This is a genomic window from Luteibacter sp. (assembly GCF_051958795.1).
Taxonomy (GTDB): Bacteria; Pseudomonadota; Gammaproteobacteria; order Xanthomonadales; family Rhodanobacteraceae; genus Luteibacter.
Genome location: NZ_JBQCFT010000115.1, coordinates 1 through 47775, shown reverse-complemented (window position 1 = coordinate 47775; position 47775 = coordinate 1). Strand labels below are relative to the sequence as shown.

Below are 47775 nucleotides of genomic sequence, written 5' to 3'. Positions count from 1 at the left end.
ACCGAATGCGGCGTGGGTACGCTTGCCGGTGGGCTGGGCGATCGGTGGCACGGGCAGGACATCGACGAATTTAGCCACGGTTACCGGGTTCACCAGCGGCACGTTCGGCGCGGCCAGGCCTGGCATGGCCATGCGTCGCTTCATTGGCATGGCCATTGGCATATCCATTGCCTGGGCTACCCGCAAGGTATCGATGAAGACGCATGCGCCGGCAAACCCACCGGCGACGCCCAGAAAACGGCGTCGGGAATTGTCCATGGGAATTATCGTTGGTTGCCTGTCGAGCAATCCAACGTAGGTCGGGTGAATGACAAAGATGTTTCACTGCGTTCAGATGATGAACACGAATGCGCTGTTACGGACTGACACGGGCGAGAATGACGCTGTGACGTGGGACAGACCCATGGGACGAATCACCTGCGAGTATCGATCGGTGATGCCAGAAGTCGCGCACGGTTATGCGTCGTGTGGAGGGTCCGCCCAATCGCGACTAAGGCGGAGTGGGCTCGGCGGGCTCATCGTCGCGGTTGAAACTGTGTGTTCCCTCCCCGGTCGCGGAGATGTGACCGTTGGGCGGCGCCCCCGGATCCGGGGGCAACCTTCACATCAGGCTAAGGAGCAAGTCGAAACGACACGCAAGGATCGCAATCACTGAATGGCACGTCAGGACCACGCGGAACCTATGATGGGCTTGAGGCTCAATAGCAACTCCCAATAGCCATAGGTCATGGCCAGCATCTTCGCAGTCCAAAGCGTCCACGCTGGGACATTGATGCAACTATGCGAGTCCTTGATCTTGGTCGTTCCTGCGGAAGACCTGTGCTGTCGCTCGCGCAGTCGGCTGAAGGCGGCCCAGGTTATGCCTGCGACGATGTATTGCAGCAAGTCGAGCAGAAGCGACACGAGAAATAGCCAAAGCGGAAAAACCATGTTCTCCGCGATGGGCTTTGAAGCGTCTGTCGTCTTAAAAAGCCAGATAACTGCAACGCCCGCCAACGCGAGCTGGCGAGCGATGTCGCTTGCCTTACCTGTTGCATAGTTGCTCCGGTCCCAAGCTTCGCTGAGGAGCAAACTCATGACATCCTCCTAGGGCCGCCGCCATTTCCCGAGCCACTTGCAGACTTGAGTTTCCGCGCGCCGCTCTTTGCGGCCGATTTTTTACCGGCCTTCTTGGCGGCTGCCTTTCTCGGCGCGGCGGCTTTGGTGGAGGCTTTGCCCTCCTTCTTCTCTACCGCCGGTCGCTTTTTGGCTACGGCCGACTTCTTGGCCGAAGATGCTTTCTTCACTGCACCAGGTGTCTTGGCTAGAGCCTCCTTGTTCGTTAGAGCCGCCTTCTTTGCTGCTGGTGACTTCTTGGCTACACGAGTGTTTTTCTCCGTTGCCTTTTTGGTAGCACGTTCACCTATGGTGCGCTTAACAACTGCCATTATCTCCCCCTAGTAAAGGTGCCTATGCGCGGCTTGCGGCCGACCGACGGTCGCATGCAGGCTATGGCATTGAGCCTAGCAAAACGCTGAAGCGAGCGAGCACGACTAAAGGACTCGTCCGGACGCAAAAATCCCCTAGAGTAATTGCGATTCTTCAAGCGGGGCGTTTAGACGGAAAAATCATGATTCGTACTCGAAGTACTCGTGTTCGTCGACAGAAGCAAACGTCGAATGTGGGAGCGTCGCTCTAAGCGATAGGTTGTATCTCAATCTAATCAAGCTATCTGCAGCGTTCGCTTCTTGAAGCCTCTAGGTGTGTCGGTGGCTCGAAAATAGTTTATCGGCACCTCGAACAACGTTGACAGCTTATCGACGCACGCCTCGACGTCACGATGTTTCATCTTGTGATCGTCAATCTTGAACATAAGATGGTAGAACGCCACCCAAAATGCCGCTGAATCGTCGAACGCGATCTCATCGTGTGGCCCGACGAGCGAATAACACCCAGTATCTTTAAGTAGCCCCGACGCCAGTTCATTGTTGGCCATTTGGCACGCCGAGACGAAGATACGCCTGCCGCGCAATATGCCGGTTAATTTCTCGCTCAATGACCTGTACGAGATGGAGTCAAATGTTGTGGCCATTCCCGCACGATTCGCGTGGCAGGAGATGTGAAGGTATCGATACTTGCTAGCCACGAAGAGCTTGATGATCTCATCCAGTTCGCGCTCTGTTCGAATGTAGTAGTACTGGGTGTCTACCTTTCCGGAGAGGCGAAGCATCCCTGCAATGATCTGGCCTTCTTGCCGCCCATTTTCTTCGTCATCAAGATCGAGCGACTCAACTATGAACAACTCAGGCTTCGTTGCCATCGTCACTCCAGTAGCCTCAGGAAGAGCCCGGAAGCTGTTAAGCGGGTTGGATGTCCTGTCGTCGCAACCGATGACCAAGTGAGGTCATGGAGGAATTGGCGTTAGGGCCGAGACTCAGAGGTAAAAAACTTCCAACAATTAAGTGTCTGCGAGCGGATGTACATTGCCTGCTCGCTTACTCCAAACTCCTTGGCAAGAATCGAACGGTCGCCAATGTGACTGGCGCGGGACAGGTGGGTCGACAGAGCGACGTACGTGCCGTTGACGACATGGACCTATCGCACTCGATATCAGAATAAGCCGCGCCGACCATCATTCGCTGAGAACCTTTCGACACGAGTCTGTCTAGGCAAGGCGGCAGGCGGATCTACGTTCTCAAATACGATGATCTGCGCATCATCTCGAAGTGTGCCTAAATGTTCAAAGAATCGATCCTTTAGCGACGTCTTCGCTAGTTCGACTTCGTCGGCAGTGAGCTCACCATGTTTAGACTTCTTTAATGGATCGCGATACGTAAGGAGAGGCGTGTCGAGAATAACGAAGCCAGGATGAGGCAGGTTGCGTTCCTTGCAGTACAAGAGTAGCGCGACCTTAAATGCGGCGTGCGTAACGGCTCGGACACCTTTGCCGTTCGCAGACCTTCGTTTCCCGTCGATACTAAGATCGAACTTGCGATCGTCAAAGGAGACATGGCGCATGCCGGGGAAGCCCCATTTCTCAAGTACGTCACTTACGACCAGCGAAAATTCGTGAGCAACTGACGTCGCCATCGCCAAGACAGGGCGGTCGGCTTTCTTCCCGCCGGTTGCCTCCTCATACCTAGCGCGCCGCTCAAGGAGATCCTCGCGCCGCGCCAGTAACCCTAGACTCCGTTTGATCTGATCGCGTACGAGAATAAAACCTGCCATGTCCGCCTGATGGCTTGATGCCTGCGGAAGAAGGAGTGCGATTTCTTCCTCTAGTTTTTCCAAGCGCTGTTGGAGGATCGGGAATTGCTTAGATAGAGTGATCTTCTCCTGCAGGAGTGCTGCCGTTACACCCGACAGTTCCTTGGCTTGCGTCCGAATCTTATCAATCTCTATCACAGCAGCGCTTTGTACCAGGGTAATCTCCTGATGGTCAGAAGCATGGTGCTGAGAGCTAGGGGCCGCGCCACAGAGTGGGCAGTCGCGAGCAGAGGTCAGACTGAGCAGAAAGCCTGCTTCTTCGAGCGACTCAAGTCTAGCGATATCAGAACGATAGATATCTTGTAGCTGAGAGAAGCGATCCAAGTGCACCATGACCTCGTCTAAGCGCGACGCGGTACTTGGAATCGACCGGGAAAGTGTTTGCTTTTCTTGAAGAAGCTCTCGGATTGACGTTTGGAGTACGCCACTGTCTTTGTTGACCTCGTTGATGGATGTCTCGACTAGAGCCAGCTGCGCATTGAGCTCTAGAGCATCCGTGGGATCGGACCCGATCTCTGCGGCAAGCTCGGACAGCATCTCATCAACAAGTTCGAGCCGAACAGATTTCCCGGCATTGAATTTCTTGGGATCATCGACCGAGATGATGGACGAGTCGTCCACGCCTGTTAACAGTAGGCGAAAGACGCTACGTTCGGCCGTGGCCTGTGTCTTCTGCCCGCCTTCAATGGGCGAAGACGAGCTAAGAATACCTGTCTCGCTGCCGAGGTAAGCTCTGGCTAGGTCGCGGAAGCTCAGTGGACGCTTTTGACCATAGGAGTTGGTCGCGATCAGTTTTCCCCGGAGGCCGATTTCACTCAGCAAAAGGGCTGAGAGATTGCCTTCCGCGAACGCATCGTGCTTAGCGGCCAAGATGCGTTCGGGTGCACTCAAACCCCGGTCAATCCCGTGCCCAGAGTAGAGTGCGAACGGACCACCGCTCAGGCTACGCGATAACGTAACTTCACCTAGTTCTGGCAGGGTGAGTTCGAGCCAGCAACTGTCGTAGCCAGCGCTTTCCGCTATCGGCTCCGGGGCGTCTTTCGCTCCAAGCATAAAGTCAATGGCTTCTACGCTGAACGACTTGCCAGTGTTAGAAGCACCCCAGATAAGCGTTAGTTTGCCGCCGAATTTCAACGACTTGGCCAGCTTTCCAGGGCCGGTGAAGGAGAGCCTATCTACGATGATTCCTTTAGTCATTGCCGCTCTCCATGTTGTTAGACCCGTTACTTCTAAATTCGATATTCCATCGGCCGACGCGAGACGCGACGAGCTTCTCGACATCGTCTCGAGTTCGGGTTAGGACGTGATTAGCCATCCAGGATGCTCGTTCTTTGAGCGCAATTGCATAGGGGGTGCTGAGCAGCTCAACGATGCCGCCTGCCTCTTCGCTCGCCCTGTAAAGCAGGCCTGCGCTCCCGTTCGGGACGAAATCAACGAGATGAAGGCGGCGCATCATCGAAAGGCCTTCCTCTACCAGTCGCCTGCGAACGAGCAGCTCACCGCTTCGCTGGGGAACATCCGGATGGAGGCTCGTTGGCCCACCGATGTCGCCAGTGTGCACGATAAGGTGGTCGAACCAAGTGATCGCAGTGACGTCATATGTATTAGGAAATGCAGCGTTGAGCAGCAGAACCGATCTAACGCCGGTCTCTATCGTCGAGTTGAAAAGCTTCGGACGTAGATCTGTCATGGCTTGCTCCATGTGAGCCTTGGCGCTGCCTCGTTAGCAAAGTGATGGCAAATCCCTTGCTTCGATGCAACGCGCGCGTGCTTTCCAAGGACGCCGCTTGCCGATACGCTTGCGGCTTGGATCATTACAGCGTCGGAACGTGCTAGCGCGTCGTCATGACGTCCCTCGCAAACATCGATCACGCCGTGATATACGTCGCTTTCAAAGGTAGCGACGGTTTCCGGATCGGTATTGTCACGGTAGAAGCGCATGAAAGCGTCAGCGTCGTAGAATCGCTCGCGTTGGCGTGTGAGATGTTGCCCGTAAATGGGGTGGCATAAGGCCGCGTTCGCATCTGCAATCGGTGTGCCTCCGCGCTCGACGTACGCAGCGATCAGCTGGCCTATGTATGGAAGTTCCGCCAGGCTAACCTTTCCAGGTGCCGTTCCAACGGGGGCTGGTCCGGGATCTGCTCCGAACCATTTATACAGGGTCGGGCCGGCTGCTGAACTTGCCAGAAGCTCGTCCAAGTTTATCCTGCTGATGCTGGAAAAGTCGTAGCCGAGTATGAACTCGCGGAGCTCAGGCGTCAGGGGTATGCTCTTTCCAGAAACGATGGTGCTTTGGCAGTACTCCACCCACCCATGGAGTAAGGCTTGCTTGAATTCCGTCGGCTTGAAGAGCAGCTCTTCAAGCCGACGATTAACGCCTTTTGGCGCCACGAATTTAAATTCGCGAGGTGCGGTGAATTCGCCTTGGCTTGCGTAGTAAAGGACCTTCCCTATTTCGTGGAAGGCCTTATCTTTCGGAAGCGTCGAAGAAAACTGCTTGCACTGGTAATTATCCCAGTCACCCTCATGCAGAGCCTTTGTTACAAAGCCGACCACATCCCTTCCGCGGTCGCCTGCGCCACTAAACTTTTCTACCTTGAAGTAGGCAGCCGCGTGGAAGCAAACCCAATCACGAACAAAGCTTTCAAGCTGGTCGGCCGTCAACGCTAAAATATGCCGGCGATAGTCCATCCCCATGACTCCCCCATGGCGCCGAACGCGGCGCTCCTTCGCCCAATGGACGAATCTTATCAATTTTTACTTCGAATGAGAGACCAGCCGTTACACCGGCATGAGCCTGCGGCGGCCCGTCGCTCCTTCTCTCGTTTTCTTTCTAGAGTGGTCGGCCGAGCCGGGGCGGTATGTAGAGGTTGTGCCGCGCATATTTCACGAGCGGCTCGGTCAATAAGATACGGTGCCCTCCAGATAGACCGCGTCACCACATCTTCTGTGAAGCCATCAATCGATCGCGTTCTCCCGAACTACAATGGCGAGCGTTGCGGCATCGTAGAGTTTGACCCCTGGCGCGCCGAGCAGACGTTCGATTTCATCGGGCCCGCAGGCGTGCAGTGCCCCTGGCGAATGGGTGCTCAGTCCGTAAAGGCGAAGGATCACACCTCGGGTCAGCGGTAACGCAGCTGCCGGAACACCTAAGTCGAGCGAACGGAGGCAGTCCCTCGATCCCTGATTGCTCGAGGGCCGTCTCCTTGACGATCGTTTCGCGAGGCCGCGGCGCGTGTGTAGGGGGGGGGCGGATTTTCGACGCCGCGGGTATAACGTCAGGCTTGCTCTAAGAGAGCGTTCGTGCTTCCACCTGCTGTTCCCGCCGCAATCTCGTTTGAAGTGGTCCGACCCGCATCAGCCGGTGGTGAGGATCGGAGCGGGCATGCCGACGATCACGCCACCGTCCGGCCAAGCTATGGTTGGGTCAGTGGACCCAAACTATGCTTGAACGCACACGAATGCTGCGCGATCTCTCAAAGTTTGGCCGATCTCGTCTCGCATAATTTGGCCAATCCTGGCCAGAGCACAGGAATTGCGATTCTGCCCAAGTGTCGCGCAAGGTTTCAATACCTAACCGCGTACGCTTAAACGAACCGTTTCCCCCACCGGACAGCCTCACCGTCCTCGGTACGGCTAGACGCAACCCGTGAACCCAAAGAGATCACGGGCTGACCATTTCCCCATCTTCTTTGACGAAAGGAGACATAAGCGGTGGTGTTATCTCCAGCACTACCTCGGAAGGCCGGCACAGCCGCGTGCCGTAAGAGGTCACCACAAACGGCCGGTTGATCAGGATGGGATGGGCCAGCATGGCGTCCAGGATCTGGTCGTCGGTAACCGCGGGATCGCCCAGGCCGAGTTCAGAGAACGGCGTGCCTTTCTCGCGAGCAGCTTGCCGCACGCTCAGGCCGGCGGAAGTGATCAGCCCGACCAGCGTAGCCCGGTCGGGCGGCGTGGCGAGGTACTCGATCACTCGTGGCTCGATGCCCAGGTGGCGGAGGAGGGCAAGGGTATTTCGCGACGTCCCGCAGCCGGGGTTGTGGTAGATCGTTGCTTCCATCTCGTCAGGCCTGCTCGGAACGGACAGGGTGCTCAACGACCGCGGCCGCCTCGGCAAGGGCCGCGGCTTCCGCGGCGCCTTTCCGTTCGCTGTAGCGGTCCGTCAGGTAGTCGGAGCGTGCGCGAACGAGGTAGGTGAACTTGATCAGCTCCTCCATGACGTCCACTACCCGATCATAAAATGGAGACGGCCTCATCCGGCCCGCCGCATCGAACTCCTGCCAGGCCTTGGGCACTGAGGACTGGTTGGGGATGGCCACCATCCTCATCCACCGGCCCAGCACCCTTAGCGTGTTGACCACGTTGAAACTCTGAGACCCACCGCAGACCTGCAGCACGGCCAGGGTGCGACCCTGTGTTGGCCGGACGCTCCCCTCTTCCAGCGGCAGCCAGTCAATCTGGTTCTTGAACACGCCCGTGATCGTTCCGTGCCGCTCGGGGCTGATCCATACCTGACCCTCCGACCACCGCGAGAGGGCACGCAGCTCCTGAACCTTCGGGTGGTCCGGCGGAACGCTGTCGAGCATGGGCAAGTCCGCAGGGTCGAATACCCGGGTCTCTGCGCCGAGGTGTCGAAGAATGTGTTCGGCCTCCAGGGCCAGCTTGCGGCTGAAGGATTGTGGCCGCAGGGAACCGTAGAGCAGGAGGATCCGAGGCGGGTGGCCCCGGTCTTCGGCATGCACCAGGCGGTCCTTCTGCGGGGCAGCGAGGCTGTGGGTCAGGTGGGGAAGATCCTGGGTCATGGCTTTTCAGGTCTATAGTTCTATAATTCTGGAAATCTCGAATTCGTGTCGAGAGAGTAGCATCCAGACCACCCCTGCCGTCTATCCTGTCCCCATGCCCGCGATTGCCCCGCCCCCGATGACGACCCCGGATGCCCTGAAGGCCTTCGGCGCCCTGGCCCAGGAGAGTCGGCTGGCCATCTATCGATTGTTGGTTGAGCATGCTCCAGACGGGCTTCCGGCCGGCGCAGTTGGCGAGGCCCTCGGCGTCCCGAGCGCAACACTGTCGTTTCACCTGAAAGAACTGCTCCATGCGGGCCTGGTCACGAGCCGGCGGGACGGGCGCTTCGTCTACTACAGCGCGGCCCTCGAGACAGTGGACAGCTTGATGAGCTTTCTTACGGCCAACTGCTGTGCGGCCAGTCGCCGATCGCAAGCACGGGCAACCGCGAGACATCGATAAGCTGGCGCATCGACTTCCACGCCGGGTCGTGGCGATCGCTCCCTCGAGCTGCGACGATCAGATCGCAACCGAGCATTTCCGCGCGACGTACGATGACGTCCTCGGCGGCACTTCCAGCTACCTGCAGACACTGGATGGATACTCCGCTGCGCTGCGCCTCACGGCGCGCGGCGCCGACGCAGGCATCGAGATGATAAACACGGCCTTCAGCCTCGTCGTCAGCATCGACCGGATCTGCCGCAGGCGGCGTCAGCGTGACGAACATGGCAGTCACGCGTGCGCCCATGGTTGCCGCGAAGCGTAGGCACCGTGCAACGACAGGCGTCACCGGCTCCCGGTTCGGAACGAGAAGGAGGATGTGCTTATACATGTCTGGCTCCAACCGGCAGCGCTGGAGCCAATGATGGATGCGGCGCGATGAAGACACGTTGATGCAAGTCAAGACATGGGGAATCCCGGGCTCCTAGAACAGACGTTCGGCGGCTGTGAGGTCCATCCAATGCAGCGAATCGAACGATACTGGGCACGACCTGGTACCGAAGTGCTCGGCCTGCTGGAAGCCGGGTCAGAAGGCCTTGCCAGCACCGTGGCGGCTGCGCGCCTCGCAGAGCATGGGCGGAATACGCTCGCACCCCGTCGCGGCCACCCGTTCGTACGACTTCTCGCGAGCCGTTTCAGCAGTCCACTTGTACTCATCCTGATCGCTGCGGCCGCAATCTCATCAGTTGCACGCGAATGGGCGGATGCCGTCATCGTGCTCGGTATAGTGATCCTCACTGCAGCCCTCAGTTTCATCCAGGAATATCGGGCGTCGCTGGCGATGGAGGCGCTACGCCGTCGCGTCGGTGTCAACGCCGATGTGCTGCGCGACGGAAAGGTGCTTTCGGTTCCCTCGGAAGAGGTGGTTCCAGGCGACGTTCTGGAGCTCACTGCGGGTACGCTGGTCGCCGCCGATGCACTGCTCATCGCGTCGCGCGACTGTTACGTCGATCAGGCGATACTCACCGGTGAAAGCTTGCCGGTTCAGAAGGCCGAGGGTCTCGCCGCTGGGAATAGTGGCCTCGCGGAGCGCGCCAATTGCGTATTCATGGGGACGTCGGTGCGTAGCGGCTGGGCACGCGCCGTCGTCGTCGATACCGGTTCCACGACGGCGTTTGGAAGCATCGCTGGCAGGCTGCGACTGCGCTCACCCGAATCTGAGTTCGAGCGGGGCCTGCGCCGATTTGGCGGCTTCCTCATACGCATGATGCTGAGCGTGGTCGTCGTCGTGCTCGCGGGAAACATCCTCCTGCATCGGCCGACGATCGATACGCTTCTGTTCGCCGCGGCCCTCGCCGTCGGGCTCTCCCCCGAGCTGCTACCCGCCATCCTGACCATTACCTTGTCGCACGGCGCGAGGGCCATGGCGCGGGAGGGAGTGATCGTGAAGCGACTCAATGCCATCGAGAACCTCGGCTGCATGGACGTGTTATGCACGGACAAGACGGGCACGCTGACGCGCGGCGTGGTTGGATTGGACAGCTGCGTGAATCCCGAAGGTGAACACTCCGGCAATGTGCTTCGACTCGCCATGATCAATGCTCAGCTCCAATCCGGCATGCGAAATCCGCTCGACGACGCCATCCTGGCTAGCGGGGCCTCGCCGAACGCAACCTGTATCGCGGCTGTGAAGGTCGATGAAATTCCCTACGATTTCCAGCGCCGGCGTCTAAGTGTGGCCTTTGCGGATCCGTCAGGTTCGGAGGTCCGGCTGGTCACGAAGGGTGCGGTCGCCGACGTCCTCGCCATCTGCTCGCGCCTTGATACCGGGAACGAATGTGTCGCACTGGACCCGTTGGTCCAGGCCGGCTTGATGCGACGGTTTGTCGAGTGGAGCAAGGCGGGCTTCCGGGTGCTCGCCATCGCGGAGAGACCTGTACCTGTCCAGGATCACTACGATGTCAGCGATGAGTGCAATATGACCTTCGCAGGATTCCTTCTTTTCTTCGATCCACCGGAACCACAGGCTGCGACCACGCTTCACGAACTTGGCCACCTGGGTGTGTCGGTGAAAATGATCACGGGAGATAACCGTTTCGTGGCCTCCCATGTCGCCGGGGCTATCGGCATGCAGGTGGACGCGCTTCTGACGGGCGAGGACTTGCGGCAGATGGGCGACGAGGCGCTATGGCAGCGCGCCAATGCGACCAGCGTGTTCGCCGAAATCGAACCGAACCAGAAGGAGCGCATTATCCAGGCCCTTCGCAGAACGGGCCACGTGACGGGCTACCTCGGGGACGGTATCAATGATGCACCAGCCTTGCACGCCGCCGATGTGGGAATCTCCGTCGATACCGCCGCCGACGTGGCCAAGGAGGCCGCGGACTTCGTGCTACTCCGGCACGACCTCGATGTGCTGCGCCGTGGCATCGACGAAGGAAGGCATACGTTCGTAAACACCATCAAATACATCTTCATCGCGACCAGTAGCAACTTCGGCAACATGATCAGCATGGCTCTGGCGGCGATCTATCTGCCGTTCTTGCCCCTGCTGGCGAAACAGGTTCTTCTTAACAATTTCCTTGGCGACGTGCCAAGCATGGGCATAGCAGGTGATCGCGTCGATCGGCAGTGGGAGCGCACACCGCACCGTTGGGATATCGGCTTGATACGCCGCTCCATGTTTACATTCGGCTTGAGTAGCACCATCTTCGACTTGCTGACATTCGCGGCACTCCTCCACATGTCGGGGAATAACCATGACGTCTTCCGCACGGGATGGTTCGTCGAATCCCTTCTCACCGAGCTATGGGTCCTGCCTGTCCTCCGTACGTATCGTCCCTTCTACCGGAGCCGACCTGGCCGCTTCCTGGCGTGGGGTGTATGCCTTGTCAGCGGCATTGCCCTCGCGCTTCCATACTCGCCAGGCGCCCGACTCATGAATTTCGTGCCCCTTCCTTTGCCGTTGGTTGCGGCCATCCTCTCTATCTCGCTCCTGTATGTCGCCTTCATCGAGGTAATCAAGCGCCCTGTGTATCAGCGCCTTTCGACAGAGGTGCCCGGGGCTGCGGAGATCAATCCGCGTGTGCCCGGAACCGAAGTACCGCCACTGTCATGAGGGAGATCCCTATAAGCCCCAGCGCGGCCGTTGGTGCATGGGCGTCTGGCAGCTCACCCGCCACCCGGCGCTGCAGGCGTTCCGGCATAGTCGATCACTAGCGTCACGCGCCGGTTAGCTTCTGCTCCGTCTCCCCACTTGTCCTCCAGGACCTGGCGGTCCCTGGCCTTGCCATAGCTGACGGCCTTGACGCTGCCCGCAGATAGCCCCGTGGATACGAGGTAGTCGCGCACCACGTTTGCACGTGCACGCCCGAGCCGGAGGTTGTGGGCCCGGCTTCCGGCTGCGTCCGCAAAGCCTTCCACGGTCACCACGGCATTGGGAAAGTTACCGGAAACGACCTTGGTGAAATCGTCAAGGAGCGGTTTGTCTTCCTCCCGCAGCGTGGCATCGTTGAAGGCGAAGTGCGCCATGGCGTCGACGCGGATGCGTCCCTTCATCAGCGCGATCTTCGCGTCGTAGTCTGCGAAGCGCTGTCGCATCTGCTCAGAAAGGCTGTCGATCTCCTGCTGTTGCTTTTGGTCGGCAGCGCGCAACTCGGCGACCCTTGCGTCGAAGTCAGCTTTTTTGACGTATCCATTGCAGCCAGCAAGAGCTGCCAGCAGGAAGCAGGACGAAGCGACACGGAGACGATGATGAGTAAGCATGATGAAATCTCCTCAGACTGTGAATGGGCCGATGCCCAACGATCCTGCCGTGACCAACCCGCCGCGATGCGTGCCACTTTTGGTGACCTGGCAACCCGAGCATGAGCTGGCCCGGGACGATCGCCTTGACTTGCATCAAGTTGCGCCGCGCCGCACGCCATAGCCTTGGCCTACCTGGTTGCGGGAGAGGCGCGTCGTGGTCATAGAGAGCGAGCATGCAGTGAATGAGCCCCATGCCCACCACCGGTTCCAGCGGCTCCTGGCCAGTTGCTATGCCCGACCTGCAATTCCCATGGGGATCGTGTATCCCTGCGACACCCTCTCGCTTCACGGCGCACTTGAAGCAGCGGCCCTTGGCCTCATCGACCCCGTACTTTTCGGGCCCGCGGACCGCATTCGCGACGTGGCCTCCGAGCTCGACCGCTCGCTTGATGGCATCACGATCCACCCATCATCGACGGCCGTTGCCGCCGCCATGGACGCGGGTGCGGCGGCGAAGGCCGGGGAAGTTCGCGCGTTGATGAAGGGCGATATGCATACGGCGGAGATGATGCGCGTCTTCCTGAGCCCGCGGGCCCACATGCGTATCGGCAAGCGGATGTCCCACGCCTTTGCGATCGATGCCCCCGGCTACGCCCATCCACTGATCGTCAGCGACGGCGCCCTGAATGTCAGGCCAGGTCTCGAGGAGAAGCGTGCCATCTGCCAGAACGCGATCGACCTGGCCATGGCCATCGGCATCCAGCATCCGAGGGTCGCGATTTTGGCCGCGGTTGAAACCGTACATGCCGCGATGCCCGCGACAGTGGAGGCTGCCGCGCTGGCGAAGATGGCAGGGCGTGGACAGATCATCGGTGCGACGGTGGATGGCCCGCTAGCGCTGGACGCCGCAATCAGCCCGTCGGCCGCACACGCGAAACACCTGCCGCCGGCTGTGGCCGGTCGGGCCAACGTCTTGATCGCGCCGGATCTCGAGGCAGGCAACCTGCTCGCGAAGGAGCTGGTCTTGCTTGCTGACGGCATCGCAGCGGGCATCGTGCTGGGCGGCGCGGTTCCTATCGCAGTAACGAGTCGCTCAGACGGCGCAGCGGCACGCGTCGCATCGGCTGCGCTTGCCGTACTTTTGACGACGGAGGCCGTGCCAACCCTTCCGCATTCCCTTTCAGCGTGAGGCACTCCCATGCGCGCTATCGATATCGGACGAACCCACGTGATCACGGCGCCTCCCCGTACGCTGGTACGCGACATCGCTCAAATGATGCTTGTCCACCAGGTCTCGTGCATCACCATCGTGGACGCTCGCAAGGTGCCCCTGGGCGTCATCTGCGAGCATGACCTGGTAACCCACACGCTATGTCTCGATGCGCCGGAGCAGTCTCTCTGCGCAATCGAGGTGATGTCGCAGCCGGCCGTCGTCTGCCGAGCGGATGCCTCGCTGGCCGACATCGTGCGGGCGTTGGAAAACGGTTCCGTCGCACACCTCCCGCTGGTGGATGGCCATCGCCGATTGGTCGGCATCGTGTCCGCAACGGACGTCACGGCTGCGGTGGCGGAACTCCTGGCTCGCCTGGCGCGCGCTCTCGCACCGGACGCGCTGAGTGACCGCCCATACGCTTGAGGTTGAACGGTGATCGTCTCGCATTGACCCCGTTGCGACACTCAACGCACCACCAGCACCGGAATGCGTGAGTGTGCGAGGACCTTCAGCACGACGGAGCCGAGGACCAGGCTTCCCAACGCGCCGTGGCCACGCGAGCCCATGGCGATCAACTGCGCCCGGTGCTTTAATGCGGCGCGCACGATCTCTTCGCCCGGATCGCCAACCACCGTGATTTCCTGGTGGTTCCGGTGCCCGCGCAGCAACCGCCTTGCGGACCGCATCGCGCGAGCGACATTGGCCATGTGGAACTTCGCCACGGCCATGGCGTCCAGGTAACCCTCAACGTGGGCGCTCAGCGGCATGTCGACATTGATGAGGGTGATCTCAGGAGCATCGGGCCCGTCCGGCCATTGTTGCAGGATAAACCGTACGGCCCGGGTGCTGATGGCACTTCCGTCAACTGCAATAAGGATTCTCATCGCCCCACTCCTTCGCGCGGCAACGCGCGCACGTGGTACCACCAGTACATGTTCCAAACATGCAGCGGCTTGATGAATATCAAGCCGCGGGACGTACACAGAAGCACTGCTGCGTCGCCTGCTTGTAGCCTTCGGTCAATGGGCCATGAAAAGCGCGGTTCCTGATCGCCGCAACAGTGCTTGCGTCGTGCCTCCGAATACGAGTTCAGCGTAACGCGCATGGCCGTAGGCCCCCATCACGATGACATCGGACGTGACTTCGCGCGCCTTTTGCAGCATGGCGTCTTCAGGCGGGCCGCCCTGCGAATCGACGATCTCGAAAGTAGCGTGCCTGCCATGTCGCTGCACGTGTGCCGCCGCCGCCGCCAGGCTCGCCGCATTCGACGCATCGGCCCTGGACCCCGAAGACCCCAACACCGAGACGAGGTGCACGCTGCATACCGTTGGCAACGTATGAATGGCCTCCTGAAGCGCGCGCGTCGCTTGTGGCGTCGCGCGATAACAGACGAGCGCGCGCGAGGGCGCAGCGTGCAACCTCGCGCCCGGTGGCAGCACCAGCACCGGACGGCCACTCTGCATGAGCAACCTGGCGAACCAGTGTGCGCCTGCCGGCATGTCCGCCTTCCGTTCGTCTGGCGTGGCCATCACCAGCAGATTCGCGCGGCGCGCCATGGCCAGCAACATAGGGGCCAGTTCCCGCTCAAGGGCCTCTCCCACCTCACAGGGCTGATTCACGCCCATCCGGGCGAGCGTCCGGTGCATCATGGCTAGATACACGGCAGCATCCTCCCTGCGTACCGCGTGATCGACAGCAAGCGCGTGCTCCGGAGATTCACCCCAGCGACACTTAGCCCGCGCTGGGAGCGACACCGGGAGGATCGCGCGCCAGGGTAAGCCCGCGTGGACGATGGCGGCGGCCGCCTCGAGTACGGAGGAATCGGAGGGGAACCCGCTGAGCACGGCGAGCGTCGAGCCGAACGGGAAAGTGCCGTTGCCGGCCCACGACGAGAGTGAGATGGAAGCACTTTGCATGGACTACTCCTTAGTGCCGCCAGATGCCCAGCGGCGACTTGGCACCCGGGCATGCGCCGTCTGCACGATCGTTCCGGGCGCCGCGTCGATGCCGCCCTAACGGGCGGTATATCCCCCATCTACGGTGAATTCGGCTCCCGTAATGAACGAGGCTTCGTCGGAAGCCAGGAATACCACGCACCAAGCTACCTCGTCGGGCGTTCCAAGCCTGCCCAACGGGTGCAGCGCAGCGATCGCCTTGAAGGTCGCCTCCTCATCGGCCGCCTTACCCTCCACGAACCCCTCGACCATCGGTGTCCGTATGAAGCCCGGATGGATGGAGTTCACCCGGATCCTGTCTTTCGCGTACAGCAACGCATCGGTCTTGGTCATGAGGCGTACCGCGCCCTTCGAGGCATGGTACGGCGGCACATCGGCAGCACCCACCAGCCCGTAGATCGACGAAAGGTTGATGATGCTCCCACCGCCTCCTGCGCGCATCAGTCCCACGACGTGTTTCACTCCGAAGAACACGCCCTTCACGTTGATCCGCTGCACACGGTCCCATTCATCCTCGGTCAGCTCATGCGTGGGTTTGTCCGGCCCTGCGATGCCCGCGTTATTCACAAGGACATCGAGCCGGCCGTACATGGCATGCGCGTGCTGTATGGCCCCGGCTACCTCCGCCTCGCTGCCGACATCCGTATGGATGAAGTCGATGCGGCCGCCATCCGGTAGCGCATCGACTGGCTGTGGCCGACATATATCCGCGACGACGACGTCAGCTCCTTCCTCGGCCATGCGCCGGGCGCAGGCGGCGCCGATGCCCATGGCGCCACCGGTGATCAGTGCAACCTTGCCGCGCAATCGATTCATGGACAGTCTCCTGTTCTGGATGAGCCAAGGATGGCGCTATCGCCCACACCCAGCCTTGACCTGAATCAAGCCCTTGCCGAGATGCAGGCTACCGAGCAGTTGATTCACATCAAACGGCCGAGCCACGCCCAGAGTGAAGATGGTGCAACCTGCCAAGTTGAGGATCGCGCGATGTCCACCGCACCACGTACGACCACCATGCATGCCGCGCAGCCGTTGGCTGCATGGCGCGAGGTCGGCTGCCTCGCCGCGCAGTTGCCTTGTGATGGGGTGGCGCTCGCGGGCGCCGCGGCAATCGCGAGCGCTGCCCATGCGAGGGTTACCGTCAGCCAGTTGTTGCCCATGCCCGTGGATACCGCGAATGCCTGGGCACTCTCCATGGATCCGGTCATCGCCGAGCGGCACGACCGGATTCGCCGGGATGCGCGCCGGCAGGCGGACGATATCCGCCAACGGCTGGCCACGCGTGCCGTACCTGGCGACATCACGACGCTTGAGTCATCGTTCGAAGAGCCTGCTAGCCTGGCGGCGATGGCGGCGCGCCGGACGGACCTGTCCGTCATGGCTCGTCCCTCGGATTCCGTCACGGATGCGGCGTACACACATACGATCTTCGCTGGCTTGCTACTGGCCTCCGGCCGGCCCGTGATCGTGGTGCCTGAGGGCTCGGATCTGGTGATGCCTATCCAACGGGCCGTGGTAGCGTGGACGGATACACCCGAGGCAACCCGTGCGATGCATGAGGCCATGCCCCTGTTGCTACACGCCAGCGCCGTACACCTCGTCACGATCGACGCACCTGCTTCCCCGCTCGAAAGTGCAGCCAACGCCGGCGATGGCGCGGCCGCGCTCTTGCAGGCGCATGGCGTAGCCGTGACGGTGGACCGTATCCGCGGACAGGGACGCGCCACCAGCCGTCAGCTCCTGGATTACTGCCGCACAGTGAAGGCGGGCTTGCTCGTGGCTGGCGGGTACGGCCATGCCAGGTGGCGCGAGTGGGCGGTGGGGGGTACCACGCGCGAGCTCTTTTTCGAGACAAGCGTTCCCACGTTCTTCTCGCACTAAGGAGATGGTGCTCGCGGCAATGCTGGTAGCTGGCAACGGAGCCTTCGCATCAGTGGGAGAAAAGCACGGGAATGCTGCTTTCCATGAACAGCTCGCGTGTCGTCCCGCCCAGAGCCCTTTCACGCAAACGACCGTGACCATACCCGCCGGCAACGAGCAGGTGGGCATGCCGCCGCGTGGCTTGCCGCAATAACGCATGGCCCACGCTCGATCCACGCGACGAGCACGTGATCAGGTGGGTGTGGACTCCGTGCGCCCTCAAGTGGGCCATGATGCTGTCCGCCGAGGTGAGCACCGGGTCGTGGTCTCCGGCCGCGGCATCGACGATGACGATATCAACGGTTTCGGCCTCTTCGAGCAACGGCATCGCATCATGAAGTGCGCGAGTGGCTTCCGCTGTATCCGTCCATGCCACGGTGACGTAGCGCGGTGGCAAACGCGCGGCCGTACCTTCGGGTACGACGAGCAGGGGGCGGCCAGTGGCCAGCAGTAGCGCTGCGAAATATGCGTGCGATGTGTGCATGTGTTGCGAGGACCCGGTGGCGCGCCCCATCACGACGAGGTCGGCATGGCGGGCAGCATCCGCAGCCAGTGCGGGAGGTGCCACATAATGTGCTTCGAGCGTGCGAACGGCGCCCTGTACCTTCCGTTCAGCGATCTTGCGGGTAAGCGCATGGGCGCGCTCCGCAGCCTCCGCGCGTAACCGCTCGTGCCGCTCTGCGAGGGCAGGGTCGGGAATCAGTGCCCACGCTTCTGCCGCGGTGACAGGCATGGGGACGACCTGCAGCACATCAAGGCGGGCCCCGGCCTCGAGCGCCAGGCAACCAGCCACCTGAACCGCGAGTTCGTCGCCCGGCAGGTGCGTTACCACAGCCGTGATGTCACGAAGAGTCCGGAACGCCTCCCGGATACCTTCCCGCTTCATGCCGGGTTCGCGCCACTCGAGCGCATCGGCCGGATCTTGCCTGAACATGTTCTCAGCCATGGCCTGCTCCTTACGAGGCGTTGGGATGACCGTTGTAGTGGGGATCCGCGTGGCGCTGCTTGATGCCGATCAATAACACCCCTGGATAGACCGGCCACGATGGGCATGCGCCTGATGTCCGCCATTCCGGGAGCCACCATGTTCAGCCATATCCTGCTTGCAATCGACGCCTCCGAGGCATCGACGAATGCGATCCGCATCGCCATCGACCTGGCGGCGCGACTTGGGGCGAAACTATCGGTACTCCACGTAGTCGTCCGTGTCCCGACCGCGCCCCATGCGCCGGCTGGAGGTACCGCAGGGAAGGAGCAAGTGGTTGAGTTCGACGCGTTACGCACGATGGCGGATGCGCGCGGTGTCGATTGCGCATGTACAAGCGTGAGCGACGGGACGCCGGCCCGCGCGATCGACGCCTATGCGACTGCGAACGGCTGTGACCTTATCGTCATAGGCACCCATGGCCGGGGTGGCCTGAAACGGATGATCCTGGGAAGCCAGGCGGAGAAGCTCCTCCGGCTCAGCCGGATACCGGTCCTGGTGTGTCCGCAGCAAGGCGATTTCGCGATTCACCATATTCTCGTGCTCGTGGATGATTCGGATGCATCCCATTACGCGGTGGACGTGTGCATGGACCTCGCTACGATGCTCGGCAGCCACGTTTATGCCTTGCGTGTTATCTCGCCGCTACCCTCGGTGAACCTGCTTGCCGACTACCTTGAGGGAAATATCCATTTCAAGCATCTGACCGCGGATGCAGAACGCCTGCTCGAAGGCATACGGCGCCAGGCCAAAGCAGCGGGCGTGGCCGTGTCCACCGAGTACACGTTCGATCGCCGTCCAGACACGGTCGTTACCGCGCGCGCCTGCACGCACAGCTGTGACCTTGTCGTCCTTCCCCGGCATGGCCGCGCGCCGCACCATACGCTGTTCCACGACCTTACGGAAATCTGCGCCATGACCGCGGAGACGCCGGTGCTCGTGTGCCCGCAACCCGTGGACCAGCCCGTGACTTGACCTGGGTCAACACGTGTGACGTCGGGCCGCTGGAACATGGTCTCCCTTCCAGAGGAGAAGCGCCATGAATGACATGCAGTTGCGCCAGGACATCATCGAAGAACTCGATTTTGAACCCGGCATCGACGCGACCGGAATTGCGGTATCGGTTACCGGTGGCGTGGCTACCCTCAGCGGGCATGTACCAAGCTACTCGCAGAAAGTAGATGCGGAAAAGGCCGTCTGGCGGATCAAGGGCGTGAAGGCGCTTGCGCAGGAACTGGAAGTTCGGTTGCCTCAGGATGCCAAGGTGAACGACGACGAGATCGCAACCCGCGCCGCGAGGATCATTGCCTGGAGCGCATCCGTTCCCTCCGATGCCATCCACGTGAAGGTGTCGCGTGGCTGGGTCACGTTGACCGGTACGGTGGACTGGCATTTCCAGCGCTTCTCCGCTGAAGCGGCGGTGAGGCGCCTGACCGGCATCCATGGCGTAATCAACAACGTGGAGCTCCGCCAGACGCTGAAGCCGGAAAGCGTACGCGACAAGATCAAGGAAGCGCTTCGCCGGCACGTCGAGGGAGAGGCTTCGCGGATCCGCATCAACGTTGCGTCACCGGGGGATGTCACGCTCGAAGGCGATGTCGGCGATTACGAGGAGCGCCGGGCGATCGAGCGCGCGGCATGGGCTGTTCCAGGCGTGCGCAAGGTGCATGACAACCTCAACATCCAGTGGCATAGCGTCTAGCCGCGTCGCCATGTGAACGACCGCGCGGTTGTCCGATTCGAGTGACGCCACCGTGCTGCGCGCCCCATGGCTCAGTGGTGGAGCAGCACGGCGATCCTGGCGCTCGCGAGCACGCTTCTCGTCGTACCGCCGAATACGCGCTCGCGCAGGGGGGAGTGGCCATACGCTCCCATCACCAGCAGGTCAGCGTGGATCCGGTGGGCTCGGGAGAGCAGTTGCGTTCCATCCAGCGGGCCCGTCGCAACATGCTTATGGACCACGGTCACACCGTACCGTCCGAGGAACGCGACCGGATCGAAGGCCGGCTGGTGCGGATGCGCCGGGCTGCCGTCAAGGAGGCAGACCTGCCGTGCGGCTATTGCAAAAGGCAGTGCGGCACGCAGGGCTCGCGTCGCGGGAGGGCTCCCATCCCAGGCAAGCGCGATGCACTCGTGCGTCGCGCCAGGCGCGCACGGCGTGGGAAGTACGAGTACCGGCAATCCCGATCCCATCATGAGCGCATCGAAGCCCGCGATGGGATTCGCGTCCTCATCCGCGGGCCGCTGGACCACGACCAGATCGTGCCAGCTGCACAATCGTTTGAATCCGCCGAGATAATCGCTCCCAAGTACTGCCCACTGCGCGTCACCCACGCCCATCCGGCGAGCCTCCTTGCAGAACGCGTCGCCCGTGTGCCCTTCGCTCAGGTCCTCTTCCCGCTGCTGTCCGGGAGGGGTGGCAAGCAGCGCCATCACCGTCGGCTCGGGGCCCCTCGTGCGGCCGTGCAGGAAGTCATGTGGCATGGCGCACCCCGTGACGCCGCCCCGTCCGCGCGCCGCCAGGCGGCTTCCTACAAGGGCCGCAGCCTTGCATCCGGGAGCACTGATGACCAGCACGTCGCCAACGGCGGGCATGCCCGCCTGGGCCGCTGACGCGGCCCCATCCATCGCCGAAACAGTGGTCGTCGACATCGTCGTCTCCGTGGTTGTGGGGATTGAAGTCTGATACGGCGACCACGCCGCCTATTTGATGAGGATCAAGGCCCTCGTTCCGGCAGGCGCGATCGTGTACTGCCACTGACACCGGGAGCACCTGCCATGAGCCAACCCACCTTTGATACGTCCAGGGCGGGGCGCTTCGCGCCGCAACTAAAACCTGCGTTTCACCGGATCCTGGTCGCGACGGATGGCCAAGCCGCAGCTGGCGCCGTCATCGATGCCGGAGTAGCCCTGGCACATGCTCTCGCGGTGCCTGTGGTCATCGTCCACTCAATGCACGCGTGGCATGGCGGCAGCCTTATGCGCGCGATATTCCGGTCAGCGGAGGTAGCCGCCGAGGATGGGCTACTCGCTCGCGCGGAAGCCTGTTTGAACCGCGGACGGCTTGCCGCGCTTGCGGCCGGCGTGCGGTTCGAAACCCGGTTGTCCTATGACGACCATGCGGTTCGCGCCATCCTGGACGCAGCGCGCGATACGGAATGCGACCTGATCGTCATGGGTTCGGACGAAGATCACGGCTGGTTCGGTGGGAACGTTACCCACAAGGTGGTCGAGAGGGCGGAGGCATCGGTCCTTGTTATCCCGGTTCAACCACGCGCTCGCTGAACGCATCGGGTGGGAGCCATAGCGTGCTCCGATCGAGTGCGCGCTCACGGTGTGCCGGCAGCGCGAGGATGATCCTGTCGCAACCAAGGTCGTGCGCGACACCCATTGCGAGGGAAACGCCGTCACGTCCGAAGCCATAGCGGATACCACAGTCGACGCCCAGGGCCCGCTCGCGGATTCGCGTGCCCACGATGGCGCCGCGTTCAAGCACGCCGAGCGTAGCCCTTGGACGTGCCATCTGCATCGTGATCACGGTGAGCAGGACGGTCATCCGGGCGCCCTCGGCCCGGACGAGGTCCACCACCCAGTCGAATCGTTCGGCGATGGCTTTCTCCAGATCGGTGGCAACAAGGACGTGACTAAACATAAGGCGCTCCCGGGCACCGGCAGCGTGTGCTTCCCAAGGCAGGCGCGATTGAGCCAGATCAAGAAGCAGTCGCCCGTTACCTACTGTTACAGAGCGATACCGTCCTGACATCGTCTGGCGGGTGGGCGCGGCTAGTCTCGAGTCCTGGGCGGAGGAGCAGCCATGAACGCATCAGCTATCAACCTTCAGCAAACGCAGGTTCCGGCGGCGCGGTTGCCGCTTGTCGAAGGCATACGGCACGAAGAGATGCGCCGTCGCGTCTGCGCACCGGGCGAACACCTGTATCGCAACGGTCAGCCGTTCCGCGCCGTCATGGTGGTTGAGACCGGTTCGTTCAAGGTTTGCGACCTGACGGAGGATGGCCGCGAAAGGGTCACCGCCTTCAAGTTGCGCGGGGATTGCCTGGGCGTGGAATCCATCGATCTGGCGCGCTACGCCTGCGATGCCGTTGCCCTTGAGCCAAGCTCATGCTGGGAAATCTCCTACGCGGCTTTGTTGCGGGCAGCCGCGCAGACGCCGGGCGTGCAGGCGGATCTGAACGCGGCGCTCGCCCGGGAGATCCGTAACGGCGCGAGCTGGATGATGGCCCTGGCCACGCTGGCGGCCGATTCACGTGTCGCCGCTTTCCTGCTCGACATGTGGCATCGCTGTGGATCCGCCGGCTGTGTCACGGCCCACTTCGCATTGCGCATGAGTCGCATGGATATGGCCAGCTTCCTCGGTCTCAAGCATGAAACCATAAGCCGTTCATTGGCACACCTGGTGGAGCGGCGTTACATACGCGTCTGCCGGCGCGACGTCGATGTGTTGGATCCGGGCGGGTTGACGCAGTGTGCGAGCATGTCCGTTTCCTGAGTCACCAGGGCGAAAGCTCGGCGGTGAACACATAGCCTTGCCCGCGGACTGACCGAACCAGCACGGGATTGGCGGGATCACGTTCGAGCTTTCGTCGTAGCCGGCCCACTTGTACGTCGATCGTCCGATCGTAAGGGCCCGCCGAGCGCCCGTGCAGGCGTGTGAGGAGTTCATCGCGCGATATGACGCGCCGGGGCTGCGCTATCAGGGCGCACAAAAGGTCGAACTCGCCGGAGGTCAGTTGGACGCGCTCGTTCGTCGCATCGGTCAGCACTCTTGCATCGACGTCCAGCGAGTAGCCTTCGAAGCGATACTTTCGTGGCCGATCATGTATGTGGCTACGCTGGCTCCGCCGCAGGACACTCCGCACCCGGGCGAGCAGTTCGCGCAAGTCGAATGGCTTTGCAACATAGTCGTCGGCACCTAGTTCCAGGCCGACCACCCGGTCGGTCGCCTCCGCCTTGCCGGTCACGATGATGATGGGGCCGCCCCAGTGCTCGCGAAGGTGTCGCGTCGCGGCGAAGCCGTCCTCGTCCGGCAAGCCCAGGTCGAGGAGCACCAGGTCGGGTGGCTCCCTGGTGAGGAGCTCACGCATGGCCTTGCCGTTAGCGGCGATGGTGACGCTGAATCCCTGGGCCTCGAAGTAACGGGCAACCACGCGAGCGATCTCCGCCTCGTCCTCGACCACGAGCAGCCGTGTTTTCTCTGTCGCCTGGTCAGCCATGACCACCCCGCGCGGACGCGATCAGCACGGTCATGCGTCGTCCCAGTTCGTCGAGCTGATAGGGTTTTGCCAGCCATTCGTACCCGTTCGCTTCCCTGCCATGGCCCCGGTCGTATCCGGAGGTCAACAGCACGGGGAGGCCAGGCCTGACCTCGCGGATCCAATGTGCGAGGTCCACGCCCGACGTACCGCCCGCCAATACAACATCGCTGAAGACGGCCACCAGATCCGGCCGCTGATTGATCCACTCCATGGCGCTGGCGGGATTGTCCGCCTCCACGATATCGAAGCCCAGCGAACGTAAATACCGGCCAGCGATCTGCCGTAGCTCGCGTTCGTCCTCTACCAGGAGCACCATGCCATGGAACGCAGGGGGGCTCGATTGCGTCGGTAGGGCCGATGGTTCGATTGCATCGGCGGCCGGGAGTGCGAGGCGGACGTGGGTACCATGCCCCGGCCGGCTGTCGATTCGTAACTGCCCCTGGGACTGGCGTGCAAACCCGTACACCATGCTCAATCCAAGCCCGCTGCCCTTGTCGGCCGATTTGGTGGTGTAGAACGGTTCCATGGCGCGAGCCAGGACTTCGGGCGGCATGCCAACGCCTGTGTCGCTCACGGTGAACACGACCTGTGGGCGTCCTTCGTCATCGTGATCCAGCTGCACGCTCAAGGTCAGGCAGCCACCGTTCTCCATGGCGTCGCGCGCGTTGAGCGCGAGGTTCAGCAAGGCGGCTTCGAGCTCGCCAGGATCCGCGTAGACCGCCGGAATTTCCGCAGGGCAGTCGGCCCTGACGTCGATGGCTTCGCCAAGGGTTCGTATCAGCATGTCCACCAGGTCCGCCAGCAATGCCTCGGGGCGAAGGGCGCGTGGACGAAGCGGCTGGCGCCGTGAGAAGCCGAGCAGCTTTCGCGTAAGGGCCGCGCCCCTTTCGACAGCGCGCGACGCGCTGGCCAGGGTCTCTCGCATGCTGCCCGGATCCATGCCTTCGAGCGAAAGCAACTGCAAATTGCCGGAGACGATGGTCAGCAGGTTGTTGAAGTCATGCGCGATTCCACCCGTCAGTTGTCCCAGGGCATCAAGACGCTGTGCGTGGGAGAGCCGTTCCTCGCTCTGGGTCCGGCGTAACGCGGCCGACGCCAGATGCCCCGCGGCGCGCAGGAAGTGCATGGGATCGGCGTCCGCCATCTCCAGCGACTGAAGTACCGCGACGACATAGCCCATGGTGTCAGCACCATCGCCCAGGGCCACGCTTACAATAAGACCCTGCCCGGGCGCCAGCCACTGGGTCGGCTCACCGGCGACCAGGGCGGCATGCGCCTCAACCGGTAGCTGCTCGAGCCAGCCATCGTCCGACGTTTTCGACAACGCGTCGGGTAACACACCAGCGGAGGCGGCGAGCCTGCAGCCCTGACCGTCACGGGCGCACAGCAGTATGCCGGCGCCGCTGGCACCCAATGCGCTACGCACATGCCGGGCGACCTCAAGCAGCGCGCTTTCCGGTCCGCCAGCCGATACGAGCAGCCGTCCCAGGTCAGCCAGTGCCGCATCGTATCGGGCGCGTGCCAGGGCGCGACGTGCTCGCTGCGTTTCGGAGATATCGCGCACGGAGGCGGCGAAAAGCGGCTCGTCGCTGCTGGCCACCGGGCTCAGGCCAACCTCTACGGGGAAGGCGGACCCATCAGCGCGAATGGCCGTCAATTCCCGGCCGGCGCCCATGGGTCGGAGTCGCGGGGAACGCACGTATCCCGCACGCAGGCCGGTGTGTCCGGCGCGAAGGGCCGATGGCAATAGGGCCTCCACGATCAGGCCCTCGAGCACGCCGCGCGGGTAGTCGAAAAGCGTATGAGCGCGTTCGTTGGCCAGCACGATCTTTCCATCGGACCGGACGACGACCATGGCATCGGGCGCGGCCTCGAACAGGCTCCGGAACAGCACGGGATCGTTCAGGTCCATCGAGGCCTCGACGCGAACGGCGGCGCCGAGCATTTAACTCTCCCGACGGCTGACCCGCAATGGGGCCAAAAGGCGTGCCTTCGTCCTTTGGCGAGCGGGTTGTCAGCGAAAATGATGGATAAAACCGACCCTGAAGCCGCCCGGTAACCAGCTGAGAACGATCGGCGATTCCGTACGCCTTGCGCTCCACAGCCCAATGCCCACGCCGAGCGCCGATCCGACCAACACATCGCTTTGCCAGTGCCCATGCACCTTTACCCTGGCCACGGCATCGTAAGCCGGGAGTAGAGCCAGTGCGTAGACCAGGGGATGGTCGTCGCCATAGCTCACGATGAAGGGTGTCACGGCAGCGGATATCGCGGCAACTTCCCCGCTGGGAAAGCTTTTGCCGCCGTGCTTGAACCATCGATCGGGATTGTCGGTTTCCGACGGACGTTCACGACGAAATGCGAACTTCATGGTCGTCGACGCGACGCCGGTGATGACCATGGAATCGACGGAGCGCCAGAACGTGTCGCCGAGTTGCCCGTTATCGCCCTCAGCCAGCGCGCCAACGCCCACGGTCAGGATCGTTCCGTAGATGAGTGCCTTCTGGTTCGATCGTTTCCAGATGCCGCTATCGTCCTTTGCCACCCGGTGGTCGATACCGAATGGGCCGCCGCCCGCGTGGGCGGAAAGCGCGCTGAGCAGCATAAGCAAGAAGGTCAGGCAACCGATGGACTTTCTCATAAGGCCTCCCACGCACTCGCGAGAACTGTTGCTCGGCGACACCATTACAGCGCTCCGACCTTACGACCACCTGATCAGGATCAAATGTGTGGCAATCGACAGGGCGTGTGCGCACGGGCAGATGCGAACACGCCTCAGTCAAGCGCGATGCATTCGCCTGGCGTGGGCAGCGTGCATGCGTAACCGCTTGCCTCGAGCTTTGACGCGAACGCGCGCATGCCGCGCTCTTCCTCGCCATGGACCAGGAAGATGCGCTTTCGGGGCGAATCGCCGAGCCACTGCAGCAGCGCCGGTTGGTCGGCATGTGCCGAGAATCCGTTGATGGTCCATATCTGGGCGCGTACGGGCACGTCGTGCCCAAACAGCGTGACATGGCGCGCACCGTCGATGATGCGCCGTGCGAGTGTGCTGGATGCGGCGAACCCGACGAAAATGATGCTGCTGCGAACGGACCATAAGTTGTGCGCGAGGTGGTGGCGGACGCGTCCGCCATTGCACATCCCGGCACCCGCCAGGATGACCGCACCTGAGTGGATGGTGTTGAGCGCCATGGATTCCGCCGTCGAGCGTGTGAAATGCATGCCAGGCATCTGGAACGGATCATCATCCGGGTCGCTCCCGATGGGGGCGCGGAGGCACTCGGGATGACGACGGAAGACTTCCGTGGCGGATATGGCCATGGGGGAGTCGAGGAAAACCGGGGCAGGGGGGAGCCGCCCATCGCGCATGCCTGCGGCCAGGCTGTGCAGGACTTCCTGTGCCCGCTCGAGCGCAAAGGTCGGGATGATCACGTTGCCCCGTCGCTGAAGTGTCAGTCCGACGGCGTCATACAGTTCGTCTACGGATGCCTTGAACGACTTGTGCGCGCGATCGCCGTACGTACTCTCCATGACGACGAAATCGGCGGGCGGTGCCGGCGTCGGATCACGCAACAAGGGCCGCCCCGGATTACCGATATCACCCGAAAGGACGATGGTCCGGCGTGTCGATCCCTCTGACATCTCGATGGTCACGGTGGCGGAGCCAAGGATATGCCCCGCGTCGCTGAAGCGTGCCACCATCCCGGGCGTCACCGTGATCGGGACTCCATAGTCGACGGCACGGAAGAAATCGAAGGTATGCAGTGCGTCGTCCACGTCGTACAGCGGCTCGGCGGATATCTCCCCCCGACGGCGGTCCCGGGCTGCCTCCTCGACCTGCAGGTTGGCTGCGTCCAGGAGCACGATGCGGCTCAGCTCGATGGTGGCGGCCGTTGCGAAGATGATCCCGCGGAATCCTCCTCGCACCAGGAGTGGCAGGCGACCGCAGTGATCCAGGTGGGCATGCGTGAGCAGCACGACCTCGATGCTTGCGGGATCGAATCCGAAGTCCGCGCCGTTGCGTGATTCGGAACGCGCGTCGCCCTGGAACAGTCCGCAGTCGATGAGTACGCGGTGATTGCCACAAGTGACCAGATGACATGATCCGGTGACTTCGCGCGCCGCTCCATGGCAGGTATAGGTCATGGCCATGCCTGGATCTCCTCTTGCCGCGGCGGTACCAGCACCGCGGTACCGTGGATCGCCCCGGCCCGTAACTCCGCGACGGCCTGGTTGGCCGCGGCGAGCGGCAGCTTTCGCGTGCTTGTCCGGATGCCGGCAGCTTCGCTTGCGCTGAAGAACGTGCGCGCGTCATCGCGCGTAAGGTTGGCGACCGAGCGAATCTGTCGCTCTTCCCACAACAGCCGATATGGGAATGCCGGGATGTCCGTCATATGGATGCCGGCGCAGACGACCGTGCTTCCCTTTCGCAGGACGCGCAGCGCCATCGGCACGAGCGCTCCGTCCGGCGCGAACACGATGGCTCCATCCAACAGTACCGGGGGCATTTCGTCCGAACCACCGACCCACGCGGCGCCCGAGCGGTGCGCGAAAGCTTGCGCGGCGACGTCGCCGGGACGCGTGAAGGCAAAGAACTCGCGACCCTGTGCGCGAGCGAGTTGGGCAACGATATGCGCCGACGCGCCGAATCCGTACAACCCTATCCGGTCGCCGTGCCCGACCTGGTTGAGTGCGCGCCAGCCGATGAGACCCGCGCATAGCAGGGGCGCCACGGCAACGGGATCCACATCCCCGTGCAGGCGCACGCAGTACGCGGCGCGCGCCACGATGTGGCTCGCAAAACCTCCCGGCCGGGTATAGCCAATGAACTCACCGTGGTCGCACAGGTTCTCCTTCCCCTCCTGGCAATAAGGGCATTGCTGGCAACTCCCGCCCAGCCAGGGCACCCCGAGGCGGTCGCCAGGCGCCACGCCCTCGGCCCCGGGCCCAACGGCAACGACGCGGCCAATGCACTCATGGCCCGGGATCATTGGCAGCCTGATATTCGGAAGCTCGCCATCGATCACGTGCAGGTCGGTACGACACACGCCACAGGCTTCCACTTCGAGTAGCACCTCGCCCGGGCCAGGCGATGGCAGCGGTAGCATGCGGGGCACCAGGGGCTGACCGATCCGCTCAAGGACCATCGCGACCATGGTGGGGCCGGGCACTCCCGTGCAACGCGTTCCTGAAGATGCAAGTTCCGGCCGTTGTCCAGGCCGGGGTTGAATCCATTGTTCCCGATCGGACGGGCCAGGGTAGATGCGCAGCGACGGAGTTCGTTCATTACGGGTCATGGAGGATTCTCCGCGAGCACTCGTGTGGCGTGGAGTCAACATGCCGCAGGCGGGGTGTCCTCATGTTGAGCGATGTCAAACGCCGGATCCGCCGCTTGCGGCGATTACGCCCAGATAAGCGCAAGCCATGACCGCGAGCCCCAGGCCCACGCGGAATCCGTAAGCCCAGCTTCCGCGCGACACGGCAAGGACCGTCTTGAAGGCGGAGGATGCGGCAAATGCCGCAAGGATCGCCCGGCTCGCGGGGACTGGTTCGGCCGTGCCGGCGGCCACCAGCTGTGCCACGGCGGCGGCAGCGGCATGCACGTCGGCAAGGCCTGTGAGTGCCGCGGTCCATGGCAGGCTCGCGCGGCCCAGCTGACCCTGGACGAAGGCCGCGATGGCCATGACGCCGGCGATCATGCCGACAAGGCGGATAGCGGCCCAAAGATCGAATGGGCGCCGTCCCGCGAGTCGCGCCGCATCAACGCGTTCGCGCCTCTGGACCACGCCATAAGCGGCGGCGATCAACGCCCCACTCGCCGCGGAAGCCGCGAGCGGCCACGCGACCTGCGCAAGCAACGTGGGCGACACCACGCCGACGACCACGGCCAGTTCGGCTGCGGACGCGACACTGGAGAACATCGCGACACATGCCGCCGCGACAGCGGAGCCTTCGCCGCGACGGATGCGCTCTCCCATCGTGGCGACCGTTGCCGTGCTCGAGATGACGCCTCCCGCAAGTCCCGCAAGCAGCAGCCCGACGCCCGCATGGGCGGAACGCAATGCGACGTAGCCGAGTGACGATACACTCATCACGGCGACCACGAGGACCCAGAGCCGGCTTGGGTTGATGGCCCCCCAGGGGTCGAGCGTGACATCCGGTAGCAACGGAAGCACGACGAATGCCGCGGCGGCCAGCAACAGGAGGTCGTGTAATTCGGCCGCTGACAAGGTCTGGCGGCTGAACGTGTGAAGGCGGCTCTTGTTGGCGAGGACGAGCGAGACGATCACCCCCAGCGCCGCGGCAAGGGTCGGCCACCGTACCGCCAGTGCGCCCAGCAGGAACGTCACCAGGATGGCTACTTCCGCCACTGGGCTCTGCGAGCTTGCTCTGCGGCGCCGCGTCGATAACGCCAGGAACAGACCGGCGACGCCGATACCGACCGGCCCTACCGCCATCGCGGTGGCACCGGTCAGGGCAACCACCGTATGAGTCCTGACGCCACCGGCATCCGCTTCACGCGGTACGCTGGCTCTTTCCCGCACCAGGCCCACCAGCAGGCCGATGCCCAATGCGGCCAGGAAGCCTGCCAGGGGCAGCTCCTCTGGCCAGCGTGGGACGTCCATCGCCGTCAGTGGGAGAACAGCACCGGGATGCGGGCGCGTGTCAGCAGATCCCGGGTGACGCCACCGATAGCCCACTCGCGCAGACGGCTGTGGCCGTACCCGCCGGCGACGATCAGCTGTGCGTGCGTCCGGCTCGCGTGCTCCATCAACCGATCAGCAATGCTTTCGTCGCCGGTCAGGCTGAGTGGCGTTGCTTCGGCCGCGACACCGTGCCTCTTCAGTAACGCAACCAGGTCGCCCGGGTCGCTCGTGCGACCCGCCCGGACCGTTGCCACCGACACGGACTCACACGCTCTGAGCATCGGTAATGCGTCATGTACGGCGCGTACGCATTCGCGCGTATCCGCCCACGCGACGACGGCCCGGTGGGCGGGCAGGTTTGCCTCGATCCCCGGCGGAACCATCAATACGGGAAGGCCCGTTTCAAAAAGAAGCCCCGCGAAGTAGCGCTTCAGCATGGTCGTGTCGCCATCGTGGGCCGCGGGGCCTGCGATCACTACGAGGTCTCCGCAACGTGCCGCCTCGGCAGCCAGCGACGAGGGTTCGAGATATAGCGCTTCCAGCGCGTGTACTTCACCGGAGACCATCGCGAGCTTCATGCGCTCTCGCCAGACGTGGGCCTTTACCTTTGCCTCGCCCCGAATGACGTTGTATGCCTCGATGAACGCGGTATCCGGTACGAGCGACCACGCATCCACGAGGGGCGTCGGCATCAGTAGCACCTGGAGCAGATTCAGGCGCGCTCCGCTGGCCCGCGCGAGGGCGATGGCGGCATTCACCGCGGCATGGTCGCCGGGGGTCTCAGTCAATGCCACCGCGATATCGCGGTACGATGACAGTACCGACTGCGACGGGGCTTTCGATGGCTCGGGATGGGTCGCTTGGGTAGACATGGCGTGTCCTCATGGCGTCGCGGGAACGAGTTGCAGCGAATGCGTGACCAGCGTCGCATCTCCGGGGTCCGGCGAACGCTGGAAACCAAGGAAGCGCGCCAGCTGCTCCATGTCCCTGTTCTCTGCCAGGTCGATCGAGTACATGACCTTGAAGCCGTTGCGCCGGGCTGTCGCGATAAGGTGCTGCATCAAGGTGACGGCCAACCCACGGTGCCGCCAGTCGTCGGCAACGGTTACGGCGCACTCGCACCGCGATCGGTCCGTGCCCGAGGCATAGCGACAAATACCCACCTCGCGCAGTTCTCCGTTGTCGTGCGCTAGCGCGACATACGCCACGCTATCGACGCCATCGGTATTCATCAGCGTATCGAGAAGCGGTTCCGACGCCTCGCGTATCTCGCCCAGGAAGCGGCAACGCCGCGACTCAGGCGACAGGCGCCGGATGAACGCCTGCTCCCGCGCACGATCGTCCGGACGCAGCGGCCGGATCAGCACGGGCGTACCGTCGTGGAGCGTCACCACCGCGTGCTCCCCGGAGACGTGCGGGAATGGACTCTTGGGTGAGGGTGCCTGGGGGGTTACGTAGGTCATGGGTGATCCTCGCCGCGCGGGCGGCAATCAATGCGAGAAGAAGACGGGTACCGACGCGTTCCGGAACAGCGTGCGTGTCGTTCCACCAAGGGCCCACGCATGCAGCCGACTGTGACCGTAGCCCCCGGCCACGATGAGTTGTGCGCGCGAGTGGCTTGCGCGGTCGAGGATGCTCGATCCGATCGTTCTCCCCCTCGATCGTTCCACGATGACGCTGCAGGTGACGCCGTGGCGCTCAAGATGCGCGGCGATCCGCGCGCCGAACTCTCCCGCGTGCTCCAGCGCTGATGGGGTCGGATCGACCAGGAGCAGGTCGACCCGTTCCGCCCGGGCGAGCAGCGGCAAGGCGTCGTTCACCGCCCGGACGGCCTGGGGCGAGTTCTTCCATGCGACCAGGATCCGCCGCGCAGGCGCGGTGCCAGGTTTGAAATCCGGGGGAACCACGAGGACGGGGCGGCCGGACTCGACGAGGAGCGTGCCAAAGTGCGTGTAGGCCAGGCGACGCTCGGCTGCCATCGCCGATGGACGTCCCATGACGACCAGATCGGCAGCGCGGCGCGCCTCCCTGGCTGCGATCGCGGCGGAGGCGACGCCGAGTGCCTCGGTGACATGCACCGTCGCCGTTACGCCCTGGGCCTTGACGCGTTCCCGTAAGGCATCGCAATAGCCGTGCCCGCGAGCCAGCGCATCTGCTACGCATTCCGCATAGGTGACGTCCGGCATGAGCGCCCAGGTATCCGTAGCGGGCGGTGGCACCGGGACGACACGCAGGATGGCCAGTGCCGCATTCTGTTCCCTTGCGATTAGCGCAGCGCACGACCCGGAGGCGGTATCGGCGGGCGAATCGAGCGCGACGACGAGGATCTGGTCGATCGCAGCGCGAACGGTAGGTGTATGGGTGTGATCCCGGATAGCCGTCTCGGACATAGCGTTCGCTCCAGCCCACGAACGGGCCTTGCGAACGAGATATACGCGCACGAGGGAAGCGCATTCTTGACTTCGGTCAAGCAGGGGTGGCCTGCCATCGTGTTCGCGACCTTTGCGATCCGTTTACCGGTGGGTGTCCAGGCGGAGGCGTGCCGCCAGCGCCGCTTCCAGCGCGTGGGCCAGGGACTCACCCCGCGTGTTGACAGACCCGATGAACTCGAAGAGCACGCGGCCATCGCGCCAGACCAGCCCCTCGAAATCGGCTACCGAATCCCCCGCCAGCAGCGTCAGGCACGCGATGGCACCGCCTGCGGCCACGCGGTAGTAGGACTTGTGATCATCCCGGGATGGGTTGGGCGCGTTGTGGTTTTCGCCCACGTGGCCGGCATTTGGCTGGCCGTACGCTGTGTGGCTCATAGGCACGTCCTCGGACATGCGCGGATCATGCGCCAGCCGCTACAAAGCTGGCGAAATGATAACGTTTCACTTTGGCCGTCCGCATTGGTGGGCCCACCAGGATTCGAACCTGGAACCAAGGGATTATGAGTCCCCTGCTCTAACCGTTGAGCTATAGGCCCCCTGCGGGACGGGGGAGTGTACCGAATCGCTGTACGGGCTGGCGCGCTAGCCGCGGACCGATCTCGCGCGGATTGATATCCGGTCGCCGGCCAGCCCGTTACCTTCTTAGGGTAAACTGTCCGTTTTTTAGCGACTTAGCATGCAGCAAAGCCCTCCACGAGCGGCTATCCGCGGATCGACCTTCGTGCGCCTGCTCGCGCGCCTGGGGGAGGTCGACGCGGGCCAGCCTGGCGGTTCCCTGCCGGACCGGCTGAGCCAATGGCTCAGCTGGACGCAGTCGATCGCCCTCTCGTCGGCGCTGGATGGCAAGGTCGCCCCGCTCGACGAGCCCCCGCAGGGCGAAACGCCCAACGACGCCCTGCTGGCCGGTGCCCGCGCCGCGCTGGTCGAGGCGATCACCGATGAGCAGGCCTGGTCCCGTGCCCGCAGCCGGGCTATTGCCCGGGCTGGCGCCGTGGAAGGCGATCCCGACCACAAGGTGGACTACTCCGCCCTCCGCGAGCGCTACCTGCTGATGCAACGCTCGATTCAGGGCACCACCGGCAAGCTGCGTGGTGAGCTCCGTGACCACCTGGCCATGGCCTCGCCCGAACTGGCGCGGCTGGCCGAGGTGGATGGGGTGATGGAAGGGGCGCTGAGCCCGCGCGAGCAACGCCTGCTGGGCGGCGTGCCCGCGCTGCTCGAAACACGTTTTGAAAAGGCGAGGAAGGCTGCGGAAGAGGGTGCCGGTACCACCGGTATCTGGCTCGATCTTTTCATCCGCGAGATGCAGGACATCCTGCTCGCCGAACTCGATGTACGTTTTCAACCGCTGGAAGGGCTGCTCGCCGCCCTTCACGGCTCATAACTGGTAAGTCATGCGCAGAAATTTCCTCCACTTCGCCGTGTTCGTGGCCGGCCTCGCCATCGTGTGCTGGGTCGGTATCGGCTACGTTGGCTCGAATCCGCTGGGTGCGCTGGTCGCCGCCCTGATCGCGTTGGGTTACCTCGCGGGTGCGATCGAGCTCTTCCGCTATCGCCAGGCGACGGCATCGCTCGACGCGGCCGCCGCGGATCTGAGCACGACGCCGGCGAGCCTCGCGGAATGGTTGGGCAAACTTCACCCGAGCCTGCGCCATGGCGTACGCCTGCGTGTCGAAGGCGAGCGCGCGACGCTCCCTGCGCCCGCGTTGACGCCGTACCTCGTCGGCCTGCTGGTGCTGCTCGGCATGCTCGGCACCTTGCTCGGCATGATGGCGACGCTGCGGGGCACCGGTATCGCCCTGGAAAGCGCGACCGACCTGCAGGCCATCCGCGGCTCGCTGGCCGCACCGGTGAAGGGTCTTGGCTTCGCGTTCGGTACCTCGATCGCCGGTGTCGCCACCTCGGCCATGCTCGGCCTGCTCTCCGCGCTGGCGCGTCGCGAGCGCATGGCGGCCATCCAGTCGCTCGACCTCAAGGCAGCGACCACGCTCCGCGTATTCTCGCAGGCCCACCAGCGCGAGGAATCGTTCCGCCTGCTCCAGCAGCAGACCGAGCTGATGCCTGCACTCATCGATCGCCTGCAGGCGATGATGGCCACCATCGAGACGCAGAACGCGAGCACCGGCCAGCGTCACGCGGATAGCCAGGATGCTTTCCACGCCAAGGCCGAGGCGACCTTCGCACGCCTCGCGTCGTCGGTGGAGCGATCGCTGAAGGCCGGGGTGGCCGATAGCGCGCGTGCCGCAAGCGCGGCATTGCAGCCGATCTTCGAAACCACGATGGCCGGCATCGCGCGCGAGACCGCCTCGTTGCACGACAGCGTCAACAAGGCGGTCGAGCGCCAGCTCGACGGCATCACCGCGGGCTTCGCGAACACGACCACGAGCATTACCGCGGCCTGGAACGAAGCGCTCGCCACGCAGCGCACGGCCAGCGAGGCGCAGGCGCAGGATCTGCGCGGTGCGCTCGAAGCGTTCACGTCGGGGTTCGAGCAGCGCTCGGCCACGATGGTGGACACGGTCGCCACGCGCTTCGATGCGACGGCGAAGGCATCGAGCGACGCCTCCACCGCGGCCCTTGCCCGGCACATCGACGCCGTCGAAGGCCTTGTCGCGAAGCAGGCGACGACGACCGAAGCCCTTGTCGCCCGCAACGAGCAGGCCATGGACACCGCCTCGAAGGCCTTCACCGAGCAGGCCGCCGCGCTGGTCGACACGGTGCAAAAGGCGCACGGCGACCTGCAGACCACGCTCGTCGCGCGCGATAGCGAGCGCCTCACGGCCTGGACGGATGCGCTGCAGGGCATGTCCTCCGCGCTCGCCGCTGACTGGAAGCAGACGGGTGAAGATGCCGCCGCGCTCTGGAAGCGCGCCGGTGAAGATGCCACTTCGCAGTGGACCCGTGCCGGCGACGACGCCATCGCTCAGTGGAATCGCGCCGGTGACGATGCCGTCGCCCAGTGGAACCGCGCAGGCGGTGAAGCCATGGCGCACTGGAAGGAAGCGGGTGAAGCGTCCGCAGCACAGCAGGCCGCGATGCGCGAGGCGCTGGCGAAGACCGCCAGCGACATCACCGCGCAGTCGCAGGAACACGCCAGCGCCACCATCGCCGAGATTTCCCGCCTCGTTGATGCCGCCTCGGAAGCGCCCAAGGCGGCTGCTGACGTCGTCGCTGAGCTGCGCGAGAAGCTTTCCGAAAGCATGGTGCGCGACACGGCCACGCTGGAAGAGCGCAGCCGCCTGCTCGAAACCGTCGAGACGCTGCTCAGCGCGGTGAACCACGCGTCGACCGAACAGCGCGCCGCCATCGATGGCCTCGTTACGACTTCTGCTGAGCTTCTCGAGCGAGTCGGCACGCGCTTCATCGAGCAGGTGGAAGGCGAGACCGGCAAGCTCGAGGGCGTGGCGGAACGGATCACCGGCAGCGCCGAGAACGTCGCCAGTCTGGGTGAAACCTTCGGCAGCGCGGTACAGGTGTTCGGCCAGTCGAACGAAGCCCTGCTGGCACGCCTGCAGGAGATCGGCGAAGCGCTCGACCGCTCGCTGGTCCGCAGTGACGAGCAGTTGGCGTACTACGTGGCGCAGGCGCGCGAGGTGGTCGACCTTAGCGTGCTCTCGCAGAAGCAGATCCTGGAAGACATGCAGCAGCTCGCGTCGAAGAAGAATGGGGCAGCCAAGGCATGAGCGACGAGCTCGACATCGACGGCGAATCGAACGCCCCGATCTGGGCCGCCTTTGGCGACCTGATGTCGGTGCTGCTTGGTGCGTTCGTCCTGATCCTGGTCGGCGTCATCGGCATGCAGCTCCAGCTCACCAGCAAGCTGGAGCAGGAGACGAAGCAGCGCCAGGAAGAGCAGCAGCGACGCGTCACGTTGGAGCAGGCGCTCGCCGCACCGCTGGCATCGGGCCGCGTCACGCTGGTCAATGGCCGTATCGGCATCAGCGGTAACGTGCTTTTCGCGCTCAACTCCGATCAGCTGCAGCCGGAAGGCCGTGAACTGCTGAAGACGCTGGCAGGCCCGCTCACGACGTATCTGAAGTCGCGCGACGAGATCCTCATGGTCAGCGGCTTCACCGACGACCAGGCTGTGCACGAAGGCAACCGCCGATTCACGGATAACCTTGAACTCTCGGCCGAGCGATCGCTCACCGTCACCCGTGCGCTGATATCCGAGGGTGTGCCGTCGTCGTCGGTCTTCGCGGCTGCCTTCGGTGCCGAACAGCCCGTGAGCGACAACGCCGACGAAGCAGGTCGTGCGAAGAATCGTCGCGTAGAAATCGCACCGATTCCCCGGCAGTCCGCGACGGACGCAAAGGCGCATGGACCGTAAGCCCGCCAGTCCTCTCGGCGACCTGCTGGGCCACCTCTCTGGCCAGCAGAGCCCGACCGTCGACCTCGACGCAGAGCTCGCCCGCGTGCGAAAGCTCTGGGACAGCGTGCGCGCCCGCAGCCAGCTGCAACAGGCCGAGCTGCACATGCCCGAGATGGAAAGCACCGGCCCGCTCAACTCCGCCGCACTGGTACATCGCGCGATGGAACTGATGCGCGAACTCTCGCCGGGCTACCTGCAACACTTCCTTTCGTACGTCGATGATCTGACGTGGATGGAGCGTTTGACGGTTGCAGCAGCGCCCGCTGCTAAGGAGGCGCCGCGCCCGGCGACGATTGGTACGAAGAAGCCGAAGGCTCGCGCTAAGCCGAAGAAGAAGGCCGAATAGCGCGCACCGGCTGCGCGCACTTTTCCGTCAGTACAAAAAGCAACGCCACCAACAAAGTGGTGGCGTGCGCCCGGCGACCGAAACCGACGGGGAGGTGTGCGAATCATGAGCAAACGCCAAGGGGGCGTCAATCAGGGATCCCTTACACGTAGCGCGTGTGTGGCCGTCTTGATGCCTGATCTCCGTTAGCTATACTGACGCCGCTGCCCTAGAGCTTCCTCTCCCAGCCAACCTTACTGGTGACGAAACTAGGTATGTGCAAAAAGACCCGCCGCAAGGCGGGTTTCTTGTTTTCGCAGCTTCTTCAAGCCGACTGCTGGATGCGGATCATGTTCCCTGCAGGATCACGCACCGCGCAGTCGCGCACACCGTAAGGCTGATCTGTCGGCTCTTGCACGATGTCCGCCTGCTTCGCCTGCAGCTGTTCGAACGTAGCATCCAGGTTCTTGCTGGCCAGCAGGATAATCCCGAAGGTGCCCTTGGCCATCATCTCCGCGATGGTGCGGCGCTCATCGTCGGTGACGCCCGGGCTCGCTTCCGGCGGGTAGAGCACGATCGACGTATGCGGCTGGCCTACCGGCCCGACTGTGATCCAGCGCTTCCCGCCATAGCCCACGTCATTGCGAACTTCGAATCCCAAGGTGTCGCGATAGAAGGCGAGGGCAGCATCAGGGTCGTTCTGGGCAAGGAAGCTGGCGTTGATCGAGATATCCATGGCGTTCTCCGTGTGGTCGAGGTCAGTGGGCTCAGTCTAGGTCGGTCTTATCCACCGCCGCTTCTTGATTCCTGACGGGACGCGTCACGACCCGCGCCACGCACGACGGCATCCCCTCCGTGGCCTTGGCCCGCTCGCGCCGATACGCCGTCGGCGACATGCCCACGAGCTCAGAGAAGCGCGTGCTGAACGTACCCAGGGACGAACAGCCGACGGTGAAGCACGCATCGGTGACACTGATGTCCCCGCGCCGGAGCAACGCCATCGCCCGCTCGATCCGGCGAGTCATCAGGTAGCTGTAGACCGATTCTCCGTAAGCTGCCTTGAACTGGCGGCTGAGATGTCCCGCCGACATGTGCACCGTCTGGGCCAGAGCCTCGACATCCAGAGGCTGGGCGTACTCGCGGTCAATACGATCGCGAACCCGACGTAAGCGGGCAAGATCGCGCAGGGGCTTCGACGGATTGGCGGGGCTAGCCATGAGTCGATAGTGGCAGGCTCCCCGTTCTTCCATCAAGCTCCGAGCTCCTGCGCATTGGCTGAGCTGCCCTACATTGGTAAAGCGAACGTGACAGGAATCCAGATCATGCGGAAGTGCCGGCTGTGGCTGCGGAGGCAGGTTGATACATCGAACTGCCACTGCCTCGATTGCCGGACCGTAGCGATGTCGATGGCTCGCGAACCGCTGCTGCGGGCGACTTCGCCCGCAACCACCTGGCCTTCGTCATTCACGGTGACACCTATGAGTACCGTGCCGTGTTCGCGGTTGCGTACCGCGACCGGTGGGTATGACGGTGCCCTGACGTCAAGCTTCGCAACGCAACGATCATCCTCATCGTGTGGATCGACGGGGAGGTCCTGCCACTCGACAGGCCATCGTGCACTAAATACATCAGAAAGGGCCAGCTCACCCGCATGCGTTGCGAGCGCATTGCATCCGGCACCAATCAGACCGGGCTCGTCGTATCGCGTGGCTAGCCATTGAAGGCGCCCGATCGCTCGCTCGCGACGAAGGGCGTCTTGATGAGCAAACTCGCGGTTGGCTTCGTCGTCGTAACCAGTCCAGGGCAGGACGCGTTCCGCGCTTGTATCGCTGCCCGACTCATTCGCAACAAAAATCACTCGGTATGTTTCGGCGTCCACGCCGGCGGATCGGCACGTCGCGAGCGTGCTATCAACGTTGTGTCGATAGAAACCTGTGGTGTACGGCAGCGGGGTCATGGGTGTGAAAGGTTGTCGCGCCCGGTTGGCGGCCGTCGTGGGCATTGCGGCCAACACGATGCACGCAGTGAGCACTGCGCGCGCTGAAACGGTGAGCATTCCTTGTCCTCTGATCCTTCGTGGTCGGCATTAGAGCGCAGCCTGTGCGACTTGCCAACAAAAAAACGCCCGCTTGCGCGGGCGTTTTCAACACTACAGGCGGCTCACCAGGATAAATCAATATCCAGGAACGACCGCAGCGTCTCCGAGCGGCTCGGGTGGCGCAGCTTGCGCAGGGCCTTGGCTTCGATCTGGCGGATGCGCTCGCGGGTGACGTCGAACTGCTTGCCGACTTCTTCCAGCGTGTGGTCCGTGTTCATATCGATGCCGAAGCGCATGCGCAGCACCTTGGCTTCACGCGGGGTGAGGCCGGCGAGCACGTCGCGCACGGTTTCCATGAGGCCCGTTTCCGTCGCCGAATCGATCGGCGAGCTGGCGTTGGTGTCCTCGATGAAATCGCCAAGGTGCGAATCTTCATCGTCACCGATCGGCGTTTCCATGGAGATCGGTTCCTTCGCGATCTTCAGGACCTTGCGGATCTTGTCTTCCGGCATCTCCATTTCCTTCGCCAGTTCTTCCGGCGTCGGCTCGCGGCCGAACTGCTGGAGCATCTGGCGGGAGATGCGGTTGAGCTTGTTGATCGTTTCGATCATGTGCACCGGGATACGGATGGTGCGCGCCTGGTCGGCGATCGAACGGGTGATGGCCTGGCGGATCCACCACGTGGCGTACGTGGAGAACTTGTAGCCGCGGCGGTATTCGAACTTGTCCACGGCCTTCATCAGGCCGATGTTGCCTTCCTGGATGAGGTCGAGGAACTGCAGGCCGCGGTTGGTGTACTTCTTGGCGATGGAGATCACGAGGCGCAGGTTGGCCTCGACCATTTCCTTCTTGGCGCGACGGGCTTTGGCCTCGCCCACGGACATGGCGCGGTTGATTTCCTTGATATCGGTGAGCGGCAGGTACAGCGTGCGCTCGATCTGCGCCAGCTTCTCCTGCTCGCCATCGATGGCTTCGCGGAAGTTCTTGATGTTCGGCGACCACTTCTGGCGCTTGCGCGACAGGTCGGCGGCCCACTCGAGGTTGCCTTCGTTCGACGGGAAGCTCTTGAGGAACTCCGCACGCGGCATCTTCACCTGCTTGACGAAGATATCCATGAGGATGCGCTCGTGGTGACGGATGTCGTTCACCACTTCGCGCAGCTTGCGCACGAAGCTGTCGATCAGGGCCGACGGCAGCTTGAGGTTGAGGAACGCCTCAGACATCTGCTCGCGGATCTTCGCGACCTTCTTGTCGGCGATTTCCGCCTTCGGGGCCGACTTCTGGAACTTGGCGTGGAGCGAGCGCAGTTCTTCCATGCGGCGCTTCACTTCTTCCGGATCCGGACCGCTCGGACCGGCTTCCTCGTCGTCGCCACCACCGTCGGTGGCATCGTCGTCGTCATCGCTGTCGCTGTCGCCATCGGCGACATCCGAATCGGCGTCGGCCGCGGCGGCCTGCGCTTCGTCAGCCGCGGCTTCCAGGTCGGCGAAGCCGGCCAGGATTTCGCTGAGGCGGCGCTTGCCTTCCAGGTGCTGGTCGTACTCTTCCAGCAGGAGCTGGATGGTGAGCGGGAACGAGGCGAGCGCGGTCTGGACCTGGTTCAGGCCCTCTTCGATGCGCTTGGCGATGGCGATTTCGCCTTCGCGGGTCAGCAGTTCGACCGTGCCCATCTCGCGCATGTACATGCGGACCGGGTCGGTGGTGCGGCCCACCTCGGAGTCGACGGCGGACAGCAGGGCCACGGCTTCTTCGGCGGCGGATTCGTCATCCGTGCCGGAGCCGGGGGCACCGCCATCGCTGATGGTGTCGGTGTCGGGTGCCGAATCGTGGACTTCAATGCCGACGCCCTTGAGCACCGCCATGATGTCTTCGATCTGATCCGTATCGACGAGATCGTCGGGCAGGTGGTCATTGATGTCGGCGTACTTCAGGTAGCCCTGCTCCAGGCCCTTGGAGATGAGCTGCTTGATTTCAGACTGTTGCTCGTGAGCTTTGTTAGTCATGCCGACCGCCGCGGGTTACAGGAACCGATCAGTATAGTCATTTGATGATTTTTTGACCAGTTTTCAAGTGGATTGGCCTCATCCGGGGGACGCAAGAATCGCGCCAGAAAGCCTTACAGGCCGGGCGGTTGCGACGGGATGGGGAAGAGAGCGGGGGACCTGGCCCCCTGGATACGCCTCAGCGCACCTCCAGGCGGAAGGTGACCGGGCCATCATTGATCAGGTGAACCTTCATATGGGCACCAAAGCGCCCGGTTTCCACCCCTGGCGGGTGGGCGTCGCGCGCCAGCGCCACGAGCCGGTCGAACCAGCGCTGGGCTTCTCCCGGCGGCGCCGCGGTGGTGAAGCTGGGCCGCATGCCTTTCCGGGTATCGGCGGCCAGGGTGAACTGGCTCACCAGCAACAGACCGCCACCGGTCTCGGCCAGGCCGAGATTCATCTTGCCCTCGGCATCGGAGAACACCCGGTACCCGAGCAGGCGCTCGAGCATGCGCCGGCACTGGGGTTCGCCATCGCCCGGCTCGACGGCTACGAGCGCAAGCAGGCCGGCGCCAATGGCGCCCACCGTTTCACCCTCGACATCGACTCGCGCGGATTCGACGCGCTGGATCAGTGCAATCATGGATTCTGTAGCGGCGGCTGGGCGCCAAGCTTAAAGGAGCGGTTACCATTCGGGGAATGCGTCCGGACATTTACCTCCTGTATCTCCTGCTGCGCCTGGTGAGCCTTCTGCCCCTGCGCACCGTGCATGCCATCGGCGCCTGGATCGGCCGCCGGTCGCTGCGTTCGAATTCCCGTAGTGCGCGCTATACCGCGACCAACCTGCGCCTGACCCGCCCGGAGCTCAGCCCGGACGCCCGGGCCGCGCTTCTCCGCCAGACGATGGAGGAAGAAGGCAAGGGTGCCACCGAAATCGCGGCGATCTGGGGCGGTGGCTCCGACAAGGCCCTCGGCCTGGTCCGCGAGGTGGTCGGCGGCGAGCTGTTCGACGCCGCGCTGGCCTCGGGCAAGGGCGTGATCATCGCCGCGCCACACCTGGGTTGCTGGGAGCTGCTGAATTACTGGCTGTGCAGCAAGACGCCCATGGCCATCCTGTACCGGCCGCCGCGCATCCAGGCGATCGAGGCCCTGCTGCGCAAGGTACGCGGGAAACTCGCCCCCGAGCAGGTCCGCGCGGAGGGCGCGGGCGTGCGCACCCTGTTCAAGCGTCTTGGCGCGGGCGGTTCGGTGGGCATTCTTCCCGACCAGAAGCCGCGCGAGGGAGAAGGCGAATTCGCGCCTTTCTTTGGCGTCGATGCCCTGACCGGGGTGCTGCTCCCCCGGCTCGCGTCACGCACCGGCGCCACGGTGCTTTTCAGCTTCGCGGAACGCCTGCCGGACGGCCGGGGCTTCCGGATCCATGTGCTGCCGGCCCCGGAAGGGATAGCGGATGCGGACATGAAGGTGGCTTGTGCGGCGCTGAATCGCGGCGTCGAAGAGTGTGTCCGGATCGCCTTCCCGCAGTACCAGTGGCACTACAAGCGATTCACGGCGCACGACCGGCCGGACCCGTACAAGGTCAGCGCGGCTTCGACAGCCGGTTGAGGAACACGCACATTTCCTTGCTGGCCTGGACATCGCCGCGCGTGGTGGCGACCTCGATGCCCTGGCGCCACGCTTCGGCGGCGCCCGCCTCGTCGTCCTGGGCGACCAGGGCCTTGCCCAGCAGTTTCCAAGCCGCGGAGTAGCCGGGGTCGAACCCAAGCGCCTCGCGGAACGACTGCGCGGCCTCCGCATACTGGCCATCGGCGAGCAGCGCGTTGCCGAGGGAGAAGCGCAGCAGCGCGCCATCGCGGACACCGCCCACCTGGGCGCGCAGTCGTTCGATCAGCGGGTCGCTCATCGCACGGCGGCGCGCGTGCGCCAGTAATCGAGCGGATACAGCTGGGTCGGTACGCTGGGATCGGCCGGCACGCGGCCGGTCTGCAAGGCATCCAGCGTGGCCGCATCCCAGATCATCAGCCAGCCCGTGCGCGAGGGCTGCACCAGCCGTGCGTACCGGTACGCTTCCGCCGGCGGATGCTTCGCATACGAGACGATGAGCCCATCGGGATGGTGCTGGGCGAAGTCGGTCAGCGAGTCACCGTCGTGCACCACATCGTCGTCATCATCATCGGTCGGCGGTGCCATGCCCGGCTGCACCTTGATCTTGGCGATGGGGTGCATCAGCCGGCCGGCGAAATGGTACTGGCCGTTATAGGAGACGCCGAGGTTGCCGATGGGACGTCCGGCCGCATCGGCCTGCGCGAGATAAAGCGACGCGGGCGTCAGGTCGTACCGGTACCACAGGCCGAGCGTGAACAAGGCATTGAGCGCCACGGTACCGATCAGCCCGGCGAACGCCAGGCGGCGCATCTCACCCCGGCCCCGCAGCAGCAGGAGGGCGCCAAGCACGATGAACACCACGCCGAAGAAACGGGCGTAGGGCGCCATGCCGGTAAGCCAGATATTGTCGGGGAAGCGCGTGGGCACGACGGCCGGCATGGCGAACAGCACGATAGCCAGCAGGAAGGCGCCCACCGACAGCGGCCATGTGCCCAGTGCCCAATGGTTGGCCAGCTTCGGGTGCCGCTCGCGCAGGTCGGCCACGCACGCCGCGACCAGCATGGTCACGCCACCGAGCTCGGGCAGCACGTAGTAGAGCTGCTTGCCGGTGATCAGCGAGAAGACGAGGAAGGTCGGCAGCAGCCAGCACACCAGGAAACGCAGCCCGGGTTCGAGCGGCTGGCGCAGCAGTGCGACGAACAGCGGCACCACCAGCAGTACGACCAGGACCTTGTCGATCAGCGGCGGGAAGTGCGCGAGTGCGGACACCAGCAACAGCAGGAGCGCGACGGCGGCGACCACGATGGCCGCGCCGGCACCGGGGCGCCATGGCTTGCGGAACAGCGTCGTCGGCAGCGCGACGAAACCGCGCAGCCAGCCGCTCAGCGGGAAGATGATGACTGGCAGGAACAGGAGGTAATACCAGGCCGGGCGCGCATGGTTCTGCAGATCCTGCGCGTGGGTATCGACGACGCGGCCCGCGGTCTGGGTGAAGAACAAGCGCTGGCGGTACGCCTCGCCACCCGCTTCGCCAGCCGGAATCGCCCAGGCGATCAGCAGCGCGAAACCGATCAGCAGGCCAAGCAGGCCCATGCCGTACCAGCGCGCCTTGTTCTGCCGCGCCCAGTCGTTCCAGAGCGGGCCGAGCAGGAACGGGAACACCACGTGCAGGGCCATGACCGGCCCCTTGGTCAGCAGGCCGGCGCCGACGACCAGGCCGAAGAGCCACCAGCGTGGCGCGGCGCGCGTGGCCGTCGGCGTCAGGCACAGCAGCGCGCCCAGCACCCACACGCAGAGCAGTACCTCGTACATGATCTGCAGGCCGAACAGGAACGCGTAGGCGAACGCCATGAGCAGCCACGGCGTGGCCTTGGCGACCCACGGGCGCGCGGGGAACAGCCGGCCGGCCAGGACGGACGCGAGCACCAGCTGCGCACCGCCGAAGATGACCTCGAGCACGCGCGGCCACACGTCGCTGACGCCGAAGATCGCCCAGCCCGCGTGGATCATCCAGAACAGCAGCGGAACCTTCTCGCTGTAAGGTTCGCCATTGATGTGGGGTACGAGCCACTGGTGGTGCGCCCACATGTCCCATGCGACGGCCAGTGTCCGCGTCGAGAACATCGGCATCGGGCCGTGCGAAAAGATGGCGAGCAGGGCCATGGCCGCCCATAGGGGCAGCCAGGGCCAGAGGGCGCGAATGTGTTCCGAGCGGGTATAGGCGCTGTTGGACAAGGGCGTCGTTACCGTTAAAGGATCATGAATTCTAAACGCACGGCCGCGAGGATAGCTGACTTTACTGGTACAGCCTGGGCTGTCGCGGGCGCGTCTAGAGCCGTGCGGTGGCTGGGGTTCAGCGCCGCAGCAGGTCGTCGATGGCCTTGCCGAGCCGTTGCGGGAACCCGGCTTCATTGGCTACGAACCAGCGCCGCGCGGCATCACCCAGCGCGAACGCCTCGTCATCCGGCATCCGGATAATCCGCTCGACGCATGCCTCGAGGGCCTCTTCGTCGAAGCGCCACAGGGTCGCCGCGTTCATCGTGCCGTTTTCGTGCGCCGCGACGCGCATGCCATGGTCGTCGGTGACCAGCTCGTTCATGGGCGCGCCATCGGTCGCCAGGACAACGGCACCACAACTCATCGCTTCCACGATGTAGTGGCCCCAGCCCTCCGCTTCGGAGAGGCAGAGATGGAACAGGTGGGCGTTCTGCAGGCGCCGGATTTGCTCGATATCGGCGAGGAAGGTCACCTGGTGGTCGAGGTTGGGTGCGGCTGGCGGGCGGTCGCTCGCGGCGACGGAGGGTGACTGGTAGACATGCAGCGTCGGCCACTCGGGATGCCGGCGCCATACCTCGAGCAGGCGTTCCGTGCCCTTCATGCGGCTACCGCCGGCGAGGTGCAGGAACTCGCGGTCCCGAGCCACGCCCTTGCGCTGGCAGTCGGTGCTGGTGAATCCAATCTGCGCGGTGCGCATGCCGAGCGCCTGGAACGTATCCCGCGCGCTGTCGGTCTTGCACAGGACCGTATCGAACCGGTGCAGGTAACGCCTGTCGCGGCGGCTCATCCACTCGGGGTGGGGAATGAAGGCGTTGACCCGGGACATGCCGAGATAACCGGGGTGGGCGTGCTCGATCGTCAGGCCGAGGTCGTAGCGGAAGGGACCCTTGCCGAACAGCCAGCGCAGGCGCATCGCCAGGATCTTGCCCCATGCCTTCCAGGGGAGCCCGTGCGCGCGTTGCGGTGTCCGGGTGACCGTGACGTCGTGGCCGAGGGCGCGCAGGGCGTCTTCGAAAAGACGGATATCGTGGGTCAGCCCGCGACCGTTGTCCCAGGCAATGAGGTTGATCGATGCCATGGCCTAGCGGGCCCTCTGGATGGATTCCCGTGGGGCGAGCATCCGGCCGATGTACACGGCCAGCCCCAGGGTCAGGAAGAAATAGAGCGAGTGCGGCATGGCGCGGTAGAACACGTTGTCGGTGAGGCCGCACAGTGCATACATGCCGGTCACCGCCAGGCCCGCGCAGGCGGGCATCGCCACGCCGTTGTCGCGGTGCATGGCGTGGCGGCCGAAGTACCAGAGCGAGGCGCCGAACATCACGAGGAGCAGCACGAGCGCGGGCAGGCCACCGGTGACGGCCCACTCAAGGTATTCGCTGTGCGGGTGATCGTACTGCTCGATGGATCCCGCGGCCTTGCCTTCCGCGATGCGGCCGCGCGCATAGGTGCCAAACTGGTTCAGGCCAACCCCGGTAAGCGGGTGCTGGGCGATCGCCGAGCCGGCATTGCGCCACATCTCCAGGCGTTCGCGCACGGCGCCGGTCGCATCGTTCTCGCTATAAGTGGAAACCTCTTCGGATACGCGCGCAAAACGTTCCGCGACCTCGCCGTGCAGCGTGGTCGCGGCAACGCCGACGACGGCGACGCCGAGGACAAGCACGCCGATGGCCTGCCGCCAGCGCCGCGTGCGCCGGGCCTGGATGCATACCAGCAACACGAAGACCGGGATGCAGGCGAGGAGGGGCCCCCGGCTCTGGGTGAGCAGGGCACCGTAGAAGCCCATCGCCGCGAACACCCCGTGCAGCACGCGTTCGCCTGGGCGCAGTTCGAGACGGAGTGCCTGGATGATGGCGATCAGGGACAGCACGAGGATGAACATGCCGAACTCGATCGCGCCCCACAGGCCGTTGTTGATGCCGTAGGCGCGGTCGATGCCCTCGATGTAGTGCTGCTCCATGCAGATGAGCCCGAGCGCACCGGCGGAAGCACTGAACCCGAGGCGCAGGACGATGGGGCGCAATGGCGCGGCAAAACAGGCGGCGATCGGCAGGAACGCCAGGATGTGCGACGGGACGTCGAACTCCTTGAGCGGGATGCCATGGGCCAGCGCGTTGGCAAGCCAGAACACGAACGCCAGCGCCACCGGGACGACGACCAGCGCGGCGCGGCGATAGGCGGCGCGGACCTCGGGATGCCTTGCGATCAGCCAGAGCCCGGTGAGCAGCAGGATGGCGGCGGGCACGGCCTTGGCCTTGAGCGGCACCGCGAACGACAGTGGCATGATCGCGATGAGCAGCGACAGGATCCATGGGCGCCACGCGTTGTGTTTATCTTGCACTCGGCACCTTGCATCTGTGGTTGGCCCGGTGGGCCCGCTCGCACCGCGGCACGGAAGGCCGGGCTCGCGAGACATGTTACTTTAACGGATCGTGATGCCGTTCCGTGGGTGCACGGTGAGCCGGCCGCAATTCAGCTACCGCAAAGGTCGGGCATGAAGGTCCTCTTGACGAATTTCCACGCCGGGGACGGCGG

Annotated in this window: 50 protein-coding genes, 1 tRNA gene and 1 pseudogene; 14 read left to right on the top strand and 38 right to left on the bottom strand. The window is 63.7% G+C overall.

The window, feature by feature from the left end:
• From ACTHLF_RS06490 to arsH, 10 genes and pseudogenes are all read right to left on the bottom strand, one after another.
• Positions 1–258 (bottom strand): annotated as a pseudogene (locus ACTHLF_RS06490) (bilirubin oxidase); the annotation flags it as partial.
• A gap of 97 nt (positions 259–355) precedes the next feature.
• Positions 356–484, bottom strand: a complete 129-nt coding sequence (locus tag ACTHLF_RS06485; protein WP_440325886.1) for a hypothetical protein — start codon at positions 482–484, stop codon at positions 356–358.
• A 179-nt stretch (positions 485–663) separates the two neighbouring features.
• Positions 664–1077: a hypothetical protein gene (locus tag ACTHLF_RS06480; RefSeq protein ID WP_440325884.1), complete on the bottom strand. Its 414-nt coding sequence runs from the start codon at positions 1075–1077 to the stop codon at positions 664–666.
• Entirely contained in the window at positions 1074–1427 is a 354-nt protein-coding gene (locus ACTHLF_RS06475; protein WP_440325882.1) for a histone-like protein 2, read from the bottom strand. Before ACTHLF_RS06475 ends, ACTHLF_RS06480 begins: the two co-directional genes overlap by 4 nt.
• A gap of 275 nt (positions 1428–1702) precedes the next feature.
• The gene (locus ACTHLF_RS06470; RefSeq protein ID WP_440325880.1) at positions 1703–2299 is read right to left on the bottom strand and encodes a hypothetical protein; all 597 of its coding nucleotides are present in this window, start codon (positions 2297–2299) and stop codon (positions 1703–1705) included.
• Between the two features lie 290 nt (positions 2300–2589).
• Positions 2590–4443 (bottom strand): hypothetical protein, encoded by a 1854-nt coding sequence (locus ACTHLF_RS06465; RefSeq protein WP_440325879.1) that lies wholly within the window; start codon positions 4441–4443, stop codon positions 2590–2592.
• Entirely contained in the window at positions 4436–4936 is a 501-nt protein-coding gene (locus ACTHLF_RS06460) for an ABC-three component system middle component 2 (protein WP_440325877.1), read from the bottom strand. The genes ACTHLF_RS06465 and ACTHLF_RS06460 overlap by 8 nt, the downstream gene beginning before the upstream one ends.
• A complete protein-coding gene (locus ACTHLF_RS06455) occupies positions 4933–5937 on the bottom strand; it encodes an ABC-three component system protein (RefSeq protein WP_440325875.1) in 1005 nt (334 codons plus the stop codon). Before ACTHLF_RS06455 ends, ACTHLF_RS06460 begins: the two co-directional genes overlap by 4 nt.
• Before the next feature lie 973 nt (positions 5938–6910).
• Entirely contained in the window at positions 6911–7309 is a 399-nt protein-coding gene (gene arsC / locus ACTHLF_RS06450; protein WP_440325873.1) for an arsenate reductase (glutaredoxin), read from the bottom strand.
• Between the two features lie 4 nt (positions 7310–7313).
• Positions 7314–8051 (bottom strand): arsenical resistance protein ArsH, encoded by a 738-nt coding sequence (arsH, locus tag ACTHLF_RS06445; protein ID WP_440325871.1) that lies wholly within the window; start codon positions 8049–8051, stop codon positions 7314–7316.
• On the opposite strand from arsH, the gene ACTHLF_RS06440 reads away from it, so the two are divergent.
• The gene (locus tag ACTHLF_RS06440; protein WP_440325869.1) at positions 8050–8493 is read left to right on the top strand and encodes an ArsR/SmtB family transcription factor; all 444 of its coding nucleotides are present in this window, start codon (positions 8050–8052) and stop codon (positions 8491–8493) included. The two genes, arsH and ACTHLF_RS06440, sit on opposite strands and share 2 nt — an antisense overlap.
• Here the strand turns inward: ACTHLF_RS06440 and ACTHLF_RS06435 are convergent.
• Entirely contained in the window at positions 8429–8863 is a 435-nt protein-coding gene (locus ACTHLF_RS06435; protein ID WP_440325867.1) for a universal stress protein, read from the bottom strand. The two genes, ACTHLF_RS06440 and ACTHLF_RS06435, sit on opposite strands and share 65 nt — an antisense overlap.
• A 129-nt stretch (positions 8864–8992) precedes the next feature.
• On the opposite strand from ACTHLF_RS06435, the gene mgtA reads away from it, so the two are divergent.
• On the top strand, positions 8993–11590 hold the full coding sequence (gene mgtA, locus ACTHLF_RS06430) for a magnesium-translocating P-type ATPase (protein WP_440325865.1): 2598 nt from the start codon (positions 8993–8995) through the stop codon (positions 11588–11590).
• Between the two features lie 53 nt (positions 11591–11643).
• On the opposite strand, the gene ACTHLF_RS06425 is transcribed toward mgtA, so the two are convergent.
• A complete protein-coding gene (locus tag ACTHLF_RS06425) occupies positions 11644–12237 on the bottom strand; it encodes an OmpA family protein (protein WP_440325863.1) in 594 nt (197 codons plus the stop codon).
• 178 nt (positions 12238–12415) lie between these two features.
• Here ACTHLF_RS06425 and ACTHLF_RS06420 point away from each other — a divergent pair, with 178 nt between their 5' ends.
• Positions 12416–13408 carry a bifunctional enoyl-CoA hydratase/phosphate acetyltransferase gene (locus ACTHLF_RS06420; RefSeq protein ID WP_440325861.1) on the top strand — a complete coding sequence of 331 codons (993 nt, stop codon included), beginning with the start codon at positions 12416–12418 and terminating at the stop codon, positions 13406–13408.
• A 9-nt stretch (positions 13409–13417) separates the two neighbouring features.
• Positions 13418–13855, top strand: coding sequence for a CBS domain-containing protein (locus ACTHLF_RS06415; protein WP_440325859.1), 438 nt, complete (start codon positions 13418–13420; stop codon positions 13853–13855).
• A gap of 41 nt (positions 13856–13896) precedes the next feature.
• Here the strand turns inward: ACTHLF_RS06415 and ACTHLF_RS06410 are convergent, their stop codons facing one another.
• The 3 genes from ACTHLF_RS06410 to ACTHLF_RS06400 all read right to left on the bottom strand — a co-directional run bounded on the left by ACTHLF_RS06410 (position 13897) and on the right by ACTHLF_RS06400 (position 16203).
• Complete coding sequence (locus ACTHLF_RS06410; RefSeq protein WP_440325857.1) at positions 13897–14316, bottom strand: universal stress protein; 420 nt, start codon at positions 14314–14316, stop codon at positions 13897–13899.
• A gap of 135 nt (positions 14317–14451) precedes the next feature.
• Positions 14452–15348: a universal stress protein gene (locus ACTHLF_RS06405; RefSeq protein ID WP_440325855.1), complete on the bottom strand. Its 897-nt coding sequence runs from the start codon at positions 15346–15348 to the stop codon at positions 14452–14454.
• Between the two features lie 96 nt (positions 15349–15444).
• Positions 15445–16203: an SDR family NAD(P)-dependent oxidoreductase gene (locus ACTHLF_RS06400; RefSeq protein WP_440325853.1), complete on the bottom strand. Its 759-nt coding sequence runs from the start codon at positions 16201–16203 to the stop codon at positions 15445–15447.
• 171 nt (positions 16204–16374) lie between these two features.
• On the opposite strand from ACTHLF_RS06400, the gene ACTHLF_RS06395 reads away from it, so the two are divergent.
• Positions 16375–17268 carry a hypothetical protein gene (locus ACTHLF_RS06395; RefSeq protein ID WP_440325851.1) on the top strand — a complete coding sequence of 298 codons (894 nt, stop codon included), beginning with the start codon at positions 16375–16377 and terminating at the stop codon, positions 17266–17268.
• Between the two features lie 49 nt (positions 17269–17317).
• On the opposite strand, the gene ACTHLF_RS06390 is transcribed toward ACTHLF_RS06395, so the two are convergent.
• A complete protein-coding gene (locus ACTHLF_RS06390; RefSeq protein WP_440325850.1) occupies positions 17318–18253 on the bottom strand; it encodes a universal stress protein in 936 nt (311 codons plus the stop codon).
• A gap of 99 nt (positions 18254–18352) precedes the next feature.
• Here ACTHLF_RS06390 and ACTHLF_RS06385 point away from each other — a divergent pair, with 99 nt between their 5' ends.
• Both ACTHLF_RS06385 and ACTHLF_RS06380 read left to right on the top strand, forming a co-directional pair.
• Positions 18353–19267 carry a universal stress protein gene (locus tag ACTHLF_RS06385; RefSeq protein WP_440325848.1) on the top strand — a complete coding sequence of 305 codons (915 nt, stop codon included), beginning with the start codon at positions 18353–18355 and terminating at the stop codon, positions 19265–19267.
• Positions 19268–19331: 64 nt separating this feature from the next.
• Positions 19332–19994: a BON domain-containing protein gene (locus ACTHLF_RS06380; RefSeq protein WP_440325847.1), complete on the top strand. Its 663-nt coding sequence runs from the start codon at positions 19332–19334 to the stop codon at positions 19992–19994.
• A 71-nt stretch (positions 19995–20065) separates the two neighbouring features.
• On the opposite strand, the gene ACTHLF_RS06375 is transcribed toward ACTHLF_RS06380, so the two are convergent.
• A complete protein-coding gene (locus tag ACTHLF_RS06375) occupies positions 20066–20776 on the bottom strand; it encodes a universal stress protein (RefSeq protein ID WP_440325845.1) in 711 nt (236 codons plus the stop codon).
• A 294-nt stretch (positions 20777–21070) separates the two neighbouring features.
• Here ACTHLF_RS06375 and ACTHLF_RS06370 point away from each other — a divergent pair, with 294 nt between their 5' ends.
• On the top strand, positions 21071–21577 hold the full coding sequence (locus tag ACTHLF_RS06370) for a universal stress protein (RefSeq protein WP_440325843.1): 507 nt from the start codon (positions 21071–21073) through the stop codon (positions 21575–21577).
• Here the strand turns inward: ACTHLF_RS06370 and ACTHLF_RS06365 are convergent.
• Positions 21549–21944, bottom strand: coding sequence for a hypothetical protein (locus ACTHLF_RS06365; RefSeq protein WP_440325841.1), 396 nt, complete (start codon positions 21942–21944; stop codon positions 21549–21551). The two genes, ACTHLF_RS06370 and ACTHLF_RS06365, sit on opposite strands and share 29 nt — an antisense overlap.
• A gap of 162 nt (positions 21945–22106) precedes the next feature.
• Here ACTHLF_RS06365 and ACTHLF_RS06360 point away from each other — a divergent pair, with 162 nt between their 5' ends.
• Positions 22107–22799: a Crp/Fnr family transcriptional regulator gene (locus ACTHLF_RS06360; protein ID WP_440325839.1), complete on the top strand. Its 693-nt coding sequence runs from the start codon at positions 22107–22109 to the stop codon at positions 22797–22799.
• A 1-nt stretch (position 22800) separates the two neighbouring features.
• On the opposite strand, the gene ACTHLF_RS06355 is transcribed toward ACTHLF_RS06360, so the two are convergent.
• The 11 genes from ACTHLF_RS06355 to ACTHLF_RS06305 form a co-directional block, all read right to left on the bottom strand.
• Positions 22801–23523: a response regulator gene (locus ACTHLF_RS06355; RefSeq protein WP_440325837.1), complete on the bottom strand. Its 723-nt coding sequence runs from the start codon at positions 23521–23523 to the stop codon at positions 22801–22803.
• Positions 23516–25510, bottom strand: coding sequence for an ATP-binding protein (locus ACTHLF_RS06350; protein WP_440325835.1), 1995 nt, complete (start codon positions 25508–25510; stop codon positions 23516–23518). Before ACTHLF_RS06350 ends, ACTHLF_RS06355 begins: the two co-directional genes overlap by 8 nt.
• Before the next feature lie 69 nt (positions 25511–25579).
• The gene (locus ACTHLF_RS06345; protein ID WP_440325833.1) at positions 25580–26206 is read right to left on the bottom strand and encodes a phosphatase PAP2 family protein; all 627 of its coding nucleotides are present in this window, start codon (positions 26204–26206) and stop codon (positions 25580–25582) included.
• A 134-nt stretch (positions 26207–26340) separates the two neighbouring features.
• The gene (locus ACTHLF_RS06340; RefSeq protein WP_440325831.1) at positions 26341–27717 is read right to left on the bottom strand and encodes an MBL fold metallo-hydrolase RNA specificity domain-containing protein; all 1377 of its coding nucleotides are present in this window, start codon (positions 27715–27717) and stop codon (positions 26341–26343) included.
• Complete coding sequence (locus ACTHLF_RS06335) at positions 27708–28862, bottom strand: zinc-dependent alcohol dehydrogenase family protein (protein ID WP_440325829.1); 1155 nt, start codon at positions 28860–28862, stop codon at positions 27708–27710. The genes ACTHLF_RS06340 and ACTHLF_RS06335 overlap by 10 nt, the downstream gene beginning before the upstream one ends.
• 75 nt (positions 28863–28937) lie before the next feature.
• Positions 28938–30191, bottom strand: a complete 1254-nt coding sequence (locus ACTHLF_RS06330; RefSeq protein ID WP_440325827.1) for an MgtC/SapB family protein — start codon at positions 30189–30191, stop codon at positions 28938–28940.
• Between the two features lie 5 nt (positions 30192–30196).
• Positions 30197–31084: a universal stress protein gene (locus ACTHLF_RS06325; protein WP_440325825.1), complete on the bottom strand. Its 888-nt coding sequence runs from the start codon at positions 31082–31084 to the stop codon at positions 30197–30199.
• 9 nt (positions 31085–31093) lie between these two features.
• Positions 31094–31675, bottom strand: a complete 582-nt coding sequence (locus ACTHLF_RS06320; RefSeq protein ID WP_440325823.1) for an N-acetyltransferase family protein — start codon at positions 31673–31675, stop codon at positions 31094–31096.
• A 27-nt stretch (positions 31676–31702) separates the two neighbouring features.
• On the bottom strand, positions 31703–32602 hold the full coding sequence (locus ACTHLF_RS06315; RefSeq protein ID WP_440325821.1) for a universal stress protein: 900 nt from the start codon (positions 32600–32602) through the stop codon (positions 31703–31705).
• Between the two features lie 123 nt (positions 32603–32725).
• Positions 32726–33019: a hypothetical protein gene (locus ACTHLF_RS06310; RefSeq protein ID WP_440325819.1), complete on the bottom strand. Its 294-nt coding sequence runs from the start codon at positions 33017–33019 to the stop codon at positions 32726–32728.
• An 85-nt stretch (positions 33020–33104) separates the two neighbouring features.
• Positions 33105–33180 (bottom strand) — tRNA-Ile (locus ACTHLF_RS06305).
• A 140-nt stretch (positions 33181–33320) separates the two neighbouring features.
• On the opposite strand from ACTHLF_RS06305, the gene ACTHLF_RS06300 reads away from it, so the two are divergent.
• From ACTHLF_RS06300 to ACTHLF_RS06285, 4 genes are read left to right on the top strand one after another with little or no spacing between them, the layout of a single operon-like run.
• Positions 33321–34028, top strand: coding sequence for a DUF3348 domain-containing protein (locus tag ACTHLF_RS06300; RefSeq protein ID WP_440325817.1), 708 nt, complete (start codon positions 33321–33323; stop codon positions 34026–34028).
• A gap of 10 nt (positions 34029–34038) precedes the next feature.
• A complete protein-coding gene (locus ACTHLF_RS06295) occupies positions 34039–36327 on the top strand; it encodes a DUF802 domain-containing protein (RefSeq protein ID WP_440325816.1) in 2289 nt (762 codons plus the stop codon).
• Positions 36324–36974 (top strand): OmpA family protein, encoded by a 651-nt coding sequence (locus tag ACTHLF_RS06290; RefSeq protein ID WP_440325814.1) that lies wholly within the window; start codon positions 36324–36326, stop codon positions 36972–36974. The genes ACTHLF_RS06295 and ACTHLF_RS06290 overlap by 4 nt, the downstream gene beginning before the upstream one ends.
• Positions 36964–37362, top strand: coding sequence for a DUF2894 domain-containing protein (locus ACTHLF_RS06285; RefSeq protein ID WP_440325812.1), 399 nt, complete (start codon positions 36964–36966; stop codon positions 37360–37362). Before ACTHLF_RS06290 ends, ACTHLF_RS06285 begins: the two co-directional genes overlap by 11 nt.
• Before the next feature lie 304 nt (positions 37363–37666).
• Here ACTHLF_RS06285 and ACTHLF_RS06280 read toward each other — a convergent pair whose 3' ends face one another.
• From ACTHLF_RS06280 to dtd, 5 genes are all read right to left on the bottom strand, one after another.
• Entirely contained in the window at positions 37667–38077 is a 411-nt protein-coding gene (locus ACTHLF_RS06280) for a VOC family protein (protein WP_440325810.1), read from the bottom strand.
• A 31-nt stretch (positions 38078–38108) separates the two neighbouring features.
• Positions 38109–38591: a helix-turn-helix transcriptional regulator gene (locus tag ACTHLF_RS06275; RefSeq protein WP_440325887.1), complete on the bottom strand. Its 483-nt coding sequence runs from the start codon at positions 38589–38591 to the stop codon at positions 38109–38111.
• A 35-nt stretch (positions 38592–38626) separates the two neighbouring features.
• Positions 38627–39397 (bottom strand): TonB family protein, encoded by a 771-nt coding sequence (locus ACTHLF_RS06270; RefSeq protein WP_440325808.1) that lies wholly within the window; start codon positions 39395–39397, stop codon positions 38627–38629.
• 104 nt (positions 39398–39501) lie between these two features.
• A complete protein-coding gene (rpoD, locus tag ACTHLF_RS06265) occupies positions 39502–41382 on the bottom strand; it encodes an RNA polymerase sigma factor RpoD (protein ID WP_440325807.1) in 1881 nt (626 codons plus the stop codon).
• A 178-nt stretch (positions 41383–41560) separates the two neighbouring features.
• Positions 41561–42004 (bottom strand): D-aminoacyl-tRNA deacylase, encoded by a 444-nt coding sequence (dtd, locus tag ACTHLF_RS06260; protein ID WP_440325805.1) that lies wholly within the window; start codon positions 42002–42004, stop codon positions 41561–41563.
• 56 nt (positions 42005–42060) lie between these two features.
• Here dtd and ACTHLF_RS06255 point away from each other — a divergent pair, with 56 nt between their 5' ends.
• Positions 42061–42966, top strand: a complete 906-nt coding sequence (locus ACTHLF_RS06255) for an LpxL/LpxP family acyltransferase (protein ID WP_440325803.1) — start codon at positions 42061–42063, stop codon at positions 42964–42966.
• Here the strand turns inward: ACTHLF_RS06255 and ACTHLF_RS06250 are convergent.
• The 4 genes from ACTHLF_RS06250 to ACTHLF_RS06235 form a co-directional block, all read right to left on the bottom strand.
• Positions 42941–43264: a tetratricopeptide repeat protein gene (locus ACTHLF_RS06250; protein ID WP_440325801.1), complete on the bottom strand. Its 324-nt coding sequence runs from the start codon at positions 43262–43264 to the stop codon at positions 42941–42943. The two genes, ACTHLF_RS06255 and ACTHLF_RS06250, sit on opposite strands and share 26 nt — an antisense overlap.
• The gene (locus ACTHLF_RS06245; protein WP_440325799.1) at positions 43261–45201 is read right to left on the bottom strand and encodes an ArnT family glycosyltransferase; all 1941 of its coding nucleotides are present in this window, start codon (positions 45199–45201) and stop codon (positions 43261–43263) included. Before ACTHLF_RS06245 ends, ACTHLF_RS06250 begins: the two co-directional genes overlap by 4 nt.
• A 118-nt stretch (positions 45202–45319) precedes the next feature.
• Positions 45320–46321 carry a glycosyltransferase gene (locus tag ACTHLF_RS06240; RefSeq protein ID WP_440325797.1) on the bottom strand — a complete coding sequence of 334 codons (1002 nt, stop codon included), beginning with the start codon at positions 46319–46321 and terminating at the stop codon, positions 45320–45322.
• Positions 46322–46324: 3 nt separating this feature from the next.
• The gene (locus tag ACTHLF_RS06235) at positions 46325–47581 is read right to left on the bottom strand and encodes an O-antigen ligase family protein (protein WP_440325795.1); all 1257 of its coding nucleotides are present in this window, start codon (positions 47579–47581) and stop codon (positions 46325–46327) included.
• Positions 47582–47775: the final 194 nt, after the last annotated feature.

Excerpts from the sequence above, each read along its gene's own strand:
- ACTHLF_RS06395 (WP_440325851.1), top strand. The coding sequence starts at position 16,375 with ATGTCCACCGCACCACGTACGACCACCATGCATGCCGCGCAGCCGTTG.
- ACTHLF_RS06255 (WP_440325803.1), top strand. The coding sequence starts at position 42,061 with ATGCGTCCGGACATTTACCTCCTGTATCTCCTGCTGCGCCTGGTGAGC.
- ACTHLF_RS06415 (WP_440325859.1), top strand. The coding sequence starts at position 13,418 with ATGCGCGCTATCGATATCGGACGAACCCACGTGATCACGGCGCCTCCC.
- ACTHLF_RS06375 (WP_440325845.1), bottom strand. The coding sequence starts at position 20,776 with ATGCCACATGACTTCCTGCACGGCCGCACGAGGGGCCCCGAGCCGACG.
- arsH (WP_440325871.1), bottom strand. The coding sequence starts at position 8,051 with ATGACCCAGGATCTTCCCCACCTGACCCACAGCCTCGCTGCCCCGCAG.
- ACTHLF_RS06475 (WP_440325882.1), bottom strand. The coding sequence starts at position 1,427 with ATGGCAGTTGTTAAGCGCACCATAGGTGAACGTGCTACCAAAAAGGCA.
- ACTHLF_RS06320 (WP_440325823.1), bottom strand. The coding sequence starts at position 31,675 with ATGACCTACGTAACCCCCCAGGCACCCTCACCCAAGAGTCCATTCCCG.
- ACTHLF_RS06410 (WP_440325857.1), bottom strand. The coding sequence starts at position 14,316 with ATGAGAATCCTTATTGCAGTTGACGGAAGTGCCATCAGCACCCGGGCC.
- ACTHLF_RS06480 (WP_440325884.1), bottom strand. The coding sequence starts at position 1,077 with ATGAGTTTGCTCCTCAGCGAAGCTTGGGACCGGAGCAACTATGCAACA.
- ACTHLF_RS06425 (WP_440325863.1), bottom strand. The coding sequence starts at position 12,237 with ATGCTTACTCATCATCGTCTCCGTGTCGCTTCGTCCTGCTTCCTGCTG.
- ACTHLF_RS06240 (WP_440325797.1), bottom strand. The coding sequence starts at position 46,321 with ATGGCATCGATCAACCTCATTGCCTGGGACAACGGTCGCGGGCTGACC.
- ACTHLF_RS06285 (WP_440325812.1), top strand. The coding sequence starts at position 36,964 with ATGGACCGTAAGCCCGCCAGTCCTCTCGGCGACCTGCTGGGCCACCTC.
- ACTHLF_RS06290 (WP_440325814.1), top strand. The coding sequence starts at position 36,324 with ATGAGCGACGAGCTCGACATCGACGGCGAATCGAACGCCCCGATCTGG.
- arsC (WP_440325873.1), bottom strand. The coding sequence starts at position 7,309 with ATGGAAGCAACGATCTACCACAACCCCGGCTGCGGGACGTCGCGAAAT.
- ACTHLF_RS06330 (WP_440325827.1), bottom strand. The coding sequence starts at position 30,191 with ATGGACGTCCCACGCTGGCCAGAGGAGCTGCCCCTGGCAGGCTTCCTG.
- ACTHLF_RS06275 (WP_440325887.1), bottom strand. The coding sequence starts at position 38,591 with ATGGAAGAACGGGGAGCCTGCCACTATCGACTCATGGCTAGCCCCGCC.
- ACTHLF_RS06325 (WP_440325825.1), bottom strand. The coding sequence starts at position 31,084 with ATGTCTACCCAAGCGACCCATCCCGAGCCATCGAAAGCCCCGTCGCAG.
- mgtA (WP_440325865.1), top strand. The coding sequence starts at position 8,993 with ATGCAGCGAATCGAACGATACTGGGCACGACCTGGTACCGAAGTGCTC.
- ACTHLF_RS06360 (WP_440325839.1), top strand. The coding sequence starts at position 22,107 with ATGAACGCATCAGCTATCAACCTTCAGCAAACGCAGGTTCCGGCGGCG.
- ACTHLF_RS06370 (WP_440325843.1), top strand. The coding sequence starts at position 21,071 with ATGAGCCAACCCACCTTTGATACGTCCAGGGCGGGGCGCTTCGCGCCG.
- ACTHLF_RS06390 (WP_440325850.1), bottom strand. The coding sequence starts at position 18,253 with ATGGCTGAGAACATGTTCAGGCAAGATCCGGCCGATGCGCTCGAGTGG.
- ACTHLF_RS06365 (WP_440325841.1), bottom strand. The coding sequence starts at position 21,944 with ATGTTTAGTCACGTCCTTGTTGCCACCGATCTGGAGAAAGCCATCGCC.
- ACTHLF_RS06270 (WP_440325808.1), bottom strand. The coding sequence starts at position 39,397 with ATGCTCACCGTTTCAGCGCGCGCAGTGCTCACTGCGTGCATCGTGTTG.
- ACTHLF_RS06335 (WP_440325829.1), bottom strand. The coding sequence starts at position 28,862 with ATGACCCGTAATGAACGAACTCCGTCGCTGCGCATCTACCCTGGCCCG.
- ACTHLF_RS06385 (WP_440325848.1), top strand. The coding sequence starts at position 18,353 with ATGGGCATGCGCCTGATGTCCGCCATTCCGGGAGCCACCATGTTCAGC.
- dtd (WP_440325805.1), bottom strand. The coding sequence starts at position 42,004 with ATGATTGCACTGATCCAGCGCGTCGAATCCGCGCGAGTCGATGTCGAG.
- ACTHLF_RS06350 (WP_440325835.1), bottom strand. The coding sequence starts at position 25,510 with ATGCTCGGCGCCGCCGTTCGCGTCGAGGCCTCGATGGACCTGAACGAT.
- ACTHLF_RS06250 (WP_440325801.1), bottom strand. The coding sequence starts at position 43,264 with ATGAGCGACCCGCTGATCGAACGACTGCGCGCCCAGGTGGGCGGTGTC.
- ACTHLF_RS06280 (WP_440325810.1), bottom strand. The coding sequence starts at position 38,077 with ATGGATATCTCGATCAACGCCAGCTTCCTTGCCCAGAACGACCCTGAT.
- ACTHLF_RS06310 (WP_440325819.1), bottom strand. The coding sequence starts at position 33,019 with ATGAGCCACACAGCGTACGGCCAGCCAAATGCCGGCCACGTGGGCGAA.
- ACTHLF_RS06440 (WP_440325869.1), top strand. The coding sequence starts at position 8,050 with ATGGCTTTTCAGGTCTATAGTTCTATAATTCTGGAAATCTCGAATTCG.
- ACTHLF_RS06435 (WP_440325867.1), bottom strand. The coding sequence starts at position 8,863 with ATGTATAAGCACATCCTCCTTCTCGTTCCGAACCGGGAGCCGGTGACG.
- ACTHLF_RS06355 (WP_440325837.1), bottom strand. The coding sequence starts at position 23,523 with ATGGCTGACCAGGCGACAGAGAAAACACGGCTGCTCGTGGTCGAGGAC.
- ACTHLF_RS06465 (WP_440325879.1), bottom strand. The coding sequence starts at position 4,443 with ATGACTAAAGGAATCATCGTAGATAGGCTCTCCTTCACCGGCCCTGGA.
- ACTHLF_RS06470 (WP_440325880.1), bottom strand. The coding sequence starts at position 2,299 with ATGGCAACGAAGCCTGAGTTGTTCATAGTTGAGTCGCTCGATCTTGAT.
- ACTHLF_RS06380 (WP_440325847.1), top strand. The coding sequence starts at position 19,332 with ATGAATGACATGCAGTTGCGCCAGGACATCATCGAAGAACTCGATTTT.
- ACTHLF_RS06315 (WP_440325821.1), bottom strand. The coding sequence starts at position 32,602 with ATGTCCGAGACGGCTATCCGGGATCACACCCATACACCTACCGTTCGC.
- rpoD (WP_440325807.1), bottom strand. The coding sequence starts at position 41,382 with ATGACTAACAAAGCTCACGAGCAACAGTCTGAAATCAAGCAGCTCATC.
- ACTHLF_RS06295 (WP_440325816.1), top strand. The coding sequence starts at position 34,039 with ATGCGCAGAAATTTCCTCCACTTCGCCGTGTTCGTGGCCGGCCTCGCC.
- ACTHLF_RS06345 (WP_440325833.1), bottom strand. The coding sequence starts at position 26,206 with ATGAGAAAGTCCATCGGTTGCCTGACCTTCTTGCTTATGCTGCTCAGC.
- ACTHLF_RS06400 (WP_440325853.1), bottom strand. The coding sequence starts at position 16,203 with ATGAATCGATTGCGCGGCAAGGTTGCACTGATCACCGGTGGCGCCATG.
- ACTHLF_RS06455 (WP_440325875.1), bottom strand. The coding sequence starts at position 5,937 with ATGGACTATCGCCGGCATATTTTAGCGTTGACGGCCGACCAGCTTGAA.
- ACTHLF_RS06405 (WP_440325855.1), bottom strand. The coding sequence starts at position 15,348 with ATGCAAAGTGCTTCCATCTCACTCTCGTCGTGGGCCGGCAACGGCACT.
- ACTHLF_RS06340 (WP_440325831.1), bottom strand. The coding sequence starts at position 27,717 with ATGGCCATGACCTATACCTGCCATGGAGCGGCGCGCGAAGTCACCGGA.
- ACTHLF_RS06300 (WP_440325817.1), top strand. The coding sequence starts at position 33,321 with ATGCAGCAAAGCCCTCCACGAGCGGCTATCCGCGGATCGACCTTCGTG.
- ACTHLF_RS06460 (WP_440325877.1), bottom strand. The coding sequence starts at position 4,936 with ATGACAGATCTACGTCCGAAGCTTTTCAACTCGACGATAGAGACCGGC.